This window comes from Pontibacter sp. GD13 (genome assembly GCF_058216355.1).
The window spans coordinates 1-57,671 of record NZ_JBYZMQ010000011.1; the positions used below are offsets into that span (position 1 = coordinate 1).

At 51.8% G+C, this 57,671-nt stretch carries 50 protein-coding genes and 1 tRNA gene; 19 read left to right on the plus strand and 32 right to left on the minus strand.

Going from position 1 to position 57,671, the window contains the following annotated elements; translation table 11 throughout:
- Positions 1-284 precede the first annotated feature (284 nt).
- From kynU to AC4BAN_RS14190, 4 genes are all read right to left on the minus strand, one after another.
- Complete coding sequence (kynU, locus tag AC4BAN_RS14175) at positions 285-1,559, minus strand: kynureninase (RefSeq protein WP_490565068.1); 1,275 nt, start codon at positions 1,557-1,559, stop codon at positions 285-287.
- A 287-nt stretch (positions 1,560-1,846) separates the two neighbouring features.
- On the minus strand, positions 1,847-2,926 hold the full coding sequence (locus AC4BAN_RS14180; protein ID WP_490565069.1) for an amidohydrolase family protein: 1,080 nt from the start codon (positions 2,924-2,926) through the stop codon (positions 1,847-1,849).
- Between the two features lie 135 nt (positions 2,927-3,061).
- The gene (locus AC4BAN_RS14185) at positions 3,062-4,390 is read right to left on the minus strand and encodes a PQQ-dependent sugar dehydrogenase (RefSeq protein WP_490565070.1); all 1,329 of its coding nucleotides are present in this window, start codon (positions 4,388-4,390) and stop codon (positions 3,062-3,064) included.
- Positions 4,391-4,502: 112 nt separating this feature from the next.
- Positions 4,503-5,042, minus strand: a complete 540-nt coding sequence (locus AC4BAN_RS14190) for a 3-hydroxyanthranilate 3,4-dioxygenase (RefSeq protein ID WP_490565071.1) — start codon at positions 5,040-5,042, stop codon at positions 4,503-4,505.
- 149 nt (positions 5,043-5,191) lie between these two features.
- Here AC4BAN_RS14190 and AC4BAN_RS14195 point away from each other — a divergent pair, with 149 nt between their 5' ends.
- The 3 genes from AC4BAN_RS14195 (at position 5,192) to AC4BAN_RS14205 (ending at position 8,458) form a co-directional block, all read left to right on the plus strand.
- Positions 5,192-5,980, plus strand: a complete 789-nt coding sequence (locus tag AC4BAN_RS14195; RefSeq protein ID WP_490565072.1) for an SDR family oxidoreductase — start codon at positions 5,192-5,194, stop codon at positions 5,978-5,980.
- Positions 5,981-6,079: 99 nt separating this feature from the next.
- Positions 6,080-7,522 (plus strand): aldehyde dehydrogenase, encoded by a 1,443-nt coding sequence (locus tag AC4BAN_RS14200; protein ID WP_490565073.1) that lies wholly within the window; start codon positions 6,080-6,082, stop codon positions 7,520-7,522.
- A gap of 72 nt (positions 7,523-7,594) precedes the next feature.
- On the plus strand, positions 7,595-8,458 hold the full coding sequence (locus AC4BAN_RS14205; RefSeq protein WP_490565074.1) for a RelA/SpoT domain-containing protein: 864 nt from the start codon (positions 7,595-7,597) through the stop codon (positions 8,456-8,458).
- Positions 8,459-8,517: 59 nt separating this feature from the next.
- Here the strand turns inward: AC4BAN_RS14205 and AC4BAN_RS14210 are convergent, their stop codons facing one another.
- The 3 genes from AC4BAN_RS14210 to AC4BAN_RS14220 form a co-directional block, all read right to left on the minus strand.
- Complete coding sequence (locus tag AC4BAN_RS14210) at positions 8,518-10,758, minus strand: S9 family peptidase (protein WP_490565075.1); 2,241 nt, start codon at positions 10,756-10,758, stop codon at positions 8,518-8,520.
- 175 nt (positions 10,759-10,933) lie between these two features.
- Positions 10,934-12,487, minus strand: coding sequence for an OmpP1/FadL family transporter (locus tag AC4BAN_RS14215; RefSeq protein ID WP_490565076.1), 1,554 nt, complete (start codon positions 12,485-12,487; stop codon positions 10,934-10,936).
- 13 nt (positions 12,488-12,500) lie between these two features.
- Positions 12,501-13,730 (minus strand): hypothetical protein, encoded by a 1,230-nt coding sequence (locus AC4BAN_RS14220; protein ID WP_490565077.1) that lies wholly within the window; start codon positions 13,728-13,730, stop codon positions 12,501-12,503.
- A gap of 184 nt (positions 13,731-13,914) precedes the next feature.
- Between AC4BAN_RS14220 and proS the strand changes: the two genes are divergently transcribed.
- The 3 genes from proS to floA all read left to right on the plus strand — a co-directional run bounded on the left by proS (position 13,915) and on the right by floA (position 17,066).
- Positions 13,915-15,393, plus strand: a complete 1,479-nt coding sequence (proS, locus tag AC4BAN_RS14225; protein WP_490565078.1) for a proline--tRNA ligase — start codon at positions 13,915-13,917, stop codon at positions 15,391-15,393.
- A gap of 134 nt (positions 15,394-15,527) precedes the next feature.
- Positions 15,528-16,064 (plus strand): NfeD family protein, encoded by a 537-nt coding sequence (locus AC4BAN_RS14230; RefSeq protein ID WP_490565079.1) that lies wholly within the window; start codon positions 15,528-15,530, stop codon positions 16,062-16,064.
- A 9-nt stretch (positions 16,065-16,073) separates the two neighbouring features.
- Positions 16,074-17,066, plus strand: a complete 993-nt coding sequence (gene floA / locus AC4BAN_RS14235; protein WP_490565080.1) for a flotillin-like protein FloA — start codon at positions 16,074-16,076, stop codon at positions 17,064-17,066.
- Positions 17,067-17,153: 87 nt separating this feature from the next.
- Here floA and AC4BAN_RS14240 read toward each other — a convergent pair whose 3' ends face one another.
- The gene (locus AC4BAN_RS14240) at positions 17,154-17,987 is read right to left on the minus strand and encodes a hypothetical protein (protein ID WP_490565081.1); all 834 of its coding nucleotides are present in this window, start codon (positions 17,985-17,987) and stop codon (positions 17,154-17,156) included.
- A 125-nt stretch (positions 17,988-18,112) separates the two neighbouring features.
- On the opposite strand from AC4BAN_RS14240, the gene AC4BAN_RS14245 reads away from it, so the two are divergent.
- Complete coding sequence (locus AC4BAN_RS14245) at positions 18,113-19,087, plus strand: isopenicillin N synthase family dioxygenase (RefSeq protein WP_490565082.1); 975 nt, start codon at positions 18,113-18,115, stop codon at positions 19,085-19,087.
- A gap of 67 nt (positions 19,088-19,154) precedes the next feature.
- Positions 19,155-20,327 carry a chromate efflux transporter gene (gene chrA, locus AC4BAN_RS14250; protein WP_490565083.1) on the plus strand — a complete coding sequence of 391 codons (1,173 nt, stop codon included), beginning with the start codon at positions 19,155-19,157 and terminating at the stop codon, positions 20,325-20,327.
- Here the strand turns inward: chrA and AC4BAN_RS14255 are convergent.
- The 7 genes from AC4BAN_RS14255 to prmC all read right to left on the minus strand — a co-directional run bounded on the left by AC4BAN_RS14255 (position 20,293) and on the right by prmC (position 27,527).
- Complete coding sequence (locus AC4BAN_RS14255; RefSeq protein WP_490565084.1) at positions 20,293-21,315, minus strand: hypothetical protein; 1,023 nt, start codon at positions 21,313-21,315, stop codon at positions 20,293-20,295. The genes chrA and AC4BAN_RS14255 overlap by 35 nt on opposite strands.
- 3 nt (positions 21,316-21,318) lie before the next feature.
- A complete protein-coding gene (locus AC4BAN_RS14260; protein ID WP_490565085.1) occupies positions 21,319-22,803 on the minus strand; it encodes an MBOAT family O-acyltransferase in 1,485 nt (494 codons plus the stop codon).
- A gap of 76 nt (positions 22,804-22,879) precedes the next feature.
- On the minus strand, positions 22,880-23,746 hold the full coding sequence (gene rfbA, locus AC4BAN_RS14265; RefSeq protein ID WP_490565086.1) for a glucose-1-phosphate thymidylyltransferase RfbA: 867 nt from the start codon (positions 23,744-23,746) through the stop codon (positions 22,880-22,882).
- Between the two features lie 135 nt (positions 23,747-23,881).
- Entirely contained in the window at positions 23,882-24,931 is a 1,050-nt protein-coding gene (rfbB, locus tag AC4BAN_RS14270; RefSeq protein ID WP_490565087.1) for a dTDP-glucose 4,6-dehydratase, read from the minus strand.
- Positions 24,932-24,933: 2 nt separating this feature from the next.
- Positions 24,934-25,971: a UDP-glucose 4-epimerase GalE gene (gene galE, locus AC4BAN_RS14275; protein WP_490565088.1), complete on the minus strand. Its 1,038-nt coding sequence runs from the start codon at positions 25,969-25,971 to the stop codon at positions 24,934-24,936.
- A 27-nt stretch (positions 25,972-25,998) separates the two neighbouring features.
- Positions 25,999-26,589, minus strand: coding sequence for an acyltransferase (locus tag AC4BAN_RS14280; protein WP_490565089.1), 591 nt, complete (start codon positions 26,587-26,589; stop codon positions 25,999-26,001).
- 83 nt (positions 26,590-26,672) lie between these two features.
- Positions 26,673-27,527 (minus strand): peptide chain release factor N(5)-glutamine methyltransferase, encoded by an 855-nt coding sequence (gene prmC, locus AC4BAN_RS14285; RefSeq protein ID WP_490565090.1) that lies wholly within the window; start codon positions 27,525-27,527, stop codon positions 26,673-26,675.
- A gap of 229 nt (positions 27,528-27,756) precedes the next feature.
- Between prmC and ribD the strand changes: the two genes are divergently transcribed.
- A complete protein-coding gene (gene ribD, locus AC4BAN_RS14290) occupies positions 27,757-28,788 on the plus strand; it encodes a bifunctional diaminohydroxyphosphoribosylaminopyrimidine deaminase/5-amino-6-(5-phosphoribosylamino)uracil reductase RibD (protein WP_490565091.1) in 1,032 nt (343 codons plus the stop codon).
- A gap of 49 nt (positions 28,789-28,837) precedes the next feature.
- On the plus strand, positions 28,838-29,320 hold the full coding sequence (locus AC4BAN_RS14295; RefSeq protein ID WP_490565092.1) for a GAF domain-containing protein: 483 nt from the start codon (positions 28,838-28,840) through the stop codon (positions 29,318-29,320).
- 339 nt (positions 29,321-29,659) lie between these two features.
- Here AC4BAN_RS14295 and AC4BAN_RS14300 read toward each other — a convergent pair whose 3' ends face one another.
- The 4 genes from AC4BAN_RS14300 to AC4BAN_RS14315 all read right to left on the minus strand — a co-directional run bounded on the left by AC4BAN_RS14300 (position 29,660) and on the right by AC4BAN_RS14315 (position 33,718).
- Entirely contained in the window at positions 29,660-30,343 is a 684-nt protein-coding gene (locus AC4BAN_RS14300; protein ID WP_490565093.1) for a phosphatidylserine decarboxylase family protein, read from the minus strand.
- Between the two features lie 121 nt (positions 30,344-30,464).
- On the minus strand, positions 30,465-31,739 hold the full coding sequence (locus AC4BAN_RS14305; protein WP_490565200.1) for a Glu/Leu/Phe/Val family dehydrogenase: 1,275 nt from the start codon (positions 31,737-31,739) through the stop codon (positions 30,465-30,467).
- A gap of 97 nt (positions 31,740-31,836) precedes the next feature.
- A complete protein-coding gene (locus tag AC4BAN_RS14310) occupies positions 31,837-32,664 on the minus strand; it encodes a phosphatidate cytidylyltransferase (protein ID WP_490565094.1) in 828 nt (275 codons plus the stop codon).
- Positions 32,665-32,743: 79 nt separating this feature from the next.
- A complete protein-coding gene (locus AC4BAN_RS14315) occupies positions 32,744-33,718 on the minus strand; it encodes a CPBP family intramembrane glutamic endopeptidase (RefSeq protein WP_490565095.1) in 975 nt (324 codons plus the stop codon).
- A 53-nt stretch (positions 33,719-33,771) separates the two neighbouring features.
- Between AC4BAN_RS14315 and dusB the strand changes: the two genes are divergently transcribed.
- Positions 33,772-34,773, plus strand: coding sequence for a tRNA dihydrouridine synthase DusB (gene dusB / locus AC4BAN_RS14320; RefSeq protein WP_490565096.1), 1,002 nt, complete (start codon positions 33,772-33,774; stop codon positions 34,771-34,773).
- Between the two features lie 81 nt (positions 34,774-34,854).
- On the opposite strand, the gene AC4BAN_RS14325 is transcribed toward dusB, so the two are convergent.
- Positions 34,855-34,986, minus strand: a complete 132-nt coding sequence (locus AC4BAN_RS14325) for a hypothetical protein (protein ID WP_490565097.1) — start codon at positions 34,984-34,986, stop codon at positions 34,855-34,857.
- Between AC4BAN_RS14325 and AC4BAN_RS14330 the strand changes: the two genes are divergently transcribed.
- Entirely contained in the window at positions 34,982-35,782 is an 801-nt protein-coding gene (locus AC4BAN_RS14330; protein ID WP_490565201.1) for a DMT family transporter, read from the plus strand. The two genes, AC4BAN_RS14325 and AC4BAN_RS14330, sit on opposite strands and share 5 nt — an antisense overlap.
- Positions 35,783-36,205: 423 nt before the next feature.
- On the plus strand, positions 36,206-38,194 hold the full coding sequence (locus AC4BAN_RS14335) for a Na+/H+ antiporter NhaC family protein (protein WP_490565098.1): 1,989 nt from the start codon (positions 36,206-36,208) through the stop codon (positions 38,192-38,194).
- A 35-nt stretch (positions 38,195-38,229) separates the two neighbouring features.
- On the opposite strand, the gene AC4BAN_RS14340 is transcribed toward AC4BAN_RS14335, so the two are convergent.
- Positions 38,230-39,168 carry a GNAT family N-acetyltransferase gene (locus AC4BAN_RS14340; RefSeq protein WP_490565099.1) on the minus strand — a complete coding sequence of 313 codons (939 nt, stop codon included), beginning with the start codon at positions 39,166-39,168 and terminating at the stop codon, positions 38,230-38,232.
- An 81-nt stretch (positions 39,169-39,249) separates the two neighbouring features.
- The gene (locus AC4BAN_RS14345; RefSeq protein ID WP_490565100.1) at positions 39,250-40,425 is read right to left on the minus strand and encodes an ATP-binding protein; all 1,176 of its coding nucleotides are present in this window, start codon (positions 40,423-40,425) and stop codon (positions 39,250-39,252) included.
- A 112-nt stretch (positions 40,426-40,537) separates the two neighbouring features.
- On the opposite strand from AC4BAN_RS14345, the gene hemA reads away from it, so the two are divergent.
- A complete protein-coding gene (gene hemA / locus AC4BAN_RS14350; protein ID WP_490565101.1) occupies positions 40,538-41,812 on the plus strand; it encodes a glutamyl-tRNA reductase in 1,275 nt (424 codons plus the stop codon).
- A 139-nt stretch (positions 41,813-41,951) separates the two neighbouring features.
- On the opposite strand, the gene AC4BAN_RS14355 is transcribed toward hemA, so the two are convergent.
- Complete coding sequence (locus AC4BAN_RS14355) at positions 41,952-42,260, minus strand: ArsR/SmtB family transcription factor (protein WP_187068257.1); 309 nt, start codon at positions 42,258-42,260, stop codon at positions 41,952-41,954.
- A 121-nt stretch (positions 42,261-42,381) separates the two neighbouring features.
- On the opposite strand from AC4BAN_RS14355, the gene AC4BAN_RS14360 reads away from it, so the two are divergent.
- The 3 genes from AC4BAN_RS14360 to AC4BAN_RS14370 all read left to right on the plus strand — a co-directional run bounded on the left by AC4BAN_RS14360 (position 42,382) and on the right by AC4BAN_RS14370 (position 45,922).
- On the plus strand, positions 42,382-43,452 hold the full coding sequence (locus AC4BAN_RS14360) for an anhydro-N-acetylmuramic acid kinase (RefSeq protein ID WP_490565102.1): 1,071 nt from the start codon (positions 42,382-42,384) through the stop codon (positions 43,450-43,452).
- A 68-nt stretch (positions 43,453-43,520) separates the two neighbouring features.
- Complete coding sequence (locus AC4BAN_RS14365; RefSeq protein WP_490565103.1) at positions 43,521-44,747, plus strand: Glu/Leu/Phe/Val dehydrogenase dimerization domain-containing protein; 1,227 nt, start codon at positions 43,521-43,523, stop codon at positions 44,745-44,747.
- Between the two features lie 11 nt (positions 44,748-44,758).
- A complete protein-coding gene (locus AC4BAN_RS14370) occupies positions 44,759-45,922 on the plus strand; it encodes a mechanosensitive ion channel family protein (protein WP_490565104.1) in 1,164 nt (387 codons plus the stop codon).
- Between the two features lie 369 nt (positions 45,923-46,291).
- Here the strand turns inward: AC4BAN_RS14370 and AC4BAN_RS14375 are convergent, their stop codons facing one another.
- A complete protein-coding gene (locus AC4BAN_RS14375) occupies positions 46,292-48,808 on the minus strand; it encodes an AsmA-like C-terminal region-containing protein (RefSeq protein ID WP_490565105.1) in 2,517 nt (838 codons plus the stop codon).
- Positions 48,809-48,995: 187 nt separating this feature from the next.
- On the opposite strand from AC4BAN_RS14375, the gene AC4BAN_RS14380 reads away from it, so the two are divergent.
- Positions 48,996-49,070: transfer RNA gene (locus tag AC4BAN_RS14380), tRNA-Val, on the plus strand.
- Positions 49,071-49,292: 222 nt separating this feature from the next.
- On the opposite strand, the gene coaE is transcribed toward AC4BAN_RS14380, so the two are convergent.
- The 8 genes from coaE to AC4BAN_RS14420 form a co-directional block, all read right to left on the minus strand.
- Complete coding sequence (gene coaE, locus AC4BAN_RS14385; protein ID WP_490565106.1) at positions 49,293-49,886, minus strand: dephospho-CoA kinase; 594 nt, start codon at positions 49,884-49,886, stop codon at positions 49,293-49,295.
- A gap of 2 nt (positions 49,887-49,888) precedes the next feature.
- Entirely contained in the window at positions 49,889-50,689 is an 801-nt protein-coding gene (locus tag AC4BAN_RS14390) for a YbbR-like domain-containing protein (protein WP_490565107.1), read from the minus strand.
- Positions 50,690-50,868: 179 nt separating this feature from the next.
- Positions 50,869-51,177 carry a preprotein translocase subunit YajC gene (yajC, locus tag AC4BAN_RS14395; protein ID WP_490565108.1) on the minus strand — a complete coding sequence of 103 codons (309 nt, stop codon included), beginning with the start codon at positions 51,175-51,177 and terminating at the stop codon, positions 50,869-50,871.
- Between the two features lie 42 nt (positions 51,178-51,219).
- Positions 51,220-51,753, minus strand: a complete 534-nt coding sequence (locus AC4BAN_RS14400) for a DUF1573 domain-containing protein (protein ID WP_490565109.1) — start codon at positions 51,751-51,753, stop codon at positions 51,220-51,222.
- A gap of 20 nt (positions 51,754-51,773) precedes the next feature.
- Positions 51,774-52,772 carry an isocitrate/isopropylmalate dehydrogenase family protein gene (locus AC4BAN_RS14405; protein WP_490565110.1) on the minus strand — a complete coding sequence of 333 codons (999 nt, stop codon included), beginning with the start codon at positions 52,770-52,772 and terminating at the stop codon, positions 51,774-51,776.
- Positions 52,773-52,774: 2 nt separating this feature from the next.
- Complete coding sequence (locus AC4BAN_RS14410) at positions 52,775-53,080, minus strand: YtxH domain-containing protein (RefSeq protein ID WP_490565111.1); 306 nt, start codon at positions 53,078-53,080, stop codon at positions 52,775-52,777.
- Positions 53,081-53,162: 82 nt separating this feature from the next.
- Complete coding sequence (gene nusB / locus AC4BAN_RS14415; RefSeq protein ID WP_490565112.1) at positions 53,163-54,302, minus strand: transcription antitermination factor NusB; 1,140 nt, start codon at positions 54,300-54,302, stop codon at positions 53,163-53,165.
- 253 nt (positions 54,303-54,555) lie between these two features.
- The gene (locus tag AC4BAN_RS14420) at positions 54,556-55,653 is read right to left on the minus strand and encodes a Glu/Leu/Phe/Val family dehydrogenase (RefSeq protein WP_490565113.1); all 1,098 of its coding nucleotides are present in this window, start codon (positions 55,651-55,653) and stop codon (positions 54,556-54,558) included.
- 151 nt (positions 55,654-55,804) lie between these two features.
- Between AC4BAN_RS14420 and AC4BAN_RS14425 the strand changes: the two genes are divergently transcribed.
- Positions 55,805-57,589: an ABC transporter ATP-binding protein gene (locus AC4BAN_RS14425; RefSeq protein ID WP_490565114.1), complete on the plus strand. Its 1,785-nt coding sequence runs from the start codon at positions 55,805-55,807 to the stop codon at positions 57,587-57,589.
- Positions 57,590-57,671 lie beyond the last annotated feature (82 nt).

Here is a 57,671-nt window from a genome sequence, read left to right on the forward strand (position 1 = left end):
TGCCTTTGGTTCTTTTTCTGATCGTTGCTGAGCTTTAGTGGCCTTTGATGCCGCCCAGACCTAAAAAAGCCTGAAAGACACGCCACTTTTAAAGCTCGTAAATTCACAATCACGGTCAACTTGTTTATAAACGGAAGTTATTCCGTTTAGCCAACCAACACCAGGCGGCTAAACAGAACTGGCCTAACGAATATACTATATTTCAGACACTAAATATCTTGAAAAATAAGCGGCTGACCTCAGGAGAGCCAGCCGCTTTATGATGGTTTAGTTTTTAGAAGCAGTTAATGTGCCTGCAAACACTCGTGCAGTATTTCAGAAAAGCGATACACCTCCTCGAAGCTGTTATAAAGGGGCGTTGGCGCTACACGAATTACGTTCGGCTCGCGGTAGTCTACAATAATGCCGGCTTCCATCAGCTTGTTAAACAACAGGCGGGCATCCTTTTTTACAAGTATAGAAATCTGGCAACCACGGGACTTCGGGTCGCGCGGCGTAATCATCTCCATCGCATCCTTCCCGGCATGCACGTCATCAATCAGGTACTCCAGGTAACCGGTTAACTTCTCGCTTTTTGTGCGCAGGTTGTCCATGCCGGCTTCGTCAAACATTTCGAGGGAGGCACGGTGCATCGCAAACGGAATGATCTGTCCGTTGCTCAGCTGCCACCCTTCGGCACCCTCCATCGGCACAAACCCTTTCTTCATCTGGAAACGCGCCTGCGCATCGTGCCCCCACCAGCCGGCAAAACGCGGCAGGTCTGGGTTATGGCCATGGCGCTCGTGCACATATACCCCAGATGTGCCTCCGGGGCCAGAGTTCAGGTACTTGTAAGTGCACCACACGGCAAAATCCACATCCCAATCGTGCAGCTGCACGGGCACGTTACCGGCAGCATGTGCCAGGTCGAAGCCCACGACGGCACCCTCCTCATGGCCTGCTTTGGTAATGGCCTCCATATCGAACACCTGGCCGGTGTAGTAGTTAATGCCACCCATCAGCACTAGTGCCAGCTCGTGACCATGCTCCCGTATACTTGCCAGTATGTCTTCGGTGCGCAGTGTTTGCTCGCCCTCTCTGGGGAACAACTCGATTATGGCCTCATCGGGATTATAGCCATGGAAACGCACCTGCGACTCCAATGCGTACTGGTCGGAGGGGAAAGCACCGCCTTCTGTCATGATCTTGAAACGCTTGCCCTGCGGCCTGTAAAACGACACCAGCATCAGGTGCAGGTTCACGGTCAGCTGGTTCATGATCACCACTTCTTCTGCTTTTGCCCCCACCACACGGGCAGCAGCCGGCGCTAGCAGCTCGTGGTAGTTAAACCAGGGTTCTTTGCCTTTAAAATGTCCTTCCACGGCCAGGTTAGCCCACTTATACATTTCGTTATCAATGTACATCTGCGCTGATTTGGGCTGAATGCCCAGCGAGTTGCCACAGAAATAGATCGCATCGTGGCCATTTACCTGCGGATAATGAAAGCGTTCTCTGAAATGGTACAGGGGGTCCTGCCGGTCTTGCTCCTGCGCAAAGTCAAGCGTATTCTGATAAGTCATTTTGTAAGGATCGTTTTATGCTTAGAACCGCTAGTGCAGTTTTAGGTTTATTTTATTCTGCTAAGATAAGGATTTGTGAGTTAGGCTTTAGTGGCTGCAGGCTAGATTTTAAGCTTTGATGCTATGATGCTAATTTAAATCAAACCACCCCCGGCCCCTCCTTGGTCAGGGCGGGTAGTTCTTCATCGCTTAGTACCTCGGTATACTTCAGAAGAGAAATTGATTAAAGATTAACAAGACTGAGAATGAGCCTTAATTAAACCGATGTACAAAAAATAGTTCGCAGCTTACAGCGTAACCTGTATACCTCCATTTACAAACTTGCTCTTCTCCAGGTTAAGCCATTCTAAAGCCGTGCCACTGAGCATGCGTTCTTTGGTGGCCCAATCGTAGGGCATGGATTCGATGAGTTTGCCGGGCTCCAGTTCACCGAGCGGGAAAGGGTAATCGGTGCCCAGGGCAATGCTGTTGGCACCCACCAGGTTGACGAGGTACTCCAGTGCAGCCGGGTCGTGCACCAGGGAGTCGAGGTAAAACCTGCCCAGGTACTGGCGGGGGTTCACGTTGTTGTCGATGGCGCAGAGGTCGGGGCGCACTTCAAAGCCGTGCGCGATGCGCCCAACCGTTGCCGGAAAAGAACCGCCGCCGTGGGCAAAGGCCACACGCAGCTTAGGCAGCCGCTCCAGCACCCCTCCAAAGATCATGGAGCAGATAGCCAGACTTGTTTCGGCGGGCATGCCTACCAGCCAGGGCAGCCAGTACTTGCCCATCTTTTCTTTTCCATACATATCCCAGGGGTGCACAAACACAGCAGCGCCCAGCTCCTCTGCCGCCTCAAATATGGGGAAAAGCTCCGGCGCCTCCAGGTTCCAGTCGTTAATGTGCGTGCCGATCTGCACGCCGGCCATGCCCAACTCCTTCATGCAGCGCTCTAGCTCTTTAATAGCCAGGTCAGGGGCCTGCATGGGCAGGGTGCCTAAACCAATAAAGCGGTCGGGGTAATCTGCCACGATGCCGGCAATGTGGTCGTTCAGCATCCTGGAAAGGTCCAGGGTATGCTCTGGCTTGGCCCAGTAACTGAACATGACCGGCACGGTGCTCAGCACCTGCACCCCCACCTTGTGCTGGCTGCACTCGTGCATGCGCACTTTGGGGTCCCAGCAATTATCCTGTATCTCCCGGAAGAACTTATCATCCATGAGCATGCGCGCGCAGCAGGGTTTGTGGTGCTCCAGCCGGATAAAGCCCCCATAGCCATACCGATCGCGCAGGTTCGGCCAGGTGGCAGGCAAAATGTGCGTGTGTATGTCGATCTTCAGCGGGTCGTGGCCGGTAAGCGTGGCTGATGTGGGGCTGTTCTGTTGCATGCTGTAATAAAGGGACCAAAAAGCTGCTTTATGCTAAATGATTGATTCAGGCAATCCAACAATATAAGCATTTTATACTTTTTACGCACTTATTATACTAAAAGCTTAGCCTAAAGCTGCGGTTTTTAAAGGGCGCTACTGCCGGGCTCTCACCCGCCAGATGGTGTTGCTGGTATCGTCTGCCACCAGCAGGGAGCCGTCTGGCAAAACAGCCACCCCAACTGGGCGGCCAAACACCTTATCGTCTTCGTTATCGGCTATAAAACCCGTCAGGAAATCTTCGGCAGGACCCACAGGCACCCCGTTTTTGAAAGGCACAAAAACCACCCGGTACCCCACCAGGCTCGAGCGCCTCCAGGAGCCGTGCTGCCCCACAAAAGCGCCGCCTCTATACTTTGCAGGAAATGCGCTTTTATCGTAAAAAGCCAAACCCAGCGATGCGGAGTGCGACACCAGCGGCACATCGGGCACAATGGACTTTGCCACCATGTCCGGCCGCTGGCCCGCCCAGTTCGGGTCTTCGTTGGGCCCGAAGTAGGCATACGGCCAGCCGTAAAACCCGCCTTCCTGCACGCTGGTTAAATAGTCGGGCACCAGTTCGTCGCCGAGGTCGTCGCGTTCGTTCACGGCCGTCCAGAGGGTAGTGGTGCCCGGCGCCCAGCCCATGCCCACGGGGTTGCGCAGGCCACTGGCATACACTCGCTCACCGGATCCATCGGGGTTTACCTCCAGGATGTTGGCCCTGCGCTGCTCATACGCCAGGCCATGCCCGCCGCTGTCGCTGGCCGAGCCTACGGCAACGTATATTTTCGAACCAGCGGGGTTCGAGATGATGTTGCGTGTCCAGTGGTTGTTATAGCCGCCTGCCGGCAGGTCCAGTAGCTTTTCGCCCTTGCCCGTAATACTTGTCTGCCCTGGTTGGTAGGGGTATCGCCACAGGCCGTCGGTGTTGGCGACATAAAACATGTTGTGGAGCACCAGCATCCCCAGCGGCTGATTTAAACCACTTAAAAACGTTTCCCGCACCTCGGGCTTGCCGTCCTGGTCGGTATCCCGAAACAGGGTAATGCGGTTCGCACTGTTCCCGAGGGCCATCGAGTTGGAGATGCCGACCAGCCGTGCCCCGAGCCGCTTCCAGAAGCCTACTTCCGTACTTGCTTCGGCCACCAGCACATCGCCGTTGGGAGTTACATAGAGCCATCTTGGGTTCTTTAGCCCATCTGCATACTTGCTTACCGTAAACCCCGCCGGGGCCTGCGGGGTACGGCCATTTTCCCAGCCAACTACGTTGCTAAAGTTCGTGTTCGATTCGGTGGCATGAGGCGCCGGCAAGGTAACGTGCAGCCCGGCAGGGGTTTCTAATTTTCGGGCCTCCTCCTGCACAATAGGTGGGTGCGAATTGCACCCAGTCAGGGCAGCCGTTATGGCCAATACAGGCAGGGCAAGTATAGATAATCTTTTCATGGCAGTTTAATTGGCTATACTTACTGAAGCGGGGTGCGTATGGTTTTGCAAAAAAAAGCTGCTACCACTGCCTTGTTTGCAGTAGTAGCAGCTTTGCCAGGGTACCATGCGCTTACTTTGCCGCCTCGGCAGGCTTGGTAGGGGGCTCCATCACGGTGCCGCACACGTTGCAGGTGCGGTGTTCCATGCTATCCCAGAAGTTATTCATGATCTTGGGCAGCTGCTCCACAATATCTGTTACATCGGCATACTCTTCATACAACTTATTACCGCAGTTCTCGCAAAACCACAGAAAACCATCCTGCTCACCTGCTTTGCGGTAGCGTTCTATCACTAAACCGATGGTGTTGGCAGGCCTTCGCGGGGAGTGCGGCACACGCGGCGGCAGCAGGAAGATCTCCCCTTCTTTGATCAGAATATCCACAGGCTTGCCATCTTCTATGATCTTGAGTGTAATATCGCCTTCCAACTGGTAAAAGAACTCCTCCCCCTCGTCGTAATGATAGTCTTTGCGGGCATTGGGCCCTCCCACCACCATCACAATAAAGTCGTCGTTGCCTTTAAACACCTGCTGGTTGCCTACGGGAGGTTTAAGCAGGTGGCGGTGTTCCTCTATCCATTGCTTAAAGTTGAAAGGTTTTGCTATAGCCATTTTTTTTTTTTTGCGCGCTAAGGTTAAAATGCTTGATCAGGTTGATAAATTGAAGGTACGTAAAAGCGCGCAAAAATGGTAACGCAAGTATGGCTTTGCAAGAATGCGGTGTATTATACAAGTCTTCCGGTTTTGCGTACATTTAACCTATGAACTTAAATCTGACAGATAAACAAGCGCTGGTGTGTGGCAGCACCCAGGGCATCGGCAAGGCCATCGCCCTGGAGCTGGCAGCGCTGGGAGCCAGTATAACCCTGGTAGCCCGTAACGAAGACAAACTGGAAGCTGCCGTAAAGGAACTGGACACCAGCAAAGGGCAACAGCACGACTTTATTGTGGCTGATTTCTCGGAACCCTACGAACTGAACATCAGCGTGCAGGCCTACCTGAAACAGAAACACACGGTGCACATCCTGGTCAACAACACAGGGGGCCCTCCCGGCGGCCCTGTTACAGAGGCTGTGACGGATGAATTTATAAGCGCCTTTAACCAACACCTAATTGCGAACCACCTGCTGGCAAAAGCCGTGATACCGGGCATGAAGGAGGCTGGCTATGGCCGCATCATCAACGTGATCAGCACATCGGTGAAACAGCCTTTGCAGGGTTTGGGCGTGTCGAACACCATACGCGGGGCAGTGGCCAGCTGGGCAAAAACTATGGCCAACGAACTGGGGCCGTTTGGCATTACGGTAAACAACGTGCTACCCGGCGCTACCCGCACCGGTCGGCTGGAGTCGATCATCGAAAACAAGGCCAATAAGCAGGACACAAGTATAGCAGCCACTGAAAAGGAAATGATGGCGAGCATACCGGCCAAGCGTTTTGCGGAACCGGAGGAAATAGCCGCTGCCGCTGCTTTTCTGGCATCGCCTGCCGCCGGATACATCAATGGCATTAACGTACCCGTAGATGGTGGCAGAACAGGGTGTCTGTAAATTCTCTGTTAGGTTGTAGGTATTAGATTAAAGTTGAATCTGTAACAGTGATCCCAATACCCCACCATTTATATTTTTACCAATTCTAAAAACGCACGCGTGAAGCTTCAGAACTATATAAACGGCCAGTTAACGGAGCCTGTAGCAGGCCAGTACCTCGACAACTACAACCCTGCCACGGGCGAAGTGTATGCTTACATCCCCGACTCGGATGCCCAGGACGTGGAGCGGGCGGTACAGGCGGCGAAGGCGGCTTTCCCGGCCTGGGCCAAGATGCCCGCCGAGAAGCGCGGCCAGCTCCTGCTGCGCATCGCTGACCTGATCGAGCAGAACCTGGACCGCCTGGCCGAAGCAGAGTCTATTGACAACGGCAAGCCGCTTAAACTGGCCCAAACCGTAGATATACCGCGTGCCAGCAGCAACATGCGCTTTTACGGCACCGCTATTCAGCATTTCGCCTCGGAGGCACATTACATGGAGGGCACGGAGGCCATCAACTACACCGTGCGGCACCCGCATGGGGTGGTGGGCTGCATCTCCCCCTGGAACCTGCCGCTCTATCTGTTCACCTGGAAAATAGCCCCTGCCCTGGCCGCTGGCAACTGCGTGGTAGCCAAGCCATCTGAAATTACGCCCATGACGGCTTACATGCTTTCCGGCATTTGCATGGAGGCAGGATTGCCGGCAGGCGTACTGAACATTGTACATGGCTATGGGCACAAAGTGGGTGCCGCGCTTGTCGCGCATCCCAACGTACCGGTCATCTCGTTTACCGGTGGCACCAAAACCGGCCGAAGTATTGCGGCCACAGCGGCCCCCATGTTCAAAAAGCTGTCGCTGGAGCTTGGCGGCAAAAACCCTAACATCATCTTTGCCGACTGCGACTTTAACAACGCGCTCCATACTTCCATCCATTCCTCGTTTGCAAACCAGGGCCAGATCTGCCTCTGCGGCTCCCGCATTTTTATTGAGCGGCCACTATACGACAAGTTTCGGGATGCATTTGTAGAAAAGGTAAAGGCCCTGCCCGTGGGCGACCCACTGGAGGATGGCATCAAACAGGGCGCAGTAGTATCGGAGGAGCACATGCAGAAAGTACTGGCCTACATCGCGCTGGCCAAAGAAGAGGGCGGCACCATACTTACCGGCGGGCACCAGGTGCAGGTAGCGGGCCGTTGCGAGAAGGGCTGGTTCATTGCCCCTACTGTTATCGAAGGCCTTTCGCCGGAGTGCCGCACCAACACCGAGGAGATCTTCGGGCCGGTGGTTACCCTTACCCCCTTTGATACCGAGGAGGAGGTGATCCAATACGCCAACTGTACTGATTACGGCCTGTCTGCCACCATCTGGACACAGCACCTGACCCGGGCGCACCGGGTTGCGCACCAGGTGCACGCAGGCATTATCTGGGTTAACACCTGGCTGTTACGCGACCTGCGCACTCCTTTTGGCGGCATGAAAAATTCCGGTGTGGGTCGGGAAGGAGGCTTTGAGGCGCTGCGCTTCTTTACCGAGCCGCAGAATGTTTGCGTGAAGTTGTAGAAGCGCTTTCGTAACATTTCGCACAAAAACCTATTATACGTTTACAGCAGGCTTTATTAACGGCCTCACCTGATGAGCAAAGCCAACCTTCCAAAAAGCGCCACACTACCCTTTGTCCTTTCTTTACTCGAAGACAGCGAAAGCGAGCTGCGTGCGTTGGGTTTAAAGCCGCAGGATCTGCTGGATATCTATAACGACTACCTGGGCAGGCAAGCGGAATTGGCGGATATAGCAGCTTTTACTGCCCAAAGGCTACAGCAGGCACCGGGTGTGCATAGCGTTACCCATCGTGTAAAGGAGCCACAGCACCTGTTAAAGAAAATCGTCAGGAAGCGGAAAGAATATCCGGATAGAGAAATTACCCCGCACAATTACCTTGACCTGGTAAACGACCTGGTAGGGGTGCGGGTATTGCATTTGTACAAAGAGGCCTGGTACGGGATAGGAAAGTTTATACGCGAGAAATGGGAATTAAAAAGAAGCCCTTATGCGTATGTAAAGGAACCGGACAAGTCTGTGTACACGCAGGCCTTCACCGCTTTTGGCTGTAAGGTGCTTGCCCACCCGTCTGGCTACAAAGCAGTGCACATTGTAATTGAAACCAAGCCCGAAAAACAACGCTATTTTGCCGAGATACAACTCCGGACGCTTTTTGAAGAGGGCTGGAGCGAGATTGATCACAACATCCGCTACCCCGACCATGCCGGTAACGAGTTGCAGGACTTCATGCTACAGCTGCTGAACAAGTTAACCACCGAGGCCGACGAGATGGCCACGCACCTGCGCACCTTAACCGATAAGCTGAACACTTACCAACAGCTTGGCAAAGGGCACAACACCACCGAACTAAGTGCCTACGTAGACAAGCTGCCCATCCGGGACACTGAAAAGAAACGCCTCCGTTCCTGCATCGAGAGGTTAACAGGCAAAAAATAAAGGAGGCCTGCCGTTGCCGGCAGGCCTCCTGTTAACATACTTCGGTTTTATAACCTTTCTTATTGGTTCAGGCTTCCACTGGTAGTCGGGTTGATCAGCTTGCGCTCTAAGAAATTCGTCATCATTTTAAAGCGATGGATATAGGTAGTGCCCCCATAAATGCCGTGGTTCCGGTTCGGGTAATAAAAACTCTCGAACTGTTTGTTCGCACTGATTAAGGCATCCTGCATGGCTACCGAGTTCTGGAAATGCACGTTATCATCACCTGTGCCGTGGATCAGCAACAGGTCGCCTTTTAACTTATCGGCGAATTGCAGCGGAGAGTTATCATCGTATCCGGCTGCATTCTCCTGGGGTGTTTTCAGGAAACGCTCGGTATAGATGCTATCGTAAAAGCGCCAGCTGGTAACAGGTGCCACAGAAACTCCGGCCCGGAAAATACCATCGCCTTTGGTTAGGCCCAGCAGCGTCATGTAGCCCCCGAAGCTATGCCCCCAAATACCGATGCGGCTTTTATCTACATATGGCTGATTGCCCAGCCATTTGGCCGCCTCTATCTGATCTTCAATTTCATACTTGCCCAAGTTGGCATAGGTGGCTTTCTTAAACGCAGCACCGCGGGCACCTGTGCCCCGGTTATCCACACTCACCACAATAAGCCCTTTATCGGCCAGCACCTGGTACCACAGGTAGTTGCTGCCGCCCCAGCTATCAGTTACAGTCTGTGAGCCCGGGCCACCGTACACGAACATGAGCACCGGGTACTTTTTGTTCGGGTCAAAATCAGTCGGTTTGATCATCCAGCCATTCAGCTTGGTACCATCCGGCGTGTTCATGGTAAAGAACTCCTGCCTGGCAAGTTTATACTGCGCCAGCGTGTTTTTTAGTTTCTGGTTATCCTCCAGCACTTTTATCAGCTTGCCGTCTTTGGCAGAGTGCAGGCTAACCGTGGGTACTGTGTTGGCGGCAGAGTAGTAATCGAGGTAGTACTTAAAGTCGTTGCTCATGTTCACGCTGTGCGTACCTTCCGCGTCGGTCAGGCGCTGCTTCTTTTTGCCTTTGCTACTGATACTGTACAGGTGGCGTTCCAGGGGAGAAACCTCCGTGGACATGTAGAACAGGCGGTCATTCTTCTCGTCGTAACCCACAAACTCGCTTACCTCCCAGTTTCCGTTGGTTATCTGGCGCTCCAGTTTGCCATTCATGTTGTAAAGGTACAGGTGGTTATAGCCGGCTACCTCCGAGGAATGTATAAAGTGCTTGCCATCTTTCAGGTAAGTCAGGTCGTCGGTTACATCAATGTAGGCTTTATCTGTTTCTTTCAGCACAACCTTAGATTTACCCGTGGTAGAGTTCGCGTGCAGGAGCTCCAGGGTGTTCTGCAGTCGGTTCATTTTCTGGATAGAAAGCAGGTTGGCATCATTTGTCCATTTAATGCGCGGGATGTACACGTCGGCCTCGCTGCCGGTATCCATCTTCACGGTTTTGCCACTGGCCACATCGTACACCGATACTTTTACCTTTGAGTTGGCCTCGCCGGCTTTCGGGTACTTGAACTTGTAATCCTGCGGATACAACTCACCCCACATTTGCATGTTATACTCGGGCACGCTGGTTTCATCGAAGGTATAAAAGGCGATCTTCTTTCCGTCCGGGGACCAATGGAAGCCCTTGGCAAAGCTAAATTCCTCTTCGTACACCCAATCAGAATAACCGTTGATGATGGAGTTAAACTTACCATCAGAAGTGATCTGCGTTTCCTGCATGTTGCTCAGATCTGTAACAAACATGTTGTTGTCGCGGGCAAAGGCAACGCGCCTGGCATCCGGGGAGAAAGAAGCATACAGCTGCTTTCCGCCGTCACTCAGCTTGGTCAGTTTCTTGGTCGGGATGTCGTAGATATAGAAGTCCGCTTTGGAAGAGCGGCGGTAAATTTGTTCGGTGTTGGTGGAGAACAGCACCTTTTGCTCATCCGAAGAGAACGTATAATCATCAAACTGGATGGGCTTACTGCTTCCTTCCGGCTTCAGGTTCTCGCCATCAATAATGGTGCTTACCGGTTTGCCGGTCGTTACATCATACTTTACAATGTCGTATACCTTGTTCTGCTCATCGGGCACCTGCGAGCTGTAGTAGCGGCCATCGTTCATCCAGTTCACGCCGTAAACCGACTGCGACCGGAAAGTCCCTTTTTGGTAAATATCCTCCAGGGTAACAGCTTTTTTCTGTTGCGCCTGCGCCACAAAGGCCAGGCACAGAAGTAAAGCAGCCAAGAGGTTTGCTCTGAATTTAATAGGCATGTGTTTGATTTTAAGGTTTAGCTATCCCCTAAGTTAGTCGATTATTCTTATTTTGCCATAAAGCAATAGCCAAAACCATACCCTGGCTGGGTTTAGGAGGCGAAAACTTACAGAAAGTATAAAAAAAGCGGCAACCCCTGCCGGAACTGCCGCCTTCACACTAAACTGACAAAAATCAGAAGCTATAGCCGACGGTTAACAGCACCGTGGTTTGCTTCTCCTGAATGTCCACTACCGGCTCACCGCCACCGGCGTCAAAGGTGTAGGGCGAGTAGCGGCTATCTCTGTTGCTGCGCACATAGGCCAGATCGGCGTAATAGTTTTTTAAACGGACACCCGTGCCCAACGAAAAGGAGTTGATGGCACCATCAAAAGAGGCATTTTTGTAGGGATCGCCTGAATGGGCATACCCGGCCCGGAACCTGAAGACATCGTATCGGCCCTCGGCTCCAACTTTATAGTTCACCACCGACTGGTAAGTATCGGCTATTCGGCTATTCACATTGCTGAAATATTCGCCTACCGTTCCAAAGTCATCCTCTGATTCGGAGTACCGCATGCCGCTGTAATTCACAAACTCTACATCGGCTGTTACAAAACCATACTTGCCAACAAAGCCCGCCACACCCACAGAACCCCTGAACGGCGTTACCAGGTTATAGCTAAACTCGCCGGGTAACTCGATGGCGCTGTTGTTGTCGGGGTTTCCTGTGCCAGGGTTTACCGTGGTGGCATACAAAGAGCGCTGGTACGTATCCGTGAAATTGTAAATTGTAGGGGTCTGCAGGGTTACGCCCACACGCAAGGCATCTACAGGGCGGGCAATTACGCCGATTTTCAGATTAAGCCCTGCTCCCTGGGTGGTAAACTCGTCGCGCAGTTCCAGACTGTAATCCCCATCCACAGCTATTTCGTTGTTCTCGTCATAGCGGTCCACGTAATAACCAGACTCCCTGAAAATGCTTTCCTGTGTGAAGGTAGAAGTGAGGACACCCAAGGAGGCACCCAGGTAAACCTTATCCTTATAACTGGTTCCAATACCTATGTCAAGTTGGTTTTGCGAGCCTCTGCGCTGTATGTCTTCCCGCTGCTCAATAGCACCCAAGCTATAAAGGGGCCTTGCATTTGCAACCGGATTGCCGAACTCATCCATAAAATTAAGAAGGTAAGTGCCGTACGCCAGGCCTGCCAGTGTGGTGTAATTTCCGTACTCGTCGTTCAGGTCCGCCTTCGTCCTACCGTTTGCCTGTTCGGCAAAATAATCCACGATGGTGTTAGGCGGCTCGGAGGTGTTGCGATAAGTCAGGCGCTGGTTAAAATTATTGAGCCTGGTAAAGCTAATGCCCAGGCTGGCCCCGCGCCAGTCGCCGTCATCGCCATCTGCTTTGCGGTTGCTGAGTACCAATCCGGCCTGTGGAATCACGACGGCGTTCTGATCATCTGTTGCGGCAAGCCCACCTACCTTCGTTTGGGTAGAGCTTAACTGCAATCCGGGGCTGATGCTGAACTCAGACCTACGGAACATACCCAGGCCAGCAGGGTTAGAGAAAATGGTCGATATATCTGCTCCTAATGCTGTCTGGGCCCCGCCAATGCCTTGCATGCGGGCAGAACCGGCTACACCTAAGCGTGTGTAACGCAAGGCATCTTCTCCGTTTTGGGCAAAAGCGCTGCCGCTCCAGCCTAGCGCAAGCGCCAGACTGGCCAAAAGTATCTTATTCCTGTTCATGGGGTGTGTCTGTTTATTGTCCTCTTGATGGGCGTCCGCCACGGCTCTCACTCGATTGGCTACCGCTCGATGACGATGAACTGCTGCTGTTATTGTTGCTCTCCCGGCGCTGCTCCCTGGCGGGCGGCTGGGTGCTTTCGCGACGCTGCTCTCTGGCAGGTCTGGTCTGCACCGGTCTTGGCTGGGTTTCGCTGTTCTCGCGGGTTCTTACTCTATTCTCCCTTGTTCTGGGGGTATACTCACGCGTGCGGGTTTCTCTGCGTTCCTGTGGCAATATTACCGGGCGCTGCTGTTGCTCTCCGGTGCGGACAGGCTGTTGTGTACCCTGTCGGCTTTCGCGTGGCACATAATACTCGGTTCTGCCCGGGCGGGAAGGCAGGGCCTGCTTGGTTTCTGAGCCTGCTTCAGGCTGTGTGGCCGTGCGCTCTCCCCTGGAAGGGCGTGCAGGCCGGGCATTGTCCGTGGCTGGCCGCGTGCTTTCTGTACGCACGCCATCTCCTTCAAAAGCTTCGCCGCGTATGGGCCTGCCATTATCTCTGTTACTGCCATTGGTTACCACCGTACCGCGCGCATCCCGAGGGCCGTACTGTCTTTTCACCGGATTCCCGATGATAACAGGGCGATCGTAATACCACACGTTGTTTGCATAGGCGTTGTGATGGTAGCCATGGTAATACCGGTTATTAGGATACCAGTTGCTATAGTAGGCATAAGGTCTGTACCAGCCGCCATAGCCATAATTATAACTTATGGCAATAGTGATGCTGTTGCCCCAGGGCGAACGGCGGTAGAAAGGATCGTAGTAGAAAGGGTCGTAATAAAAGGGATCGTAGAACGGGTCATAGAACGCCCTGCTGCCCACACGGCTGTAGGCGCGCGGCGTGTAAGCGCTTCCCCAATAAGGATCTATGTAAGAGTAATTCGGGCGGTACCAGTTGTCGCGCGGGTTGTAGCTGCGGCCGTCGTAGTACTCGTCTCCATAATAATTATCGGTCACAGCATTGCTCCCAGAATATTCAGGGTTTAACACCTCCCCCTCCTCCAGAGCCTGGCTTTGCGCATCCGCCTCATTAGCATAGGCTTGCTGCGGGGCATTAGCCTCCGGGGTAACATATTGCGTCTGGTCCGATGCGCTGTAATACATATCATCGTACTCTGAGGATTGCATTGCCGTTTGGCTGCTGCAGCCAAACGCCACCAGTGCGATAGCGGGGATTAAGGTATATAGCGTAATGTTTTTCATGGCCTTCTTTTAACAACTCCTTCTATATCAAAGATAACCACACAATGGTGCTAAACCTTATCAATAGTCTAATATATTAAACGTAATTTTGAGCCAGAATGATATGTGGCTGCACAGGTTGAAACAGCAAATACTATTCCAAAAGCATTAATTAATAGCAATATAAAATAATATTTGTAAAAGTATGAGCAAGGGGCTACCAAAAAGAAGCGAAGATTACTCCTTATGGTATAACGAGCTGGTTAAGAAAGCAGGCTTAGCCGAGAATTCTGCCGTGCGCGGGTGCATGGTGATCAAGCCTTATGGCTTCGCCATCTGGGAGAAGATGCAACGCATACTCGACGACATGTTTAAGGCCACAGGCCACGAAAACGCCTATTTCCCGCTGTTCGTGCCCAAAAGCCTGTTTGAGGCCGAGGAGCAGAACGCCGAGGGTTTTGCCAAGGAGTGCGCCGTGGTAACCCACTACCGCCTGCAGGCCGACCCGGACAAGCCCGGAAAGCTGCGTGTAGACCCGAACGCCAGGCTGGAGGAGGAACTGATCGTGCGCCCCACTTCCGAAGCGATTATCTGGAGCACCTATAAAAACTGGATACAGAGTTACCGCGACCTGCCATTGCTCATTAACCAATGGGCAAACGTGGTGCGCTGGGAAATGCGTACGCGCCTGTTCCTGCGTACTGCCGAGTTCCTGTGGCAGGAAGGCCATACGGCTCACGCAACCTCAGAGGAAGCGATAGAAGAAACCGTAAAAATGATGAACGTTTACGCTGACTTCGCAGAGCAGTACATTGCCCTGCCGGTGATCAGAGGTGTAAAAAGCCCGAGCGAGCGCTTCGCCGGCGCTCTGGATACCTATTGCATCGAAGGTTTGATGCAGGATGGCAAAGCCCTGCAGGCCGGCACCTCGCACTTCCTGGGGCAGAACTTCGCCAAGGCTTTCGATGTGAAGTTTGCGACCAAAGAAGGGGGCCTGGAGCACGTTTGGGGAACTTCCTGGGGTGTGAGCACCCGTTTGATGGGCGCGCTGGTGATGGCACACTCTGATGACGAAGGCCTGGTACTCCCTCCTAACCTGGCCCCGATCCAGGTAGTGATCGTGCCGATTTATAAAGGCGAGGAGCAACTGGCGCAGATCAGCGAAAAGGTAAACCAACTGAAGCGCGAACTGGAAGCAAAGGGCGTTAGCGTGAAGTATGACAACCGCGACACCGAGCGCCCAGGTTACAAATTTGCTGAGTGGGAGCTGAAGGGCGTGCCGGTGCGCATTGCCATGGGCGCCCGCGACCTGGAGAACGGGACAGCCGAGCTTGCGCGCCGTGATACAAAAGAAAAAGCGACACACCAGTTTGCCGAGCTTGCCGACTACATCCCTGCGCTGCTGGACGAGATACAGCAAAACATCTATAACAAAGCCTTTGCCTACCGCGAAGAGCATACGACTAAAGTAGATTCTTACGAGGAGTTTAAGCAGGTGCTGGAGACAAAAGGTGGCTTTGTGTTAGCTCACTGGGACGGAACCCCTGAAACAGAGGAACGCATCAAAGAAGAAACCAAAGCAACTATACGTTGCATCGCACTTAACACCCCTGAAGAGGATGGTGCTGACATGCTTACCGGAAAGCCAAGCAAGCAGCGCGTATACTTTGCGAAAGCGTACTAACTGGTAATTGTCTTGTACTGATTATCTTTTCGGCAAAAAGCGCCACTCTCCTGACCGGGGAGTGGCGCTTTGCATTTCCGGCCTCTGCTACAGCACGTTTACCAACTAAATTTATTCGTACTAAATAGTAGCTATTGACAATAATCAGTAGCAATCAATTAGATTTTACTATATTTACTTATATAAGCACAGAAATTATGCCCCTCGACTGGATAACAGTTATTTTATTGATCGGGATCGGACTGCTACTGATTATTGTAGAGCTGATCTTTGTGCCGGGCACCACCATTGTCGGGGTGCTGGGCTTTGTGCTGACTGGCATCGGTATCTGGATTGGCTACGCAGCCCTGGGCACCACCACCGGCCATGTCATACTTGCCGCCACCGTACTTATAGCGGCTGTCGCGTTTGTGTACAGTTTCCGCTCAGACACCTGGTCGCGCTTTGCCCTCAAGGAAAAGAACCGAGGCAGGGTAAACGAGGATTTCCAACACACGCTGCAGGTAGACGAGGTAGGCAGAACAGTGTCTGCCCTAAGGCCAATCGGAACAGCCTTGTTTGCAGACCGGCATCATGAGGTGCAAACCAGAGGAGAGTATATTTTACCTAACACGGCAATTCGCATTATTAAACTAAACCAAAACAAGATCTTTGTTGAAGAGATCAGCTAACCTAAACAGATGGAAAACTTCTCAGCCCTCTTTCTCATAGCAGGCATACTTGTCCTGCTTATCGTTTTCTTATACTTTGTGCCCCTCAGCCTCTGGATCACTGCCCGTTTTTCCGATGTTAGAGTAGGTTTGCTGGAACTGGTGTTCATGCGTATCCGGAAAGTGCCGCCAAGCCTGATCGTTAACTCCATGATCAACTCTTCCAAGGCCGGCATAGACCTGACAACAAGAGAACTAGAAACGCATTACCTGGCAGGTGGCAATGTGCCGATGGTTATCAAGGCTTTGATCTCCGCTGACAAGGCAAACATTCCACTATCCTTTAAGCAGGCCACCGCCATAGACTTGGCAGGGCGTAATGTGTTTGAGGCCGTTACCACATCGGTTAACCCAAAGGTGATCAACACGCCAAACGTGGCCGCCGTGGCCCAGGATGGCATTCAGCTGATTGCCAAGGCCCGCGTGACCGTGCGCGCCAACATTAACCAGCTGGTAGGTGGCGCCGGCGAGGAAACCATACTTGCGCGCGTGGGCGAGGGTATCGTAACCTCCATTGGTTCTTCTGTCTCGCATAAAAGCGTGCTCGAAAACCCTGATATGATCTCGAAACTGGTTTTACAGAAAGGGCTGGATGCCGGTACTGCCTATGAGATCCTCTCCATCGACATCGCTGACATTGACGTGGGAGAAAACATTGGTGCAAAACTACAGATAGACCAGGCAGGAGCCGACTTAAGAGTGGCTGAGGCGAAAGCCGAGGAACGCCGCGCCATGGCCGTTGCCGTAGAGCAGGAGATGAAAGCCAAAGCCCAGGAAGCGCGCGCCAACGTGATACAGGCCGAGGTGGAAATTCCACAGGCGCTGGCGGCCGCCTTCCGAAGCGGCAACCTCGGCATCATGGACTATTACCGCATGCAGAATATCCAATCGGACACCGACATGCGCAACTCCATAGCGAACCCCGGCCAGCAGGGCGGTGGTCCTAACTCACCAAAGGCCTAGGTAAAAACCTCCCGGCTCCAACACAAAAGCGCCTGCATCTGAAAGCCAGATGCAGGCGCTTTTGTGTTGGAGCGTACGCGACCGGTATTACTTCAAAGTGAAGGTGCGGGTCACGCTGTTGTAAGGTCCCGAGATCAGGTTGCCCTCGCTGTCCACCAGTTCCAGTTTGATGGTGTTCTCGCCCATGGGCAAACCTTCCATGATATAGGGCAGCCATCTGTCCAGCATAAACTCTGTGCCGTTAATGGTGGCGCGCACTTTATTGCCGGTAGAAGCCAGGTCCGTGTTCACCAGGTAGAAATCCAGCATCACCTGTTTGGTGTCATCGCCGGTGTACTCCCCTTTCGGGCGGCTGTAGAACATATGCGGCGCGTTTACATCAAACTCCATCCTCTCCGAAGGGTTGCCTGCTGTAACAGTACGCAGATCGTAGGCACTTTTATGCTTCAGGCTTTCATGGTACGACCTGGATAGAAAAGAAAGGATTACATGGTCGCCCTCCGCCAGGTCTTTCGTAAACTCAGTGGTGTAATGCGCTGTATAAGGCTCGTTGTCCACAATGTTATGGATATGTTGCCCCTGCTGCGAGTTGGCCATCTGCTTGGCATGCTCAGAAGAGGTCATGCTGGTTAGCTCGTAATTCGCCAGGTCGTAGTCAAACTGCACCGGCCCAGCCGCCACTTTGGCTCCTGCCTCCGGTGTTTTCAAGGTCAACTGTGCATCCGGAAAGTCAGGGGAGTCATTAAAGGCAAACACCCGAATTCCGTCTTTGCTCATAACCTCCCCTACAGGCATAGGCCCCTCAGCATTTGCTGACTCACTTGGTGTTTCTGTTCCTGCTTCCTGGGTCTGCTTGGCAGAGTCGCAGGCAGTGAAACCGAACATTAAGGCCGCGGCCAATACTACGTATGTTTTTTTCATGTTTTAAAAAGTTTAGTAAGCAATGCAGCTAATTTACTGCTTTTATTTTTCTTTGTATATTGCGCTTCCTGTGTGGTTGACTAAACCTACGTGCGGATTTCTAAAAAGTATACAGAAAGAACTATATGAGCGAAATTTTGTTTGATGAGGTTCCTTCCCTGGACTTGGCTGATTTTACATCAGGTGATGCGGAAAGAAGAGCTCAATTTGTAAAACGACTAGGCGATGCCTACCAGAACATTGGCTTTATTGCCTTGCGCAACCATGGCCTTAGCGATGAACTGACAAAAAAACTATATGCTGCCACCAAAGCCTTTTTTGCCCTGCCCGACGAGGTAAAGCAGAAGTACGAAGTGCCTGAGCTGGCCGGCCAGCGTGGCTACGTGGGTAAGGGCAAAGAGCATGCAAAGGGCCGCAACACCGGCGACCTGAAGGAGTTCTACCACGTGGGGCAAAACGTAACCGACAACGACCCGATTAAGGAGGAATACCCGGATAACATTTTCCCTGAGGAAGTACCTGACTTTGAGGAGGTATCCCTGGAGGCTTACCACAAGCTGGAAGCAGCCGGCAAGCAGGTGCTGCGCGCCATTGCCCTGCACCTTGGCCTGGAAGAGCAGTACTTCGATGCCAAAGTACACCATGGCAACAGCATTCTGCGCCCTATCCACTATTTCCCGATCGAGGACCCGGACAGTGTGCCGGCAGACGCCGTACGCGCCGCCGAGCACGGCGACATTAACCTGATCACGCTGCTGATGGGCGCCAGCGCCGACGGGTTGCAGGTGCTCCGCCGCGATGGCCAGTGGATTCCGATCACGGCCCTGCCCGAGCAGGTGGTGGTAAACGTGGGCGACATGCTGGCCCGCCTCACCAACAACAAGCTCAAGTCTACCATTCACCGTGTGGTGAACCCGCCGCGCGAGCTGATGCACACCTCACGTTACTCCATACCGTTTTTCATGCACCCACGCTCCGAAATGGACCTGACGTGCCTGGAGAGCTGCATTGATGCCCAGAACCCAAAGGCCTACCCGGATGCGACAGCAGGAGAATACCTGAATGAACGGCTGGTGGAGCTTGGCCTAAAGAAGGCGTAAGTATAAATACCAACAATAAAAAAGAGAGGTAGCGTAAAAGCTGTCTCTCTTTTTTTATTTTTATGCCATGAGTCTGCGCTATTATATCTTTTTGAAAGACGTACTGCTACTGGCCTTCACCGCTTTTGGGGGCCCGCAAGCACATATAGCCATGATGTTTAAACTTCTGGTTGACAAAAGGCGCTACCTCTCCGAGCAGGAACTGATAGAGTTGAACGCGCTTTGCTCCATACTTCCCGGCCCCACCTCCACGCAAACTATTACCGCCATCGGGTTTAAGATCGGCGGGCCCAACCTGGCCTACCTCACCCTGCTGGTCTGGATCGCCCCTGCGGCCACCATCATGGCCATTGCCGCGCTGGCTATCTCCTACCTGCAGGATCAAGGCATATCGCTGGCGTTTTTGCGTATTATCCAGCCCATGGCGGTGGGCTTTGTGGCTTTTGCGGCTTATATGATCAGCGCTAAGGTGGTGAATACCAAAACAGGCGTGGTGCTGATGGTGATCTCGGCCATACTCGCTTATTTCTTCAGTTCGCCCTGGGTTTTCCCTGCCCTGCTTCTGGCTGGCGGCGCAGTTACGGCGCTTCGGTTCAGGCAACACCCGTTGGAGAAAGACAAAAAAATAAAGATCCAGTGGGCTAACTTCGTCCTTTACGTGGGTGTACTCATCACGGCCGCGGTGCTGGGTAGCGTCACTTCTTCTTTGCCGGTAAGGCTGTTTGAGAACTTTTACCGGAACGGAAGCCTGGTGTTTGGGGGCGGACAGGTGCTTATCCCGCTGCTCTATGCTGAGTTCGTTGATTTTAAGCATTACTTAACCGGTGAGGAGTTTCTGTCAGGCTACGCCATTGTACAGGCGCTGCCCGGCCCTACGTTCTCCTTCGCCTCCTTTGTGGGGAACCTGGCCATGCGCAGGTTCGGCACCCCCGGGCAGTTACTAGGCTCCTTCGTGGCTACGGTCGGCATTTTTCTGCCCGGCACCTTTCTTATCTTCTTCGTGATCCGCTTCTGGGATGAGCTTAAAAAGTATCGGGTGGTGCGTGCCTCTCTGGAGGGTGTTAGTGCCGTAAGTTCTGGCATGGTGGTAGCCGCAGCCATACTTCTTTACCATCCTGTAGAGAACACTATCCTTAATTTCGGCATTGTGGTGGTTACGTTTTGCCTGCTGATGTTCACCAAAATTCCGCCGCCTATACTTATACTTACGGGTTTAGTGCTGGGGATTGTGATTTACTAGCGTAGAAAGATTGAATGCGCTGCAAGTCAACAACAAGCAACTGGTTGAACTTTATCACACCAGACTGGCTTAAGTGATTAGCATCTACAAAATCATTTTGTGAAGACAGGTATAGATCATTTTGTGAAGACAGGTATAGATCAGGCCTGTTGTTATAGTCGATTAGCGGCAGGTGGTTTTTTTGTGCTATGTCGGCTATTGTACTTGTGTACTCTTCATAGTTAATTACCTTGCCCTTCAGCTCCTTTGTTACCGGGGTTACAACAAAAATCAACTTCACTTGCTTCTCTCTGCATAGCCCCACAATCTTATGCAGGTACTCTAGCTGCAAAGCAGCGGCCTTAAAGTTGTAGGGCCTCAGGCTGTTTAATTTCTCTGCGCTAAAGGCGTTTTCCCTGCGACAGGTTTCAGTAAAGCCACCGGTTACATACGTATCTTCTTTATACTTTTGCTGGTCGGTGCCGCTAAGTGGCTGCACAAAGTTTCTGGCACTGCTAACAAGCAATGTGTTGAACAGCATAGCATTTTTACGATGCCATACCATCTCCAGAACAGTGCTGTCCACTTCAGAATTGGAGATGATATCAACGCCGGCCTCTACCCCTGCTTCAGAAAGTATCTCCCAAAACAGGTCCATGACCACATACTTTGGGTTAAGCTGCTCCAGGTTTGCCTTTAGCAGAAAGTATGAGTCGAAAGGTGTTTGGGATGATGAGCCTAAGTTAAACGAGTTGATGCCGTTCTGTTTAAAGATTCTGGTATCAAACCCTCTGTAGACTTGAGAAGACCCAATAAAAAGCATATCCACATTTTGCTGCTTTTTAGCCTCCTGTAAGCGGAGCAAAGTGTGTCCGGTACCGCCCAAGGTATACTTTACATTCGGCAGCCAGTTAACATTGCCAAACATGAACAGCGCAAACACTACAACTATATAAAATGATACAGCTGCTGCTACTATAGTCGAGATGCGGTACAGAAGCTTTTTCATCAACTAAAACTGGAAATAAATAAACGCTGTCTCGTTAAAGCTGCCAAACAAATAGATAAAAACCACTACAGCCCCATAAATTGCAACTCTTATAGTAGCAGGCAGCATGGCAACTTTTAAGGCAACCTTATGCTCTTGCATCCACTCTACCGCAATAAGTAAAAGTATAACACCAATAGCTATCAGGAAGGAGGTTCTTGTTTGCCCCAGCAGAAGCCACGTATCTCTTGCTCCATCAGCATCTGAATAAATATAGCTTAAAGACAAACCTAGACCTGTAAATGCGTGGGTGGTAACGTACCAGGCATCTGCCAGTGAATTTGCCCTAAAGAAGATCCAGGAGAAACAAACGAGGCCAAAGGTTACTACTACCTGCAGCCAACTGTAACGCTGTGGCTGTTTCGGAAATGCTCTACCACCTGCCGAAGCGGCTTGTTTTGGCCTCCTCATCTCAGCAAAAACAAGGTAAAGGCCATGCATTGCTCCCCAGATAATGAACGTCCAGTTGGCGCCGTGCCACAAGCCACTGATCAGAAAGGTGATAAAAAGGTTGTAGTACCAGCGCCACTTTACCACACGGCTGCCCCCTAGTGGTATGTACAGGTAATCTCTGAACCAGGTGGAAAGCGAAATATGCCAACGGGCCCAGAACTCCTTTAACGACTTGGAGAAGTATGGCCTCCGGAAATTCTCCATCAGCCTGAAACCCATTACCCTGGCCACACCTATAGCCATGTCCGAGTAACCCGAGAAGTCGCAGTAAATCTGGAAGGCAAAGAAAACTGTTGCAATTATGAGTGGAATACCTTCATATGCCGTTGGGTCGTTGTAAACCTGGTTCACCATTACTGCAAGGCGGTCGGCGATGACCACTTTCTTAAGCAGGCCCCATGCCATCAGCTTAAGACCGCTGGTAACGTGGTGGTAATCAAACTCGTGCCGCTGCCTGAGTTGCGTTAACAGGTTGCCTGCCCGCTCGATGGGCCCGGCCACCAGCTGCGGAAAAAACGTGACGAACAGCGCAAATATGCCCAGGTGCCGCTCTGGCTTAATGCGGCCATGGTACACATCGATGCTGTAACTCATGGTCTGGAAGGTGTAAAAGGAGATGCCCATGGGCAGCAGCAACTCAAAGGCTGGCGTGGCATACGCAACATCTAACAGCAGCGCCAGGTTATGGGCAGCATCGCTAAAGAAGTTGTAGTACTTGAAGGTAAAAAGTATACCCAGGTTGGCAAGAAGGCTAGCCCACAGCCAGGGTTTTCGTTTATACTTCTCGTCATCCTGATAGCGGCCCATCATGAGTCCGCAAGTGTAGTCTATGAGCGTGGAGACAAGGAGCAGCCCTGCGTACGCAGCACGCCAGAACATATAGAAGGCGTAACTGGCAATTAGCAACAACAGCCACCGAAAGCGATGCGGCAGCAGAAAGTATAAACCTGCCACCATAGGAAAGAAAACAAGAAACTCGAAGGAGTTAAAAAGCATGGTAACCTACAGCTACATCATTGTAAATCAGGCGCTGCATACTTATATGTTTTACTGCAGATTACCATGCGAAGCTTTAGTTCTCCCTGAGTACACTGAGCAAATAATCCCCGTAGCCGCTCTTGCGCAGGGGCTCGGCGATGCTGCGCAGCTGCCCGGCGTCTATAAAGCCCATGCGGTAGGCCACCTCCTCGATGCAGCCGATCTTGAGGCCCTGGCGCTCCTCGATCACCTGCACGAACGTGGCCGCCTGCATCAGCGACTGGATGGTGCCCGTGTCGAGCCAGGCCGTGCCGCGGTCCAGGATGCCCACCTTGAGCTTGCCCCGCCTGAGGTACTCCCGGTTGATGTCCGTGATCTCGTACTCCCCCCGCGGGCTCGGTTCCAATGCTTTGGCGATCTCCACTACCTCGTTGTCGTAGTAGTAGAGGCCCGGCACGGCGTAGTTGGATTTGGGCCGCAGGGGCTTCTCCTCAATGGAGATCGCGTTGTTGTCCTTGTCGAAGGCCACCACCCCGTAGCGCTCCGGGTCCTGCACGTGGTAGGCGTACACCACGCCCCCGTCCGGGTCGCTGTTCTGCTGCAGCAGCCGGCTCATGCCCGAGCCGTAGAAGATGTTGTCGCCCAGCACCAGGGCCACCTTGTCATCCCCGATGAACTCCTCGCCGAGCACAAAGGCCTGCGCCAGCCCGTTGGGCTCCTGCTGCACCTGGTAGCTGAAGGCGCAGCCGATCTGGCTGCCGTCGCCCAGCAGGCGCTCGAACATGGGCAGGTCATGGGGCGTGGAGATGATCAGGATCTCCCGTATCCCGGAGAGCATCAGCGTGGCCAGCGGGTAGTAAATCATGGGCTTGTCATAAACCGGCATGAGCTGCTTGCTCACCGCCAGCGTGAGCGGGTGCAACCGCGTGCCGGAGCCCCCGGCCAGGATGATTCCTTTCATATGGGTCTTGTTTACTGCTACCGGCAGGCCGCCTGTTAGGTTAAGACAGCCGCGCTGCAGGGTAATTTCTATACTTCTATTGCATGTCGTTTGTCACTAACCGGAATTCGGCCAGCAACCAAACTAATTACGGTCTTAGCGGTGCGTGTACTGCTGCTCGTAGTAGCGCTGGTAATTGCCCGTGGTCACGTTCTCCAGCCACTCGCTGTTGGCCAGGTACCAGTCCACGGTCTTGCGCAGCCCCTCCTCGAAGGTAACAGACGGTTTCCAGCCCAGCTCGTTCATCAGCTTGCTTGAGTCGATGGCGTAGCGCAGGTCGTGGCCGGCGCGGTCCTTCACAAACGTGATCAGCTTTCTGCTCTGGCCCTGCTCGCGGCCCAGCTTCTCGTCCATCACGTCGCAGAGCAGCTCGATCAAATCAATATTTTTCCACTCGTTCACGCCACCGATGTTGTAGGTCTCCCCCACCTGGCCCTCATGGAAGATCACATCGATGGCCCGGGCGTGGTCCAGCACGTAAAGCCAGTCGCGCACGTTCTCGCCCTTGCCGTACACCGGCACCGGCTTTTCGCTTTTGATGTTGTGGATGGCCAGCGGGATGAGCTTCTCGGGGAAGTGGTTGGGTCCGTAGTTGTTGGAGCAGTTCGATATCTTGATGGGCAGGCCGTAGGTATGGAACCAGGCCCGCACGAAATGGTCAGACGAAGCCTTGGAGGCCGAGTACGGCGAGCGCGGATCATAGGCAGTTTCCTCTGTAAAGAGCCCCTCCTCGCCAAGCGAGCCGTACACCTCGTCGGTGGAGATGTGGTAGAAGAGATGCTTTTCCAGCTCCCTGGCCCAGTGCTTTTTGGCCGTGTTCAGCAGGTTCACTGTCCCGATCACGTTTGTTTGCACAAAGGCCAGCGGGTCGGCAATGGAGCGGTCCACGTGCGACTCGGCCGCCAGGTGGATCACCGCATCGAATCCGTGGGCAGCGAAGATCTCCTCCACGAAAGCCGCGTCCACGATGTCGCCCTTCAGGAAAGTATAGTTCTCCCTGTCTTCAATGTCGGTGAGGTTGGCCAGGTTGCCGGCATAGGTCAGCTTGTCGAGGTTGTAGATCTGGTAGCCGGGGTACTTGGTCACGAACAGGCGCACCACATGCGAGCCGATAAAGCCCGCTCCGCCCGTAATTAATATCTTCATACTTATGCTTTTGCTGTGTTGTCAGAAAGGGATAACTGCCAGTTCCAGGCGCTTTGCATGGTCTCTGGCAGGGTGCTGGTGGTTTTAAAGCCCAGCACTTCGGTAGCCTTGGTTACGTCGGCGTATATTTTGGGCACATCACCGGCGCGGCGCGGCCCGATCTTATAATTCAGTTTCTGGCCCGTGGCATGCTCAAAGGCATGTATCGCCTCTAAAACAGTATTACCCGTTCCGGTGCCCACGTTGTAGAATTCAATGCTTTCGGCTTTGTTTTGCAGCATTCTTTCCACCGCTACCACATGTGCTTTTGCCAGGTCTACTACATGCACGTAATCACGGATGCAGGTACCGTCCGGCGTATCGTAATCATCGCCGAAAACAGTGATCTGCTCCCGGATGCCAGCAGCTGTTTGCGTAATGAAAGGCACCAGGTTGTTGGGCACCCCCAAAGGCAATTCGCCTATTCTGGCTGAAGGGTGCGCCCCGATCGGGTTGAAATACCGCAGCGCAATGCTTTTCATGCTGCTACCGCTAATGGCCAGGTCTGTCAGAATCTCCTCACACACCTTCTTGGTGTTGCCGTACGGCGAATTGGCCTTCTGAACGGGCGTCTGCTCTGTAACAGGCAGCTTTTCGGGTATGCCATACACGGTGCAGGAAGAAGAGAAGACAAGGTTAAACACCCTATACTCTTCCATTACCTGTAGCAGCGTCACCAGCGAGCCCACGTTGTTCTGATAGTACTTCAGCGGCTCGCTCACCGATTCTCCTACTGCTTTGTAGGCGGCAAAGTGAATTACACCCTGAATATCCTGCTCCTGCGCAAACACATTTCTAAGTGCCGCCGCATCTGTACAGTCAATTTGGTGGCACGTTACGGCACGCCCCAGTATCGTGCTTATTCCCTCCAGCACACTCTCCTGCGAGTTAGAGAAATTATCGATGATAACGGGTTCGAAACCTGCTTTCACCAACTCTACAACTGTGTGCGAGCCAATGTATCCGGCCCCACCTGTTACAAGTATCTTTGCTTTAGCCAATGCTTTCCTGTTTGTAAGTTGTACTGATCAATTCAATTTTTCTGAACGCTCCTGCAGCCTGCATACCCCCTCGGTGAGCAGGTACACTTCCCCCGTTTCCGGACAAGTGGCCTCCCCGGCTTCGCTGAACGTTAGCTTATGCCCGTAGCGGCTTACCCAGCCCTGCTGTACTGCCGGCACCCCATACACCAGGGCAAAGGGCGGCACATGCTTCGTAACCACCGCCCCAGCGCCCACCATGGCATAGGCCCCGATCTCTACACCGCAAACAATAGTTGCGTTTGCGCCAATGGAGGCTCCCCTTCTGACCGGGGTAGGCCTGAACTCCTTCTTCCGGTTCACGAAGCTGCGTGGGTTCAGCACGTTGGTGAACACCACCGATGGGCCCAGGAACACATCGTCCTCGCAGGTTACGCCTGTGTAGATCGACACATTGTTCTGCACCTTCACATTGCGCCCCAACACCACCTCCGGCGACACTACCACATTCTGGCCGATATTGCACTCATCGCCGATGACACACCCGCTCATGAGGTGCGCAAAGTGCCAGACGCGGGTGCCTTTGCCAATTCTGGCTCCTTCATCTATCACAGCAGTCTCGTGCGCAAAATAGTCCATGGCAGCAGGCGTTTACACAAAGGTAAGAGTTTATAGTATAAATCAGGCAGATATAACGAATTCGTCGGGTTGGCGGCTGCCCCTTATTTAACCGCCTCCACCATTCTGTCTTTGCCAAACAGATCCTGAACCACTTCGGCCTGGCTATACCCTTTTTTCAGCAGCAGCTTTGCCACCTGCCCCCCATACTGCTCGTTTATCTCGAAGTATACCTTCCCGTTGGGTTGCAAAAGCTGCAGCCCCAGCGCAGCGATGCGTTTGTAGTACTTCAGGGGATCGGCGTTCGGCACAAACAGCGCCAGGTGCGGCTCAAACTGCAGCACGTTCTCCCGCATCTGCGCCTTTTCTTCTTCCAGGACATACGGCGGGTTGCTCGTTATAATATCCAGGGAGGCCGGGGCAATACTGGTAATCGGCTCAAACACATCGTGCAGCAGCCATTCCACGGGCAGGTGAAGCCGCGACCCATTTGCCTTTGCCACCTCCAGTGCCCCTTCGGATATTTCCAGGCCTGTTACCCGGCTGTTTTTCAGGTTAGCCGCCAGGGCCAGCGGAATACAGCCGCTCCCGGTGCACACATCCAGGATCCGGAGATGCTCCTGCCCCTGGTGCTGTTTGATCACCCGGTCCACCAACTCCTCTGTTTCCGGCCTCGGGATCAGCACCCGCTCATCCACCTGCAGGTCCAGTCCGTAAAAGTGCGCCACCCCCAGCACATACTGCACCGGCTCCTGCTGCTGCAACCGGGTTACGGCCCGCTTTACTTCCTCTTCCTGCTGCGGTGTTGCCTGCTCGTGTTGCTGCATGCTAAGCTGCATCCGCGACTTTTGCAGCACATGCTCCAGTACCAGCTGCGCGATGGCACCGGCTTCCGGCTCGGGGTACGCCTTTGTTATGTTCTCTCGGATAAAATACTGCAGTTCCTGGATAGTGGCCACGGCTATACTTTTAGGTAGATTTAGGTATCTTTGCAAAAATACGTGCGCCACAAGTAGCAGGACACACGAAACAGGTTTTTATTTGAGCGCCTTTGCATAATTCATTTTTATGCGGCCTACTGCTCATAAAGAAAGCTTAAACAGGTTGTGAAGCTACGAAAGGTGGCTAGGCCATACTTCCAGTTTTTACGCAGTTAAACGCTTTAAATTTATACCCACTAACGCAACCATGCCTGACGAACTATACATGCGGCGTGCGCTGGAACTGGCCCGGTTAGGGCACGGCGACACCAGCCCGAACCCGATGGTGGGGTGTGTGGTGGTGCACAAGGGGCAGATCATCGGGGAGGGCTGGCATAAACAATACGGTGGCCCGCATGCAGAGGTAAATGCCATTGCCGCCGTGGAGGATAAAAGCCTGTTGCCTGAAAGCCGCGTGTATGTTACACTGGAGCCCTGCGCACATTTTGGCAAAACCCCGCCCTGCGCCGACCTCCTGATCAGCAACGGTGTGAAGGATGTAGTGATCTGCAACACGGATCCTAACCCGCTGGTGGCCGGAAGGGGCATTAAAAAGCTGTTTGATGCAGGGGCGCAGGTAAAAGTGGGCGTGCTGGAAGAAGAGGGACTGGAACTGAACAAGCGCTTCTTCACCTTTCATGGCAAGGGGCGTCCTTTTATACTTTTGAAATGGGCCGAAACAGCCGACGGCTTTGTGGCAGCAGCCAATTATCAGCCAGAGCAGATCAGCGGCCGGCTGGCGCAGCGGCTCGTGCACAAATGGCGCTCCGAAGAGCAGGCCATTATGGTAGGCAGTCGCACAGCACTGCAGGACAACCCGCGCCTGAACACGCGCCTGTGGGGTGGCAAAAGTCCGCTTCGGCTGGTGATAGACAAGCAACTGCGGTTGCCCGAGAGCCTGCACTTATTCGACCAGGGCCAGCCTACGGTGGTATACAATTTTAAAAAGCAGGAAGCGCAGCATAACCTATACTTTGTAAAATTGCTGGAGGAGGAGCTTCTGCTTCCGCAGATCATGCAGGACCTGCACCAGCGCCATATTTTATCTGTGCTGGTGGAGGGCGGCACTTTTTTACTGGAGAGCCTGCTGCAGGCAAACCTTTGGGATGAGGCCGTAGTGTTTAAAAGCATGCATAAAACACTTGGCACCGGTATCAAATCCCCCCACATGGCATTTGGGGCATTGGGTTCTGTGCAAACTTTAGGCCCCGATCAGCTGTTGCATTACCATAACCTGTAAAAAACCACCACTTCATTCATACGCACATTCACTCATTCAAAACCCATTCATGGCCGAATCACTTTTAGTAGACCAAGCCCTCAGCAAAGAGGAAAAATATAAAGTACTGTTGCCGCAGATAGAAGCGTTGGTAACCGGCGAGACAGACCTGATCGCAAACATTTCAAACCTGGTGGCCGCCCTGAAGCAGGGACTGGGCTTTTTCTGGGTAGGCGTTTATTTCAACAAAGAGGGCCAGTTGGTGCTGGGGCCTTTCCAGGGACCTGTGGCCTGCACGCGCATCCCGTACCACAAAGGCGTGTGCGGCGCCTGCTATACCCGCCAGCAAACTATACTGGTGCCAGACGTAGAGGCCTTTCCGGGGCACATTGCCTGCAGCAGCGACTCTAAATCTGAAATCGTGCTACCAGCCATTAAGGACGGAGAAGTAAAACTGGTGCTGGATGTGGACAGCGACAAACTCGATGATTTTGATGAAACAGACCAGCAGTACCTGGAGCAGTTGATGAAGCTGGTGGAGAGTTGGTATTAGTATCTCGGTTAGGCGTTCTGCAGTAGTTTGGTTTGCAGCTGGCTTTCGGCGCCAGCAGAAAAGTGCATTTTATAAGATTTACACTTTATGGCTTATTGCCGAAGTATAAAGTATAGCTTCGGCTAAAACAATTTTACTTTTGCAAAGCAGTTACAAGCTGCTGCCATACTTAGCCACAAGTTGCGCCAAGGCTAAACTTGCGGCAGGAAATCCGAGACAGAATATCCGAGCTTTTAAATTCTATTTTATAAACAAGAAGGCCGCTGCAGTTTATACTTGCAGCGGCCTTCTTGTTTTGATTTATACTTCAATTCTTAAATCCTGTTTCTCAAAAGAGTCTTATCCAAAAAATGTAGGGGCATCTGTTTTAAGCTGCGCTATTACGGTCTGTCCTCCTTTGGTTTTCTGGCCGAGCTCCACTTTGATCTCTGTATCCAGGGGCACGAAGATATCCACGCGCGAGCCGAACTTGATAAAGCCGAACTCCTCGCCCTGGCTTACCTCATCGCCTTTGCTTACATACCATACAATGCGGCGGGCCATGGCGCCGGCAATCTGCCTGAAAAGCACCTCAGGGCCGGCAGTCGATTCTACCACTACCGTTGTGCGCTCGTTCTGGGTGCTTGATTTTGGGTGCCAGGCCACAAAATAGTTGCCCGGGTGGTATTTGAAGTAGGACACAATACCGGAAACGGGGTTTCGGGTGATGTGCACGTTTATCGGCGACATGAAAATGGATATCTGCTTGCGCTTGTCCTTGAAATACTCCGGCTCTTCCACCTCCTCGATCACCACCACCTTGCCATCGGCAGGCGCCACCAGCAGGTCTTCGTGCAGCAGCAGGTTGCGGTATGGGCTGCGGAAAAACTGCAGGATGAGCAGGAACAGCACCACAGAAACTGCGGAGAAAATTCGGTTAAAGGTATTATTTTCAGCGTTGAACTGGTACAGAAGCAGGTTCAACACCAGCAAAGCCAATAGCGTAAAAAATAATATTTTTCTTCCTTCCTTATGAATTTTCATGTTTGCTGTATTTGCCGCGGGTACTTATATAACTTATAATAGCTCATCCAGTTTTAGGGATGAGCTATTATCCTGTTTCAAAATTATATAAACTTTTGCTTATTCTTATAAAAATATTCTCTTAGAATCCACCTCGGTACCTATACGTCATGGCCACTTTGTCGATTGCCACAATATAAGCCGCGATGCGCATCGGCACGTTATACTTCTGCGAAGCTGCGTACACGCGCTCAAACGACTCGTTCATGATACGCTCTGCCCGTTCGTTTACGCGGTCCAGGGTCCATTTAAAGCCCATGCGGTTTTGCACCCACTCGAAGTATGATACGGTTACCCCGCCGGAGTTTGCCAGGATATCCGGCACAACCATGATCCCTTTTTCGTTGATGATGTTATCCGCTTTATAGGACGTAGGGCCGTTGGCACCTTCTACGATCAGGCGCGCCTGTATCTTGTCCACATTATGGATCGTGATCACGTCTTCTACGGCAGCAGGTACCAGCACATCCACTTTGGCGGTCAACAGCTCGTCCGGGTTCATCTGCTCAGCGCCTGTAAAGCCCTCTAGCCTGCCGTTGTTGCCGTTCTTATATTCAATCGCCTCCTCAATATCAATTCCTTTGTCGTTCCAGTAAGCACCGCTCACATCGCTGATGCCCAGTATCTTCACGCCCCGCTCTGCCATTAGCTTGGCGGCCCAGGTGCCCACATTGCCGAAGCCCTGCACGACAGCCGTGGATTTTGACGGGTCCATGCCCAATTTTTCCATGGCAGCCAAAGCGGACACCATCACCCCGCGGCCTGTTGCTTCTACACGGCCCAGAGAACCGCCCAGCACCAGCGGCTTGCCGGTTACCACAGCGTGCACCGTAGAGTTCTTCGACTTGGAGTACTCATCCATCAGCCAGGCCATCTCACGCGGGCCTGTGCCCATATCCGGCGCAGGAATATCCTGGTCCGGACCAAAAAGGTCTACCAGGGCGGCGGTATAGGCTCTGGTTAAACGCTCTATCTCACCGGCAGACATGGAATACGGATCGCAGATAATACCTCCTTTTGCTCCGCCGTACGGAATGTCCACTACGGCACATTTCCAGGTCATCCAGGCGGCCAGGGCTTTCACCTCATCCAGGAACACGTCCGGCGCATACCGGATTCCCCCTTTTGATGGCCCCAGTATGGTAGAGTGCACAACACGGTATCCCTCAAACACACGCACTTTGCCGTCATCCATCGTAACCGGAACGTTTACGATAACCTGTCGGGCTGGAGACTTCAGAACGTTGTAAGTTTCTTCATCCAATCCCAGCACCTCAGCAGCAATATTGAAGCGCGACATCATCGACTCGAAAGGATTTTCTCTGTCCTTGATCGGTGCAGGCTCTTTGTATAACATCATCTACTATAAAATTAAGCGGTGAGTGATTATTTAATTCAGGCGGTAAAGTTGAGAATTATACTTGCAACCTCCTACGGGGGCAATCAAAATATTTCTAGAAGATTTTCAGGTAGGCCACCACAAACGGAATCGCCATTAAAAGGCTGTCAAAGCGGTCTAACAGGCCCCCGTGGCCGGGCAGCAGCGTGCCTGAGTCCTTTACGCCCAGGCTACGCTTGAGCAGCGACTCCGTTAGGTCTCCTAAAACCCCGAAAACGGCCACGATAACGGCCACCCCGATCCATTGGTAGAGCTCCAGGTCGGTAAAGAAGAAGGACATTCCATAACCGGCCACCACGGCCAGCAGGGTGCCCCCGGCCCAACCCTCCCAGGTTTTGCCCGGCGAGATGCGCTCAAACAGTTTATGCTTGCCGAAGTTCTTCCCAAAAATGTATCCGCCGGTGTCAGAGGCCCAGATCAACAGCATCAGGCCAAGTATAGGTTGCCAGCTGTACTCATCCTCTAAGTAAGCCAGCGTGTGCAAAAGCCCGAAAGGCCCGGCAATGTAGACCACGCCCAGAAAAGTAAAGGCAATGTTTGTGAACGGATGCGGTTGCTTGCGGTAGAGTTCCAGGATGAAAATGAGGAAAAGAACGGGTATGGACAGAAACAGCAGCTCTGATGGCATCAGCTCCTTCTCGACCAGGAACATGGACACAAAGAAAAGCGCGCCGAGGGTAATGCCGACGCCCCGGTGGGGTTTGAGCTCCTGTACCTGTATCAGTTTGTAAAACTCAGCGATGCCCAGCAGCGTGAGGCCCAGAAAGAGCAGAAAATACGTCCACTCCCCGTACAGTATACTTCCGATAAAAACTGCGGCGCCCAGCACCCCTACTATAATTCTTTGACTGAGATTGCTAAGTGTGGCTATTCTTTGACTCATGAAAAGGGCTTTGGTCGGGGCCGTGAGGGGCTAGTAAGGTTTAGTTGGCTTGGTTCGGCGTTGGCAGTAAGTATGGCGGTTATTCCTCATCCTTTGGCCTGATGCCAGCCTCGGCCTCGGCTATGCTTTCGGCACGCACAGGCAGTGGCGCAAACCGCTGATGCAGGAAGTAGAGCACGGCAGCGCTTACAACCAACGACAAGGCAACGCTGATCCAGGGCATGGCCGATGTGCTCTCCACATCGAAATCTATTTTACCCGTTTGCTGCAGGTAAAGTAAGAACACGGTAAAGCCGTTGTTGAGGAAGTGCGCCAGAATGGGTACGCTAATGCGCCCCGACCAAAAGTAAAGGTACCCGAAGAGGGCGCCAAAAATAGCGCGCGGCACAAACCCGAAGAACTGCATGTGAATGGCGGCAAACACCAATGCTGCCACCCAGATGGCCACATGCGTGTTGCCCGCCCAGCGGTGCAGTTGGCGCTGCAACACGCCCCTGAACACCAGTTCCTCGCCTACGGCCGGAATGGCTGCGATCACAATGATGCCCACCAGGAGTTTTGGCAGTGTGCTGAAGTCGGCGATCAGCCTGGTCAGTTCAGCCAGTTCATCTTCCTTGGCCCTGGCCCAGCGCCCAAACCCCTCTAAAAAAGAAGGCAGGTGCATGTTAGCGTTCCAGTCGATTACCACGGAGTTGGCAGGCATGATGAGGAGTATAAGCAAACCGCTTAAAAGCACCAGCCCGATGCCCGGCCATACTTTCCAGCTCAGGTAGGTATCCAGGTTATAGCCGAAAGCCTTGAGCAGGTACAGCGGGGCAACCACAAAGGAGAAAAACTGCACCACCCCCTGAAACAGCAGGATGGCGCTGACCCCATTGGGGTGAGCGGCCGGGTTCTCCACCACCTCTACAAGCTCAAAGATACTGATGCCATAGATCCAGTTCACCACCAGGCTATAGATAAAGCTGGCTACAAAATAACCCGCCGTCATAAAGGCTAGCAGCAATAAAATCACCCAAAATGGATGCAGATCTTTGGAGATGAAACCTTTCATAGAGAAGATTAGGTTTAATTGACGTAAATTTACGCTAAAATTTAAATTTTGCTTTGGTAAAGATAGCGAACATAGAACTAGGTAAATTTCCGCTGTTACTGGCTCCCATGGAAGACGTGAGTGATCCGCCTTTCCGAAAGGTGTGCAAGGCTAACGGCGCAGATTTAATGTATACGGAGTTTATCTCTTCTGAGGGTTTGATACGCGATGCAGCCAAGAGTGTACAGAAACTTGATATTTTTGATTACGAGCGCCCGGTCGGCATTCAGATCTTCGGGTCCGATATCGACTCTATGCGCGAGGCGGCCATTGTCTCTTCGCAGGCCGGACCCGATCTGATCGACATCAATTACGGCTGCCCGGTAAAGAACGTGGCCTGCAAGGGCGCCGGCGCCGCTTTGCTGCGCGATGTGCCTAAAATGGTGAAGATGACTCAGGAAATTGTGAATGCCACGCACCTGCCGGTTACCGTTAAAACCCGTTTGGGCTGGGATGAGGATACCAAGTACATTGTGGAAACAGCGGAAAGACTGCAGGATATTGGCATACAGGCCCTGAGCATACATGGCCGCACCCGCGTGCAGATGTACAAAGGCGAGGCGGACTGGAGCCTGATAGCGGCTGTGAAGAACAACCCGCGCATGACGATACCGATCTTTGGCAACGGCGACATCGACTCCCCGCAAAAAGCCCTGGAGTACCGCAACCGGTATGGCGTAGACGGCATCATGGTGGGCCGCGCCAGCATCGGCTACCCCTGGATCTTTAACGAGATCAAACATTACATGGCAACGGGCCAGTTATTGGCTGAGCCTAGCCTGGCTGAGCGCGTGGCGGTTTGCCGCCAGCACTTTACACACTCCCTGGAGTGGAAGGGCGATAAGCTGGGCATTTTTGAGATGCGCCGCCACTACACCAATTATTTCCGTGGTTTGCCGCACTTTAAACCCCTGCGTATGCGCCTGGTACAATCCGAGGATATTGAGGAGATTTACGATACCCTGGAGGAAATAGCCCACACTATGGCTTACACAGAAGTTCAGGAAACTAGTTGAGTGTAGCCTGAACACCATATGGTTTGCAGCTACGGCCGAATACCCTTACTTGTCTTTTCCCAAAACGCTTACGCTCACTTTTTAAAGGCCCGACACCATCAAAACTGCAACACAAAACAAATCGGATGCTGCGGCAACCGCCACACCGCCGCTTGCCTGGTTCCTGATCATCATCCTTGCGCTTATCTGGGGCACATCTTTCATCCTGATCAAAAAAGGGCTTGTCGTTTATACCTCTAATGAGCTGGGGGCCCTGCGCATTGCCATTGCTTTTCTCACGCTCTCTCCTTTCGCGCTGAGGCACGTTGGTAAAATAGCGCCACAGCACTGGAAGTACCTGGCCGGCAGCGGCCTGTTGGGTAACCTGTTGCCTGCTTTCCTGTTTGCTTACGCCGAAACCCGCCTGGCCAGCGGCCTGGCAGGTGTGCTGAATTCCCTTACGGCCTTGTTCACCCTGCTCGTGGGGGCATTGTTCTTTCGCCAGTCCATCACCTGGATGCGCATGCTGGGCATTATGATAGGCATTTTGGGCACGGTCGTGCTTATCTTCTCAGGCAATGGCAGCACAGACATGGACAACAAATACTATGGCCTTTACATTGTGGTGGCCACGGTATGTTATGGTGGTAGCGTGAACATCATCAAACACCGGCTGCAGGGCATGAAGCCCCTCGTAATGTCGAGCATCGCCCTGCTCACGGTGGCCCCGCTTGCAATCGGCTATCTGTTTACGACGGATGTTTTCTATAAACTACAGCACACACCCGGGGCCTGGGAGGCACTGATGTACATTGCTTTACTGGCCGTGTTTAGCACCGCCATCGGCCTGGTGCTTTTCAATAAGCTTATCCACATGTCCACGACGCTCTTTGCCAGCTCCACTACCTACCTGATCCCGATCGTGGCGCTTATGTGGGGCGTGCTGGACGGGGAAACCATTCAGCTATGGCATTACCTTGGCATGCTGGTGATACTGGCGGGCGTTTTTATAGTGAACAGGGCAAAGTAAGCCTCAGACTTAATAAAGCATGGTTCTGTTCTCGCCCTTGATTGAAGGCCTTGTTGTGATATCCTTTTCCGGACAGTTACTGTGTCTGACGCAACCTGGCGGCGTTATGCTGCTACCCACTTCACTGAAGCAGCTGAATGCAACTTTCCATGGTGTAGCTCTAATCCGTAAAGTATAAACTTGTTATTTTTTGTACAAAGCACATGCAATGCTTGTAAAGCACAGAGGTGAACATCTTATTGCTTAGCGTTGATGTTAGAAGGTGCTGCCACATCCATTCTGCCTAAAAGCGAATAAAATTCCTTAAATAGAGTTATATAAGCTCCGCACCACCTTCTGGGATACTTATTATCTGGCTGTTATAATCTGAATGTTAGAAAAATTTAGTTACTTGAGGGGTTGAACATCAGAATTAACTTGTAAATGAAGCTTTCTAAAACGCTTTTCAGCTTATTAACCTTTTTCTTATTTTCCTACCACCTTCAGGCTCAGGAGGCTGCCCCCGGCAAGGAGTCTATAAAGGAGCTTAATTTACAGGCTGTCAACGACACAGCTTTTACCTTAAGCACCACCGATGAACTCGGCAACCTGATTAAGTATAGCGGCCCGCTGCCCTTGCGCTTAAACGGCGCGCTGCAGGAGACCAGCTTTACCGAGGGCGAGGCCCAGTTCTCGCTGGCAGAGAAGGCCCGTTTGGTGCAGGTCACGGCGAACCTGGGCACCCATAATATTGCCCGTTTGTATAGCCTGGACGACGAGGCGCCCAACGGGGTTAAAGAGTTTCCGATGTGGCTGTCCATACTTCCTCCGCTTATCGCTATCGTGCTGGCCCTGATTTTCAGGGAAGTGCTTATCGCGCTTTTTGCCGGCATATGGGTGGGGGGCTTTGTTATCTACGGCTTGTCGCTGCAATCGATCTTCACAGGGCTGCTGGCCGTTGGAGACACCTACCTGATGGAGGCGCTCACAGACTCGGACCACGTAAGTGTTATTCTGTTTTCGATGATGATTGGGGGCATGGTGGCCATCATCTCTAAAAACGGAGGCATGGCTGGGGTGGTGAACATCCTGTCACGCTATGCCCGATCGGCACAAAGCTCGCAAATGGTAACCTGGGCACTAGGCATTGCTATTTTCTTTGATGATTATGCCAACACCCTGATTGTGGGCAACACCATGCGCCCGGTAACCGACGGGCACCGCGTATCGCGCGAGAAACTGGCTTACCTGGTAGACAGTACCGCAGCGCCTGTGGCAGCCATTGCCTTCGTTACCACCTGGATTGGGGCAGAGCTGGGCTATATTAAGGATGCAGCCACCACCCTCGGCATAGAGGAAGGGGCCTACTCGCTTTTCTTCCACTCCCTGGAGTACGCGTATTACCCGGTGCTTACCCTGGTGTTTATGCTTTTCCTTATCCTGATGAACCGCGATTTCGGGCCCATGCACCATGCGGAGATAAGGGCGCGCGAAACAGGGGCTGTGACGGCTGCCGGCATGGACCGGAATGGCCAGGAGAAACAACAGCTGGAGATGTCTGAATTCGAGCCGATTAACCCTGCCCGCACCCGGGCTGTAAATGCCTTGATCCCGGTAATAGTGGTTATCGCCGGCACTTTGGTCGGGTTGCTTTATACAGGCTATAACCCCGAAGTATGGGCAGATGCCAGTGTTGGCTTTATGCGTAAACTCTCAATCACCATTGGCGATTCCAACTCTTATGTGGCCTTGATCTGGGCCTCGTTAAGTGGGGTGCTGGTAGCAGTGGCCTTAACGGTTAGCCAACGCATCATGAGCCTGACGGAAACCATGGAATCATTGGTGGTGGGCTTTAAGACCATGCTGCCGGCCATACTCATACTTATACTTGCCTGGTCGTTAGCGGCGGTTACCCAGGAGCTTTACACCGCAGAATACCTCACCTCCCTGTTCTCGGGCAATATCTCGGCGCATTTTTTACCGGAGATCACTTTCTTCCTGGCTGCCATCATTGCCTTCTCCACAGGGTCTAGCTGGGGCACCATGGCTATACTTTACCCACTCATGCTGCCTGCTGCCTGGTACGTTAGCCAGTCGCAGGGCCTGAGCCTGGAAGAAACGATGCCGATCATATACAATGTGATTTCGGTTGTGTTGGCTGGCTCGGTTTTCGGCGACCACTGCTCCCCGATATCCGACACCACCATTCTGAGCTCGCTGGCTTCTGGCTGCAACCACATCGACCATGTTAAGACACAGCTGCCTTATGCCATTACGGTGGCATTGGTCGCCAACCTGATCTGCACAAACTTGTCTAGCTGGGGGGTGCACTGGCTGCTGGTGTATGCCATTGGGGCGGCAGTACTTTGGGCCGTCATTAAGTTTCTGGGGAAAAAGAACACCGTGCAGAAACACAGCGTGAAAGCTGCCTGATACCTGACCGCCGCTGGCGTAGGCCGGCGGCATGCCTAAATTTCCAGTTCGTAGTAATCGTGTACCACTGTTCTGGCCCCGTAACTTTCTTTGTTCGCCAACAGCTTGCTGTTCAGGTGCAGGCCCTGTTGCTCCATAGATGCCCCCAGATCAAAATAGGCTTTCCGGTGATACACTTTGGTTAAAAGAAAATCGATCAAGGCCCCCAGGGCACCTGTGCGCTGGCTTTGTTCCGTGTACCCGATGTATTGGCAGTGCGCCACGGTGGTGGTTTCGTAAATGAGCACGCCTGCCACGATGGACCCGTCGTTGGCGCCGGCCACGTACAACTTGATGTTGTCGGGGAAGTTGCCGGCCAGCCCCTGTATCTCCTGGGGAGTATGCACGGGCACGGCGCCATACTTTCGTTGCAGCAGCGCCGTTACCACCTGCATAAACTGGCTGTAGTCCTGCGAAAGGCCCAGCAACCATGGATAGGCGCGTACTTTGGCTACCTCCCACCTTCTCTTTTTGCTGTACTTTAAACCGCTTGCCGGGGCCACCACTGACAGCACATCACGCCGTACAAGCTGCGCGTTGTACCTGAACAGGGCATACATGTCTTCTTCGGCGGGGGCCCGGTGGTAAATATGCGGGATCGTTTTATACTTCAGCACCCTGAACCCACGCTCGCGCAAGTACAACCGCATTGCCTCAAATACCTCCAGCATGACGGTTATTTTCATGCGGGCACCCGTCACCACGCCTCCGTAGGTCAGCCCCGCGTGTGTGTGCAGTTCATCCTGTAATTCGTTGGCTGGCAGCAGGCCTACCAGGTTCCCTTTGCGGTAAAAAAGCAGCGAATGGTCTGTAAAGCGATCGGCATGGTACTCCATGTAATCGCGGTGCAGCAGGAACGTACCGTTTTTGGAGCCCGCCACAAAAGCGTCCCAATCAGCTTTGTGCGCCGAACTATACTTTACTACCTCAACCATTTTTTAGACAAAGGATTTTTTTGACAAAGGACAAAGAGATTCTTTTCAAACTTTCTAACTCCACAACTTTCTAACTTCTCATTACCTGTTCAGCACAATCCGGAAGGTAGTTCCCTTGCCCACCTCTGACCATTTCACAAACAGCTTGCCCCGGTGATAATTGTCGATGATGCGCTTGGCCAGTGCCAGCCCCAAACCCCAACCCCTTTTTTTGGTGGTGAAGCCGGGCAGGAACACCGAGGCCATTTTACTCTTGGGGATGCCTTTTCCGGTATCGGTTATATCTACGGCTATATTCGCTTTGCCCAGCAGCACCAATTTTATAGTTATACTTCCCCTCCCCTCCATGGCATCCACCGCGTTTTTGCAGATGTTCTCAATTACCCAGTCAAAAAGCGACACGTTTACTTTAGCCGTTATTTCCGGGGCAAATGCAGACTCTACAGTGAAGATAACCTGGCGTGAGATGCGGTTTTGCAGGTAGTTGATCGCATTCTGGGTTACCTCCAGTAAATTCTCGTCGCGCAGCAGGGGCACCGAGCCGATGTTCGAGAAACGCTCTGTGATCACCTCCAGGCGCCGCACGTCCTTGCCCAACTCCTCGATTATGGGCTCGTGCTCAAACTTGGGGCTTGCCTTAATGTACTCGTACCAGGCCATCAGCGACGAAAGGGGGGTGCCCAACTGGTGGGCCGTTTCCTTGGCCAAGCCTACCCATACCCGGTTCTGCTCAGCGCGTCGCGAGTAGCTGAAGGCAAAGTAGGCCATCAGGGCAAAGCAGGCGATCACGATCAGCTGCACATACGGGTAAAAGCGGAGTTGCGAGAGCAGGGCAGAATCTTTGTAGAACACATAATTCTCGGAGCCTTCGGCCCAGGGAACGATGATGGGGGCATGCTGCGCCTTCATTTTATTTATTTCATGTTGCAGCAGCTGCGCTTTTCTTTTTTCTGAAATGTTTTTGGGTAAATCGATGTTCTTAGAATCGAGAATATTCTCATGCTCATCTGTTAAAATAACAGGCACCGTGTTGTTCGACGACAAGATCTCCTCTTCAATAAAAACAATGTTGTCATCGCTGGGCGCATTGATCATGTACCGGAGGCCCTTGGCGTACAATTGCACCAGTTCCTGCTCACGCTCAGATAGTTTGCTTACCAGGATGTTGGTGTAGGTGATGGTGACAGCTCCGATTATAAGCGCCACGATAACAACAATGAGCTTAATCCTGTTCTTCTGAGAGTAAATGGGTATCATGCAGTGTACACGTAAATTATTTTAAATTAGTATAAATTAAACATTAAGGGCAAGTAAGTTTCATTTTAAAAATTTGAGCTTTAAATTTGCACTTTAGTAGAACATACTTATTATGCTTCAGAATTTTAAAGCAATCAGCCTATCTTATAAAAAAGCGCCGCTGGATATCAGGGAGCTGATTGCCTTAGATGAAATTTCCTGCCGACAGTTCCTCCAGACGCTAAAGGCCTTTATTCAGGCCACCGACATATTAGTACTTTCCACGTGCAACCGCACAGAGGTGTACTATAGTGCAGACACGGATTACAGCCAGCAGATAGTAAAGCTCCTGGGCATTACCAAAGGCATTGAGAATATAACCAGATACCTGGATTACTTTACCATCCTGAACGAGCACGACGACACCGTACAGCACCTGTTCGATGTGGCGATGGGCCTTGAGTCGCAGGTGGTGGGCGACATGCAGATATCCAACCAGGTGAAGGTGGCCTACCAATGGTCTGCTGACAACGAAACGGCGGGCCCTTTTCTGCACCGCCTGATGCACACCATCTTCTTTACCAACAAGCGCGTGGTGCAGGAAACCGCCTTCCGCGATGGTGCCGCTTCTACCTCCTACGCCGCCATCGAACTGATCGAGGAGCTGACCGCCGACATGCAGGAACCCGCTATACTGGTGGTTGGCCTCGGTGAAATTGGCGCTGACGTTTGCCGGAACCTGAAAGACGCGGGTTACAAGAACATCAGAATCACAAACCGAACGCAGGCTAAAGCGCAGGCATTAGCCGAAGAATGCGGGCTGGAAGTATTGCCTTTCGAGAATATGGTGCAGGGGTTGAAAGAGGCAGACGTGGTAATCTCATCGGTGGCCCGTGAAACGCCATTTTTTACCAAGGAAATGGTAAAGCGCCTGAATGTGCTTTCCTTTAAGTTTTTTATCGATCTGGCCGTACCGCGCAGCGTGGAGGCCGACCTTGAAAGTATACCTGGGGTGCTGGTGTATAATATCGATACGATTCAGAACAAGGCTTCTGAAGCCTTGCAGCTTCGCTTAAATGCTGTACCTAAGGTGCAGCGTATTATCCAGGAATCTATTGAGCAGTTCAACGACTGGTCGAAAGAGATGATGGTTTCCCCAACCATTAACCGCCTGAAGAATGCCCTGGAGGCTATCCGGCAAGAGGAGATGGCGCGCTATATGAAGAAGCTTGACCCCGAGGAGACCAAGCGCCTTGATAACATGACCAAATCTATGATGCAGAAAATAATCAAGCTACCCGTGCTTCAGCTGAAAGCAGCCTGCAAGCGCGGCGAAGCGGAAACGCTGATAGATGTGCTCAATGACCTCTTTGACCTGGAGAACCAGTCGTCGGAGGCAAATCTATAGAAATTGGTAGATAGCTATATTTTCTTAGTGAATAGAAAGCCAAAGGTCTTCGTAAGCTTCTAAAAAGAAGGTAGTACGAGGACCTTTGGCTTTCTACAAAACAGCTGACAGGCAGTACATACCACCTGAAACACTACTCCTAGATGTCGATGCAGCATTCTTCCAGACAATCGATCACATCAATCAGTTTCGGGATTGCGAGTGAGTAATAAATCTTGGTGCCTACCTTAAAAGAGGACAAAACACCCTTGTCCTTTAGTGTGATAAGGTGCTGCGAAGCAATGGCCTGCGGCAGATCTAAGTGCTTATAGATCTCGGTAACGGTCATTTTATCTTCTTTTCCCAGCAAGTCGACTATAGCCAGCCTTTTCGGATGTGCCAGTACCTTCAGCATGGCGGCCGCCTTATCTATTTTCTTGGATTCTACTCTTGACAACAAACTTTTCATAATTAAAATTTATACCTAACAGTTTCTACATACATTTAGCAATTCTATTCATAATAAGGTATATACGACGTCTACATTATTTAGCTGAGTTGGTGTCAGCGTATTTTTATATTTTCGTACCATGGATACTTATCATGTGATCGGGCTGATGTCCGGAACGTCGTTAGACGGCATAGACATTGCACATTGTAGATTTACGTATAAAAAAGAAAATTGGATATATGAGATACTAAATACTAATACATTAACATATACTCATACTTTAATTGACTCCCTCCGGGATGCGGAGACTACGACGGCGCGCCAGCTTATTGCACTTCACCATGCCTACGGCAAATTCCTGGGGCAGCAGGTGCGGCGGTTTGTAACACAACACGAAATCGCCCCTGATTTTGTTGCCTCCCACGGGCATACGATCTTTCATCAGCCCGATCAGCATGTGTCGCTGCAGCTGGGCCATGGGGCCTACATTGCCGCTGCGGCACAGCTTCCGGTTGTCTGCGACTTCAGAACAATGGATATTGCCCTGGGTGGCCAGGGCGCCCCGCTTGTGCCCATTGGCGATGCGCTCCTGTTCAATTCCTATGACTATTGCATCAACCTGGGCGGCATCGCTAATGTCTCCTTCCAGCAGAAGGGCAAGCGCCTTGCTTTCGATATCTGCGCCTGCAACCTGCTGCTTAACGCGTTGGCCAACCAGGTTGAAAAGCCCTACGACCACAACGGGGCGCTTGCCCGTTTGGGCAGCATGCAAGCCGCGCTTTATGATGCATTAAACCAGCCGGCATATTTTTCTGGCCCTGCGCCCAAATCGTTGGGTAAGGAGTGGGTGCTGGACAACAGCCTGGCCGTGCTGGGAAACAATAGCGCAAGCGTTCCGGACAAACTGCACACCGTGTGCCACCACATTGCCTTTCAGATAAAGCAGGCGCTACCCCTACTTCACCTGGGCCAACACCGGGTATTGGTTACAGGGGGAGGCGCCTTTAACAGCTTTTTAATGCAGTTGATTTGGCAATACCTCGGGGAGCAATACGACGTGCAGGTGCCGTCTCCGGAGATCGTCTCTTTTAAAGAGGCATTGATCTTTGCTTTTTTGGGCGTGCTGCGCTGGCGCGGCGAGCACAACTGCCTGCAAAGCGTTACCGGTGCAAGCAGGGATAACATCGGGGGCGCCATTTATCTTGCCTAAGTCCCAGTGGCCTTAGGCACTCCTATCTAATTTTGTACCTTTGCACAGTAAAAAGCAATGTGCACTACATGAAAGACCTGTTAGAGAAATTTGAGAATAAAAGGCCTGAGATAGTTTTTGAGTGGAAAGACGCCGAGACAGAGGCTGAGGGATGGGTGGTGATCAACTCGCTGCGTGGCGGTGCCGCCGGCGGAGGCACCCGGATGCGCAAAGGCCTGGATAAGCGCGAAGTGGAGTCGCTGGCCAAAACGATGGAGGTCAAATTCACTGTGTCGGGCCCGGCCATCGGGGGCGCAAAATCAGGCATCAACTTTGACCCCGCTGACCCACGCAAACGCGGCGTGCTGGAACGCTGGTACAAGGCCGTTATTCCGCTGCTAAAGAACTATTACGGCACCGGGGGCGACCTGAATGTGGACGAGATACACGAAGTCATTCCCATTACAGAGGATTATGGCCTGTGGCATCCGCAGGAAGGCATTGTAAACGGCCACTTCAATGCCTCTGAACCCCAGAAGATAAACAAGATCGGCCAGTTGCGCCAGGGAGTTGTAAAGGTAATCGAGGACCCGCACTACTCCCCTTCCACCGCGCGCAAGTATACGGTAGCCGACATGATCACCGGCTTTGGCGTAGCGGAAGCCGTGCGCCACTACTATGCCATTTGGGGCGGGCAGTTTGAAGGGAAGCGGGCCATAGTTCAAGGCTGGGGGAATGTTGGGGCTGCCGCAGCGTACTACCTCTCCGCTAACGGGGTTAAAATTGTGGGTATTATAGACAGGGCCGGCGGTTTGATAGCTGAGGAAGGCCTGTCGTTCAACGAAATCACGGAGTTGTTTCTGAGCCGCCAGGGAAATGCGCTGAACCCGGAGGGGCTGCTGTCTTTTGAGGAAGTAAATGCGCGCATCTGGTCACTGCCGGCAGAGATATTTATTCCTGCCGCTGCCTCGCGCCTGGTTAGCAGAGAGCAGGTGGAACTGATGATACGCAACGGCATGGAGGTTATCTCCAGCGGAGCCAATGTACCCTTCCAGGACCCGGAGATTTTCTTTGGCCCTACGGGAGAGTTCGCAGACCAGAATCTTTCCGTTATCCCCGACTTTATCGCCAACTGCGGCATGGCGCGCGTTTTCGCTTACCTCATGGAAAACGAGGTGGAGATAACCGATGAGGCAATATTTTCTGATGTTTCCCGTATCATTGGCGAGGCACTTGCCAAAACGTATCAAAAACAAGCACAGAAAACAGAGATCGCTAAAAAGAGCTTCGAAATTGCGCTAAGCCAGTTGCTCTAAAACCTTTTTTTATGAACTGGAGAGAATTGTTAGAATATCAGTTTCTGGGTAACACCGTTACAGAATACCTGCTCTCGGCGGGCATCCTGCTTTTTGGTTTCATCTTTAAAACAGTACTCTCTAAGCTCGTGTCGGGCATCCTGTACCGGCTCGTGAAAAGGTTCTCGCACGAAGATCATCTTCCTGAGTTCAGGCGCCTGCTTATTCAGCCGCTTGAAATACTGATGTTCCTGGTGTTTCTGTACCTGGCTTTTCAGGTGCTGGATTACCCCCTCGACCCCAGTGATTTAAGAAAAGACGACCCCTTGCTGAAAACCTTCATGTTCCGCACCTACCAGGTGTTCGTGATTGTGGCGTTAACGTGGGTAATCATGCGTTTTATCGATTTCGCTGCCCTGATCTTTAAGCACAGGGCCGAGAAAACAGCCTCCAGGCTCGATGACCAGCTAGTGCCCTTCTTTAAAGATTTCTCGAAGGTGATGCTTGTGATCTTCGCCTTCCTGATTATGCTCGGAACCGTGTTTGATGTGAATGTGGTGGGTTTAGTGGCTGGTTTAGGGGTAGGGGGCCTGGCCCTGGCCTTTGCCGCCAAAGAAAGCCTGGAGAACCTGCTAGCCTCCTTTACCATCTTCCTGGATCAGCCTTTTGTGGTAGGCGACCTGGTGCAGGTAGGTGAACTTGTAGGCGTGGTGGAGAAGATCGGCTTCCGTAGCACCCGGCTGCGAACCCTTGAAAAGAGCTTCGTTACGCTGCCTAACAAACACATGATCGACAAGCCGCTCGACAACCTGACACTCCGCACATTCAGGAGGGCCAAGTTCGACATCAACCTGACTTACGACACCACCTCTGAGCAGATCCGCGCCATTACCCGCGACATACAGCTTTTTATTGACCAGCACCCGCGCACCAACCAGGACGGCCGTATTCGCTTCCTTAATTTAGGTGCGCACTCCAAAGACATCATGATTCTTTACTTTGTGGATACCATGGACTGGAATGAGTTTATAGACATTAAGGAGGAGATCAACTTTAAGATTGTGGAGATCGTTGAAGGGCACGGCGCCGAATTTGCCTTCCCGACACAAACCTTATACCTACAGCGTGGCGCGTCGCAGCAACCTGGTCCCAAAGCAGCGCACCAGTACCTTGGGGCTGACTCGGACCTGAAATAGGAAAAACAAAAAAGCAGGAGAAGCTCCTGCTTTTTTTTCACCCTTATATTTTCAGATTAATTTTGTCTCGCTTAAGGCCTTTACAGTTTTTTTATAATCTAATTCATCCCCTCGTTCAACTGCTGCTGTAGCCTGCTTACTTGTTTATTTCTTTTAGTTTGTAGATTTGGTTGGTTTAACGGGCTCCCGTGGCGATGGTTACTGCTTTGCTATAACTTTTCCGTTGTATAGGCTATTTTAACCGGTGAAAGCACCTATATCTTCCGTTAACAATGAATGGTATTTTTTTTATACGCCCTTCCTAAATTATTTTCTTAAAAGTGTACTTTATCAGGGGGAGCAATAACACCAGGTGTACAAAACCGCTTTTTAATCAAAGTCAAAATATTCGCCTTCCTGCAGTTCCACCTTCTTCTCCTTATTCATGGGCTTATTGCCTTTTAGCAAGTCCTTCAGTTCTTGCCCCTCCTGCTTTAGGTCCGTTTTTATTTTCTGACGCACGCGTTCGTTGTCGTAGGCCAGTTTAAAGTCGCTTTCGTTCCCCTTAAGGGTTAGAAACAAGCTGCTGTTGCCGGCATTGGCATCTTCTGCCACAACCCCGTAAACGGCATCCTTGTCTGGGCGGCGGCTACCGAACAGGGGTAGTTTTATTTTGTAATCCATCCGCTGGTCAAACGTGTGGGTACCGGAGACAGACACCGTAGGCACTGCCGACAAGCTGGAGCGGATATCCATTTCGGGGATGTAAATGGTGCGCTGCTGTATCCAAAAGCTGTTATGCAGCTCGGCAAAACGCATGTTAGCCAGCTCCGAGCGCCTTACAAAGGCCGACATTTTCTGCATGGGCTCAAAGTTGATGAGTTGCCCGTTACGCACGGTTGCCATGATCTCGGCCTGCAACAGGTCGGTTTTGGGGTTAAGCTGGCTATCGAAATACACCTCCGACACGATATCGGCGGTTAACTGCCCCTTCAGGTGGTTGTCCCTGATAAAATCCTGGTGAAAGTTTTCGAACACGTAAAAGAGGCTGTCCACGTTCATGTTATTCAACCGGGTGGCGGTGCTTGCCTTTATATGTTCCCGGTTGCGCGCATCCAGGCTGCCCCGCACCGCAAAGTTTCCGCCAATGGCATTAAACGATACATTAGGCGATGCTATAACCTGGTTTTTTAGCGTGATCTCCCCCTTCACTTCTTTGGCCCTGAAACGTCGGAATTTTACCCTGTTGATAGTAGCGCTCAGGTTAAAGGCAATGTTCGGTGAGACGATAAACTTATACCCGTCGCCTTTGCTACTCCGGGCAGCTTCTGGTGTGTTGAGTTGCTCGCTTAACAGTTGGTCGCAGTTAAGGTAATTGCTATTGAAATCAGCCTCTACCAGCAGCCGCTGTTTATCAAGCAGGAGCCAGGCCATCACATTCTTAAACATGCCGTTTATCACGAAGTCCGATTCGCCCAGGTTCCCCCTCAGGTCCGATACAGCCACATCGTTCTTCTTGAACATGAAGTTGCCGCTCAGGTTGGTCAGGGGCAGTGGCATCTCCTGCAAGGCCAATGAGACCTTGTGCAGGGTGATATCTCCGGAAGTAGACAGGGTGCTGTTGCCCGGGCGCGATTTAAATTCGTTCAGGTTGCCAGCGAAAGCAATATGCACATCTGCAAGCCCACTGCCACTGCGCACCTGCTGCAGTTTGGCAAGGTCCAGCACATAGCCTACGTCCAGCATGCCTTTCATGCTAAAGGCAATATCCGGGTTGTTAAAGTTGCTGTACTTCAGGGTGCCTTTAAAGGGGCGCCCGTTCAGCACCCCCGACAATTCCTTTAACTCCAGCACCGAAGTGGAGGCATTCTGCTTGCTCCCATTGGTGAAACTACCTTTCAGCTCAATTTTCTCAACCCGCTGCTTTACATCCGGATGGAAGAAAGACGCCTTGTTCGCCCCGAAATCAAACACGATCTCCGGATTCGTGTGCGCTGAAAAACTCCCTTTTACCGTGCCATTAAAGTATACATTGCCCTCACTTCTATACATGGCATAGGCACTGCTCACGGACTGCGGCAATAAAGAGAGCAGCGACTGCACATCCGTGTTTTGCCCGGCAAGCGTCAGGTCCAGCGAAACCGGGCCTGCGTAAGCAACAGAGCCTGCCACTTTATAGGCAGCCTTCTCTACTGCTATGACCGAAGGTTGTAATTGGACTGTCTGTTTTTGTCGGTCGATGCGTAAAGCCGTTGCCAGGTTGACATTCTTGTTCTTAAAGTATTCGCCGGTGCCAATTTTAATGGTGTTTATGGTGGCGCTCCCCTTTGTTTCTACGGCCACCAGTTCATCTGAAACTGACAAGGCTGCCTCCAGTTGGTGGGCGTCTATTTCGTAGGATTGTTTTAAGTGCTGGTCAATGTAGTGCACACCCACCGCTGTCAGGGTGATCTGCTCCAGATCGAATGATAATTCCTCTTCAGGGGTTTTGGTCGTGTCGGAGGCAAAAACCTGGTAGTTTACCTTACCGTCGGGGAATACCTTTACATAAATCTCGCCTTGCTCAACAAACAACTGTTTCACACGGTATTTCCCGCGCAATATATCCAGCACACTGAACGTGAAGTATAGTTTCTGGGCCTTCAGCAAAGACTCCTCACTTGCCTCCACTGCTTCCAATACGTTCACCTGGTCTAGCGACACCGCTATCTGCGGAAACTTATCGAAAAGGGAGAGCGAAATAGTTGCCACTTCTACCTTTGTCTTGATGTGCTTATTGGCTTCTGCAACAAATAACGCGATGATCTTATCCTGGTAAGCATAAGTTAAGCCCAAGGCTACGCCTACCACGGCTAGCAAACCGAAAGCTGCATAAAATAGTATTTTTTTAACAACTCTTTTCTTCACCTTCCGAAAGTTCAGATTTCTAGCCTCTTACAAAAGCTAAAGGTACTGTAGTAATAACACGCGCACAAGCGGTACAATGGCAAGAAAAAAAATTTTACATTTTTTTTCCAAATGTTTTGCAGTATCAAAAATATCCCGCATATTTGCATCATCAAACAGGGACAAAAGGTCTCTAAGCAACAAATAAGGGGTGTTAGCTCAGCTGGTTCAGAGCACCTGCCTTACAAGCAGGGGGTCACTGGTTCGAATCCAGTACGCCCCACAAAAGGACAACTCAAAAGTTGTCCTTTTTTTATATCCATACTTTCCGAAACCATCCTCCCTCTTTTCCAATCTCCTTTGTCTTTTCAAGTTGATTCAGCAGCATGTTCTGTTTGCAAAACGATGAAGCTCAGCTTCTAGTATGGGCTTCTGTATGTGCCGGGTGTGCCATTTGATTGATGCCAACAGGCAGCAGTCAGTTCATTTGCGTTGATAGTTACCCTTACGCCAGCGAAAGGAACAGTTGGTGCAAGCGTAGCACCTGCGGGATAACCAGCTGCTGTTCGTTGTTATAAATCACATGATCGGCACGTTGCATCTTCTCCTCCTCACTCAGCTGCTTTTCTATGATCGTTTTGATCTCTTCTTCCGTGCGGTGGGTATCGCGGAGCAGCAGGCGCCGCATGCGTACCTCCAGTGGGGCATACACAGCCACGATCTGGTCCATCTGCTTCCAGGCCTCAGATTCATACAGCAGCGCCGCCTCCTTTACGACATAGGGTTTACCAGCCTGCGCAGCTACCCAAACTATAAAATCGTTGCGGACATGCGGATGCACGAGTTCGTTGAGCCGCGCTAGTTGTTGGGGATTGTTGAAAACAATTTGGGCCAGGTAGACTCTGTCCAGATCACCTGCCTCTGTAAATGCTGCGGCGCCATACGCTTTAAGCAATTCCTGCCGCAGCGTTTCATCGTGGCGCATCACCCATTTCGCTCTTCCGTCCGAGTCGTACACAGGGATGCCCAGCAGTTTAAACATGCGGCAGACAACTGTTTTGCCAACACCTATCCCGCCGGTTATTCCTACCTTGAGCATGGCTATTCGACCACGGCCTTTATACGCTCCGGCCACAGGGTAACATTGCGAACGCCGGTGGGCTTTTGCACCAGTTCTGGCACTAGTGTTGAGTCCTGGCTATTGTAGCGCTTGTAATTCAGGATTGCCTTAAAGTTCTCCCTGTTCAGACTTGCTACAGAATCTTCCAGCAGCTGATACCGCACCAGCACGTAGGGAGGCCGAATAGTCAAGGACTTGTCTTTAGGGGCATTCACCACCTCCGGTATAATCTGCCGCTCTTCCTGTACCAGGTTGCGGATATTCAGGCTTACCTGGGCTTCCTTAACGCTGGCTTTCACAAACGATTTATTATCGTAGGCTATGGGTACAGTTAGCTTGGCGGATTCCGTTAACCGCTGCTCCGGTAATTGAAGCAACAAGGGGTTAGGCAAACTGTCAACCATCGAGGATGGACCAACAAGCGTAACAGAATCAGGTGTAATGCGTACCGGGCCGGTCACGGCGTGGTTGTTGTCGGTGATCTTTTGCGCCGGGTTTAGTTTTAGCGCAATGGTGCGGGAAACGCGCTCGTTAAAGTTAAAGTACAGCGTGTCTGTCACCACAAAGTTCAACTGCAAGCCATCGAGTGCGTTTACCAGGGCTGGGCGCAGGGCTGAGCCCAGCAGGTAATTGTTGCGTGGCAGGTTGCGGATGTAGATTTCCGCTGGCTGCACCTCCACTCTTAGCGATTTGCGGAGCAGTTTCCATCCTTTTCCGGTCACGTTTATCACCACTTCTTCTGGCAGGGGTTTAACAGGCACCAGTTCCCGTTCGTTAAACACAAACCTGACAGGGTATGTGGTTTGGGTAGAGTAGCTTTTGTTTAGCGCATTAAGTAGCCAAAAGGTAGAAGCCGCCACAAAACAAAGCAGTACTACCCTCCAGTACTGCTTTGTCTGCGGCCTAAATGGCTTTGCAAACCATAAAACTATATTTCTGACGCTCTCAAACGGCAATGCTTCTAAACTTTTTGCGCTTTAGCAGTGGCTTCCATCGAAATAGCAGATTTATCAAAAGTAAGCCTGATGCCTTTGTCTACTTCTACTAGCACAGTATTCTCTGCTACGTCTATTAACTTACCATGCAATCCGCCAATGGTAATAACATGCATGCCTTTCGACAATTCGTCACGGAAATTCTTCTGATCACGCGCTTTCTTCTGCTGTGGCCTAATCATAAAGAAATAGAAGACAAGAATGATTGCACCAAACATCAGAAGCTGTGGCAGCATTCCTCCATCTGGGGCGGCTTGTAGGAAAATGGTTTGCATGGGTGTGAACTCTCTTTGTTTTAAAGCTTCGGTTTATAAAGCTTAGTTTCTTTTTACCGGTCCGTCTGCTCCGGCTGCTGGCACGTTGTTTGGCTCAACTGTGCCTTTCAGGGATACCTGGGTAATGTTGGGCACTGTGTTAGCGCGCACTGTGATCATAGGAGATTGCTGCCCTACTTTGCCCGTACTGTTAAACTGCACATTTATCTGGCTGCTTTGGCCTGGTGCGATAGGCTCTTTTGGCGGCTCAGGCACTGTACAGCCACAAGAGGCAGTAGCACTTTCAATTATCAAAGGCGATTTACCGGTATTGGTAAAATTAAAGGTATGCTCTACAATCTCGCCCTGCTTAATGGTGCCAAAATCATATGTTGTTTCGGAAAATGAGATTACAGGCGCGTTTTCTGGTGCAATCACTTCCTCGGTAGAGGCTACGTTGGGGTTTGCCACGGGCTGAACCGCCGTTTCGGCAGCCATTTCGTTCTCCGTTACAGTATCAGTTGTCGTGTTGTTATCGCAGCCTGCTGCAAAAATAGTCACAGCAAGGCCTGCTGCTAGAATTAGGTTCTTTTTCATATCAGAAAAGGGTTATCTGTTTAAAGTTTTGAAATGATGTTCTGGGCAAATTCCTTGGTGTTGGCTTTGCCGCCCAGGTCACCGGTGCATTCCTGTGGGTTCGCCAGCGTGGCTTCCAGGGCTGCCTCAATGCGGCTTGCCTCGTCTTCCAGCTCCAGGTGGTGCAGCATCATGATCGCAGAGCGCAGCAGTGCGGTTGGATTAGCAATACCTTTGCCCGCAATATCCGGGGCAGACCCATGAACGGCTTCAAAAATGGCCATCTCATCGCCAATATTGGCTCCGGCTACAACCCCAAGCCCGCCCACCAGACCGGCGCACAGGTCCGACAGAATATCGCCGAATAGGTTAGTGGTCACGATCACGTCGAACTGCTCTGGCTTAGCCACCAACTGCATGCACATGTTGTCGATGATCTTGTCATCGGCCTGGATGTGCGGGTAATCCTTCGCGATGTCCTGAAACACGCCCAGGAACAATGCCCCCGCGCTTTTCAGGATATTGGCTTTGTGCACGGCGGTCACCTTTTTGCACTGGTGCTTGTTGGCGTATTCAAACGCGGCACGAATGATCTTCTGGCACCCTGTCCGCGTGAGACGCGCTACAGAATCAGATATCTGCAGGCGCTCATCCCACATTTCCAGCCCAGAGTACAGGCCTTCTGTGTTCTCGCGGAAAAGCACCGAATTCACGTTATCGAAGCGCGTTTTTATGCCCTTGGTGGTTTTGGCAGGCCGCACGTTGGCATACAGGTCAAACTTCTGGCGCAACTGCACATTCACGCTTTTGAACCCTTTGCCCACAGGTGTGGTGATCGGGCCTTTCAGCGCGACGCGGTTCTTATTGAGAGAGGCTATCAGCGTTTGTGGAATCAGTTCGCCCATGGCATCAAAAGTCGTCTGCCCGGCATTTTCTTCCTCCCACGCAATGGGTACGCTGGCCGCTTCAAAAATAGCTTTTACAGCATTCGTAATCTCAGGTCCTATCCCATCTCCCGGGATGAGGGTTACTTGTCTCATACTTATAGTTCTTTCCGGCTATTAATTTCGTTGATCAGTGAATCGACATCACCTAACAGCTTCTCAGCTTTATCTTTGGCATCCTGTATAACGCGCTGCCCTTCTGACTTGGCGCTCGAAGGCAGGTTGTCGCCTTTTGCCACAAGTTGTTCCAACAGATCGGCCAGCGTATCGCGGTACCTTTCCAGACGATAGCTTAGCCAGTTGCGGGTTTCCCTCCCTTTCTCAGGGGCGAACAGAATACCAAAGGCACCACCCACGGCCACTCCCGTTACAAAGAAAAGTAAGTTGCTCGTTTTCTTACTCATAGTCTATATCTAATAAATCGCGGACAAAATTTTCTTCTTCTTACGGCCTTACAGCCTTTTAGGCTAACCCGTGTATTCTCCTTTACTTGTTATCGATCAAGCCACGGCCCGACTTGCGGATATCGCCTTTGGTAGTTAGCTCCTGGGCCATTTTATCCAGCACGCCATTGATAAACTGCTTACTTTTAGGCGTGCTGTAAAGTTTTGATATTTCGATATATTCGTTGATGGTAACCTTAACCGGTATGCTACCGAAGATGTGCATCTCGCAGAGCGCCATCTTTAGCAATATCTTATCCAGAAGTGCCACGCGTTCCACATCCCAGTTTTGCACGCTGGCAGCGATCATCGCCTCGTATTTCTCATCATCTTGCAGCGTCTGGTGAAAAAGCTCCTCAAAGAATGTCTTGTCATCTTCCCAGTTGGCTGACAGGTCCAGCAATACGGGCTCTTCCTCAGTCTCCTCGCCGTAAATCTTTACTGTCTTGTTAACAAGGCTCTTAACGATAGCCTTGTTTTCTACCCAGTTCAGATCCTGCTCTTCAAACAAAGATTGTAAGTTTTTTTCTTTAAAGATAATGTTTTTGAAAATATGTTTCACTATATCAGCGTCCTCCTCCAGTGTGGGGGAAGGCAGGGCCAGGTAGGTCAGAAATGCCTCGTCCTGCTTCAGAGTGTTTTTGTAAACGGCCCGAATCTCGCTGATATCGGATCCCCAGCTGATGTTGCGGCGAATAATGGCTTGCTTATAGGACTCGTTCTGAAGCAGGCGGTGCACCACGCGGTTGTTCAGGAAACTTTTCACATCCGGGCCTGTGGCAGCCGTAAAGCGCTTTTCCTTTTTCTCTTCCTCCTCCTCTACCAGGCTCACCAGAACTTCCAGAATCTGAAGGGTGCCCAGGTAATGGTCATAAACACGCTCAACGGCGCTTAGCATCAGGGTGCTGTAATGCTTGTAATCTTTTTTAACAAGGTTATTATAGTAACCGATGGCCCTGTTAACCGCATCGAGTATTTCTTTGTCAGCTTCCTCTGTTTCGAACTGGCGCGTTTGGTACCACTCCTTAAACAGGATTTGCGCAATTTGCTTTCTTCCCTCCAGCATCTTCTTGTCCTGTACCTCCATCGAGTTCAGGTCCGGGGCGAAATCCTCGCTAATCTGGTCTAATGCCAGCAGATAATCTGAACCTTCGGCTTGCTGGTAGGCATAGATTGCTTGCATTGCCTTGATTCGTAGTGTTCTGCGGTTGAGCATAATCTTAATGTAAAGAACGTGTATGTGTAACGATGTATTCCCGTGCCGGGCACTCAAAATATAAACGCTGCCCTTGTGGCGGGCAGCCTGCTAAAACTATAAGGCAGAATGCAAAGCATAACGCATATAGTTCCTTTTGGCAGCAATCCGTGCAAAGCAAAAGTGCCACAGGTTAGTGCAGCACTTTTGTCTTTAACGGTTTCCGTGGTGTGTATCGTTCCTAAAAGGTAGAGCGAACCTGGCCAATGCTCTGAATGCGCTTCTCAGCCATTTTCATGGCGGCAGCCTGGTTATGGATGCCTTCTTTCTCGGCCAGTTCAAAAATATCCAGTGTATAGCCGTAGATACGCTCCGTCTGGGCATAGGCGCTCTCACGGTTGTAGCCGATCAGCTCGGAGTACACATTAATCAGGCCGCCTGCGTTTATCAGGAAGTCCGGGGCGTACACAATGCCACGCTCGATAAGCGCCGGCCCGTGTATCTTCTCGTCGCGCAGCTGGTTGTTGGCGCAGCCCGCAATTACCTGGCACTTCAGGCGGTTGATGGTGCTGTCGTTTACGGTGCCGCCCAGCGCGCACGGAGAGTAGATGTCCACATCCAGGTCGTAGATCTCATCCATGCTCACTACTTTGGCGCTGTATTTATCAGACACCTCGCGTAAGCGGTCTTCGTATATATCCGTGATAAAGATCTGCGCTTTCTCTTTTGCCAGCAGCTCTACCAGGTAACCTCCCACATGGCCCACGCCCTGCACAGATATTTTCTTACCTTCCAGCGAATCAGAGCCAAACGCTTTTTTAGCGGCGGCCTTCATGCCCATGTACGTACCGTAAGCCGTTACCGGAGAAGGGTCTCCGCTACCGCCCATCGCCTCCGGAAGACCAGCCACGTGCTCGGTTTCCATGTGGATGTACTCCATGTCTTTTGTGGTCATGCCCACATCCTCGGCTGTGATATAAGCCCCGTTCAGGTTCTTGATAAAACGGCCGAACTTGCGCAGCAGCGCCTCGTTCTTGTCTTTCTTCGCGTCACCAATAATCACAGCCTTACCGCCACCCAGGTTTAAGCCAGAGATAGCAGCCTTATAAGTCATACCCCTGGAAAGGCGCAGCACATCGTCAAGCGCCTCTGCCTCAGAAGCATAAGACCACATACGCGTTCCACCCAAAGCAGGGCCCAATACCGTGTTGTGAATGCCGATGATGGCTTTTAAGCCGGTTTCCTTGTCATGGCAGAAAACAACCTTCTCATGATTGTGTTCTGATATCTGACCGAAGACCGACTTATCCTTCAGTTCTACTTCTTTTAATTCGACCATTTAGGTAATTGATTAAGGGTTATTCTATCTTTGTGTGAACGAGGCAAGCGAGGCCGCCCCTTTTCGCGCCACAAAATTAATTCTTTTTTTGATTAATTCAATTTGTACTTTGTTCGTCTACGTAAATGCCTAGGGGTTCTAAATATTTGCTGTGAAATCGTTACGCTATTTAAATAAATATCTGCTCAAGTATAAGTACCGGCTTTTGCTGGGCATTGTGTTTACCGTTGTCTCCAACTTCTTCCAGATATTGCCTGCCCAGGTAGTCCGGCACGCCTTTAACCTGATCAAAGAGGGCATTAACCTGCACGGACTCTACAAAGGGATGGAGCAGCAGGAGCTTGTCTACGACACTTTCGCCAACAGCATTCTGGTTTACGGCGTCGTGATCCTGCTCATGGCGCTGCTGCGGGGCGTGTTCCTGTTTTTTGTGCGCCAGACCATTATCGTGATGAGCCGCCTGATAGAGAACGACCTGAAGAACGAGATCTACGAGCATTACCAGAGCCTTCCCCTCAGCTTTTACCGCAGAAACAACACCGGCGACCTGATGGCACGCATCTCGGAGGACGTAAGCCGCGTGCGCATGTATGTCGGCCCGGCCATCATGTACGGCATCAACCTGGTTGTGCTGTTTCTGATGGTTATCCCGTATATGCTGTCGGTAAACGTGAAACTCACGCTGTACACCCTGATTCCTTTGCCCATACTAGCCATCAGCATTTATTACGTCAACAACATCATCCAGCGCAAGTCCGATGAGATACAGCGAAGCCTGTCAGGGATTAACACATTTGTGCAGGAAGCCTTCTCGGGCATCCGGGTTCTAAAGTCTTTTGTGCGCGAAGCGAACTCGCACAACAACTTTACCACCGCCAGCAATGTGTACAAAGACAAATCGCTGGAGCTGAACTTTGTGAACTCCCTGTTCTTCCCGTTGGTGCTTTTTTTGGTGGGGCTGAGCACCATTATCACGATTTACATTGGCGGCCAGGAGGTGATCAACGGCAGCATTACCACCGGCAACATCGCCGAGTTCATTATTTATGTGAACATGCTTACCTGGCCTGTTACCTCGCTGGGATGGACAGCCAGCCTGGTGCAGCGCGCAGCCGCCTCCCAGGAGCGGATAAACGAGTTCCTGCACACCAAAAACGACATCGTTTCCCGTAAAAACGTGAGCAAGCCAATCCAGGGCGACATCCGTTTCGAGCACGTGGACCTGGTGTACCCGCACACCAATATCCATGCCCTGCGCGACGTGTCGTTTGACATCAGACACGGCGAAACACTGGCCATTATCGGTAACACCGGCTCTGGCAAAAGCACCATCGCCACCCTGCTGCCACGCATGTACGATGTAACGGGGGGGCGCATCCTAATTGACGGGGTGGATGTGCGCGACTATAACCTGGAAAGCCTGCGCAGCCAGATCGGGTACGTGCCGCAGGATGTGTTCCTGTTCTCTGATACCATCAGCAACAACATCGGTTTTGGTCTGCCAAGTATAACCGAAGAGCAGATGGTGCAGTCTACCCGCGATGCGGATGTGTATGAGAACATTGTGCGCTTCCCGGAGAAGTTTGAGACCAAGCTCGGCGAACGCGGCATTACCCTGTCGGGTGGCCAGAAACAGCGCGTGTCCATTGCCCGCGCCCTGGTGCGGGAGCCCAGCATCCTTATCCTGGATGACTCGCTGTCTGCCGTGGACACCAAAACCGAGAACGCCATCCTCAACAGCCTGCGCCGTATCATGGCCAACCGCACCTCCATCATCATCTCGCACCGGGTATCGTCGGTAAAGCTGGCCGACAGGATCCTGGTTTTAGACGACGGGGAGATTGTGCAACATGGTACGCACGAGGAGCTGATAGCCGAGGCAGGCTTGTACAAAGTACTGTATGAGCGCCAGTTGCAATCTGAAGACAGCCTGTAGCCTTACCCAGGTTTTACGCCTGTTTGCCCTGCTATAGGTTGTATTTGCCTGCCAATTATAGAATGTGGGATTTTTTTAGGTC

What these genes read in the sequence shown, in the direction of transcription:
- kynU (WP_490565068.1), bottom strand. Translation starts at nt 1,559, where the DNA reads ATGACTTATCAGAATACGCTTGACTTTGCGCAGGAGCAAGACCGGCAG.
- AC4BAN_RS14180 (WP_490565069.1), bottom strand. Translation starts at nt 2,926, where the DNA reads ATGCAACAGAACAGCCCCACATCAGCCACGCTTACCGGCCACGACCCG.
- AC4BAN_RS14185 (WP_490565070.1), bottom strand. Translation starts at nt 4,390, where the DNA reads ATGAAAAGATTATCTATACTTGCCCTGCCTGTATTGGCCATAACGGCT.
- AC4BAN_RS14190 (WP_490565071.1), bottom strand. Translation starts at nt 5,042, where the DNA reads ATGGCTATAGCAAAACCTTTCAACTTTAAGCAATGGATAGAGGAACAC.
- AC4BAN_RS14195 (WP_490565072.1), top strand. Translation starts at nt 5,192, where the DNA reads ATGAACTTAAATCTGACAGATAAACAAGCGCTGGTGTGTGGCAGCACC.
- AC4BAN_RS14205 (WP_490565074.1), top strand. Translation starts at nt 7,595, where the DNA reads ATGAGCAAAGCCAACCTTCCAAAAAGCGCCACACTACCCTTTGTCCTT.
- AC4BAN_RS14210 (WP_490565075.1), bottom strand. Translation starts at nt 10,758, where the DNA reads ATGCCTATTAAATTCAGAGCAAACCTCTTGGCTGCTTTACTTCTGTGC.
- AC4BAN_RS14215 (WP_490565076.1), bottom strand. Translation starts at nt 12,487, where the DNA reads ATGAACAGGAATAAGATACTTTTGGCCAGTCTGGCGCTTGCGCTAGGC.
- AC4BAN_RS14220 (WP_490565077.1), bottom strand. Translation starts at nt 13,730, where the DNA reads ATGAAAAACATTACGCTATATACCTTAATCCCCGCTATCGCACTGGTG.
- proS (WP_490565078.1), top strand. Translation starts at nt 13,915, where the DNA reads ATGAGCAAGGGGCTACCAAAAAGAAGCGAAGATTACTCCTTATGGTAT.
- floA (WP_490565080.1), top strand. Translation starts at nt 16,074, where the DNA reads ATGGAAAACTTCTCAGCCCTCTTTCTCATAGCAGGCATACTTGTCCTG.
- AC4BAN_RS14240 (WP_490565081.1), bottom strand. Translation starts at nt 17,987, where the DNA reads ATGAAAAAAACATACGTAGTATTGGCCGCGGCCTTAATGTTCGGTTTC.
- AC4BAN_RS14245 (WP_490565082.1), top strand. Translation starts at nt 18,113, where the DNA reads ATGAGCGAAATTTTGTTTGATGAGGTTCCTTCCCTGGACTTGGCTGAT.
- chrA (WP_490565083.1), top strand. Translation starts at nt 19,155, where the DNA reads ATGAGTCTGCGCTATTATATCTTTTTGAAAGACGTACTGCTACTGGCC.
- AC4BAN_RS14255 (WP_490565084.1), bottom strand. Translation starts at nt 21,315, where the DNA reads ATGAAAAAGCTTCTGTACCGCATCTCGACTATAGTAGCAGCAGCTGTA.
- AC4BAN_RS14260 (WP_490565085.1), bottom strand. Translation starts at nt 22,803, where the DNA reads ATGCTTTTTAACTCCTTCGAGTTTCTTGTTTTCTTTCCTATGGTGGCA.
- rfbA (WP_490565086.1), bottom strand. Translation starts at nt 23,746, where the DNA reads ATGAAAGGAATCATCCTGGCCGGGGGCTCCGGCACGCGGTTGCACCCG.
- rfbB (WP_490565087.1), bottom strand. Translation starts at nt 24,931, where the DNA reads ATGAAGATATTAATTACGGGCGGAGCGGGCTTTATCGGCTCGCATGTG.
- AC4BAN_RS14280 (WP_490565089.1), bottom strand. Translation starts at nt 26,589, where the DNA reads ATGGACTATTTTGCGCACGAGACTGCTGTGATAGATGAAGGAGCCAGA.
- ribD (WP_490565091.1), top strand. Translation starts at nt 27,757, where the DNA reads ATGCCTGACGAACTATACATGCGGCGTGCGCTGGAACTGGCCCGGTTA.
- AC4BAN_RS14295 (WP_490565092.1), top strand. Translation starts at nt 28,838, where the DNA reads ATGGCCGAATCACTTTTAGTAGACCAAGCCCTCAGCAAAGAGGAAAAA.
- AC4BAN_RS14300 (WP_490565093.1), bottom strand. Translation starts at nt 30,343, where the DNA reads ATGAAAATTCATAAGGAAGGAAGAAAAATATTATTTTTTACGCTATTG.
- AC4BAN_RS14305 (WP_490565200.1), bottom strand. Translation starts at nt 31,739, where the DNA reads ATGTTATACAAAGAGCCTGCACCGATCAAGGACAGAGAAAATCCTTTC.
- AC4BAN_RS14310 (WP_490565094.1), bottom strand. Translation starts at nt 32,664, where the DNA reads ATGAGTCAAAGAATAGCCACACTTAGCAATCTCAGTCAAAGAATTATA.
- AC4BAN_RS14315 (WP_490565095.1), bottom strand. Translation starts at nt 33,718, where the DNA reads ATGAAAGGTTTCATCTCCAAAGATCTGCATCCATTTTGGGTGATTTTA.
- AC4BAN_RS14335 (WP_490565098.1), top strand. Translation starts at nt 36,206, where the DNA reads ATGAAGCTTTCTAAAACGCTTTTCAGCTTATTAACCTTTTTCTTATTT.
- AC4BAN_RS14340 (WP_490565099.1), bottom strand. Translation starts at nt 39,168, where the DNA reads ATGGTTGAGGTAGTAAAGTATAGTTCGGCGCACAAAGCTGATTGGGAC.
- AC4BAN_RS14345 (WP_490565100.1), bottom strand. Translation starts at nt 40,425, where the DNA reads ATGATACCCATTTACTCTCAGAAGAACAGGATTAAGCTCATTGTTGTT.
- hemA (WP_490565101.1), top strand. Translation starts at nt 40,538, where the DNA reads ATGCTTCAGAATTTTAAAGCAATCAGCCTATCTTATAAAAAAGCGCCG.
- AC4BAN_RS14355 (WP_187068257.1), bottom strand. Translation starts at nt 42,260, where the DNA reads ATGAAAAGTTTGTTGTCAAGAGTAGAATCCAAGAAAATAGATAAGGCG.
- AC4BAN_RS14360 (WP_490565102.1), top strand. Translation starts at nt 42,382, where the DNA reads ATGGATACTTATCATGTGATCGGGCTGATGTCCGGAACGTCGTTAGAC.
- AC4BAN_RS14365 (WP_490565103.1), top strand. Translation starts at nt 43,521, where the DNA reads ATGAAAGACCTGTTAGAGAAATTTGAGAATAAAAGGCCTGAGATAGTT.
- AC4BAN_RS14370 (WP_490565104.1), top strand. Translation starts at nt 44,759, where the DNA reads ATGAACTGGAGAGAATTGTTAGAATATCAGTTTCTGGGTAACACCGTT.
- coaE (WP_490565106.1), bottom strand. Translation starts at nt 49,886, where the DNA reads ATGCTCAAGGTAGGAATAACCGGCGGGATAGGTGTTGGCAAAACAGTT.
- yajC (WP_490565108.1), bottom strand. Translation starts at nt 51,177, where the DNA reads ATGCAAACCATTTTCCTACAAGCCGCCCCAGATGGAGGAATGCTGCCA.
- AC4BAN_RS14400 (WP_490565109.1), bottom strand. Translation starts at nt 51,753, where the DNA reads ATGAAAAAGAACCTAATTCTAGCAGCAGGCCTTGCTGTGACTATTTTT.
- AC4BAN_RS14405 (WP_490565110.1), bottom strand. Translation starts at nt 52,772, where the DNA reads ATGAGACAAGTAACCCTCATCCCGGGAGATGGGATAGGACCTGAGATT.
- AC4BAN_RS14410 (WP_490565111.1), bottom strand. Translation starts at nt 53,080, where the DNA reads ATGAGTAAGAAAACGAGCAACTTACTTTTCTTTGTAACGGGAGTGGCC.
- nusB (WP_490565112.1), bottom strand. Translation starts at nt 54,302, where the DNA reads ATGCAAGCAATCTATGCCTACCAGCAAGCCGAAGGTTCAGATTATCTG.
- AC4BAN_RS14420 (WP_490565113.1), bottom strand. Translation starts at nt 55,653, where the DNA reads ATGGTCGAATTAAAAGAAGTAGAACTGAAGGATAAGTCGGTCTTCGGT.